This window comes from Blastococcus sp. SYSU DS1021, from assembly GCF_054050995.1.
Map to the genome: position 1 here is coordinate 1 of NZ_JBJHAL010000006.1, position 57,371 is coordinate 57,371.

Below are 57,371 nucleotides of genomic sequence, written 5' to 3' on the forward strand. Positions count from 1 at the left end.
TCCGCATGCTCAACACCATCGGCTACGCCGGGCCGATCTCGGTGGAGTGGGAGGACGCCGGCATGGACCGGCTCGTGGGTGCGCCCGAGGCGCTGGAGTTCGTCCGCCGGCTGGCCTTCGACCCGCCGTCGGCCGCGTTCGACGCCGCCTTCGCCAGCGGCGGCTGAGCTCCGGCGGTCCGGCCGCCGGTGGGGTGCAGGGAACCGGGTGGGCCGGCGGGAGACGTCCCGCCGGCCCACCCGGCGGCGTTCTCGGGCGCGGCGACGAGCGGTGCCGCGGCAGGGTCACTCCACCTGGACGGTGACCTCGATGCCTCGTTCCCGGTCGTCGCGCTGCGAGGAGTAGAAGACGTACTCGCCGGGCTCCAGGGTGACGGTGAGGGTGCCGGTCAGCCCCGGCCGGATGACACCGGTGGTCGCGACCTGCTCCCCGTCGCGATCGACGGAGAGGTCGTGCTCCTGGCCGCCCTCGTTGACGACCTCGATCTCGTAGGGTCCCGCCGCCAACTCGGTGGGCATGATGAGGCCGCCGTCCTCCAGCCGCACCGTCTCGGTGAGGACGTCGGTCTCCACGCCGGTCGAGGTCGCCGGCGGCGAGCCGCCACGCCCGGAGTCACCGGGCTGGGTGGGCAGCCCCGGCGCCGTCTCGGTCGGCACGGCGTCCTCCGTGGAGCCGTTCCCCCCGCAGCCGGTCAGCAGGCCCAGCCCGACGGCGAAGGCGGCCGCCGTGACCCGGCGTCGGTGGGACGGGGGACGGGGCGATCGGGGCACGGTGCCTCCTCCGGGTGCGGTGCCCCCGGCGCGGACGCCGTCGCCCGGCCCGCGCCGGATGAGCGTCGGATCCGACGTGCAGTCCAGTGCCCAGCGATGCGCGGACCAACCGTCGGCCGCTCTGCCGCGGCGGCACCGGTGTCGGCGCCGCCGCGGCGCGGTCAGCGACCTCGGCGGGACCGCGAGCTGAACGAGGCGGCCGAGGTCGTCCCGGCCCGCGCGGCCAGCTCGGCGCGGGTGCGGGCCGGGCCGCTCGCGCGACCGGAGCCCCCCGCACCACCGCGGCCGGAGGCCGCTGCGGGCTTGGCCGAGCCCGAGCCGGAACCCGAGCCGCCGCGACGGCGACGGCCGCCACCGGAGCCCTGCGGCTGCGGCTCCGGGGCCGGAGCCGGCTCGACGTAGGGCGCCGCCGGGCCGGCGAGCTCGGCGATCTGCTCGGCCCCGGGGCGGACCTGGCTGACGATCGGGGAGATCCCGGCCTGACGGGTCAGGGTGCGCACCTCGCCCACCATGTCGGGGGTCGTGATCGTGACGACGGTGCCGCCGGCGCCGGCCCGGGCGGTGCGGCCCGACCGGTGCAGGTAGGCCTTGTGCTCGGTCGGCGGGTCGACGTGGACGACCAGCGCGACGTCGTCGACGTGGATGCCCCGGGCGGCGATGTCGGTCGCGCACAGCACCCGGCTGGAGCCGTTGCTGAACGCCTCGAGGTTGCGCTCACGGGCGTTCTGGCTGAGGTTGCCGTGCAGGTCGACGGACGGGATGCCCGCCGCGGTGAGCTGCTTGGCCAGCTTCTTGGCCTGGTGCTTGGTCCGCGTGAACAGCACGCTGCGACCCAGCCCCGACGCCAGCTGCCGCACGACCTCGGCCTTGTCCGCGCTCTGCACGTGGAAGACGTGGTGGGTCATCGTGCTGACCGGCGCCACCGCGGGGTCGACCGAGTGGGTCGTCGGGTTGTCGAGGTAGCGCTTGACCAGCACGTCGACGCCGTTGTCCAGCGTGGCGCTGAAGAGCATGCGCTGCCCGACCTTCGGGGTGCGGTCCATGATGCGCTTGACGCCGGGCAGGAAGCCCAGGTCGGCCATGTGGTCCGCCTCGTCGAGGATGGTCACCTCGATGGCGCCCAGGTCGCAGTGACCCTGGCCGATCAGGTCCTCGAGCCGGCCGGGGCAGGCGATGACGATGTCGACCCCGCGGGCCAGCGCCTGCACCTGTGGGTTCTGGCCGACGCCGCCGAAGATCGTCGTCGCCGACATGCCCAGCGCCCGGGCCATCGGGTCGACGACCGCGAAGACCTGGTTGGCCAGCTCACGGGTCGGCACGAGCACCAGCGCGCGCGGGCGCTTGGCCTGGCGGCGGGTGCCGGAGGCGGCGAGCCGGGCGACCAGGGGGATGGAGAAGGCGAGGGTCTTGCCCGAGCCGGTGCGGCCGCGGCCGAGGACGTCGCGCCCGGCCAGGCTGTCGGGCAGCGTGGCGACCTGGATGGGGAACGGCGCGGTGATGCCGCTGGTCTCGAGCACCTCCACCATCGGCGCGGGGACGCCGAGGGCGGCGAAGGTGGTGTCGGTGGGGAGCACGGTCGCGTCGGCCCCGACGGGGACGACGACGGGCGCGGGGGCGGCGGCGGGCGCCGGGCGGTTCTGGTTCTGCTGCTCGCCGGCCGGGCGGGTGCCGCGGCCGCGGCCGCCACGACGGCGGCGGGCGCCGCCCTCGCTGGGGGCGGGGGTGTTCTGCATGGAGGTCAATGGAGTCCTTCGACGCTCGAGTGGCTGCGCGACCACCGCAGTCGAGCGAGCGCCGGCGCACCTGCGCGTGGGCAGGGCGGGCTCGCATCGTCGGCGAGACGTCGGTCAGCCGGGCGCACCAAGGTGGCGCAGCCTCAGCCCGACGTCGATTCCTGCCGCTCCGGATGAGCGAGGGCGGCGCCGGTACACACCACTCAACCAGACCCGGCCGCCGTGTGGTCCCACCGGGAGGGAGTGTCAGGTCACATCGGGTGAGGACGCGGCACCTCCCGGAGGCGCTTCCGGCTCAGTGCGCGGCGGCCGGCTGCCCCGCGGGCGTGCGGCCGAGGATCAGGTCGGCCGCCCGCTCGGCGATCATGATCGTCGGCGCGTTGGTGTTGCCGCGCACCAGCGTCGGCATGACCGAGGCGTCGACCACCCGCAGGCCCTCGATGCCGCGCACCCGCAGCTGCGGGTCGACGACGGCCATGTCGTCGGAACCGTCGTCGGTGCCCATCCGGCAGGAGGACACCGGGTGGTAGAGCGACTCGAGGGTGTCGCGCACCTTCTGCCGCAGCGCTTCCCGCCCGTGCACCGTGCCGCCGGGCGACCACTCCTCGGCCAGCACCGAGGACAGTGGGGCGACCGAGGCGATCTCGCGGGCCCGCTCGACGCCGGAGACCAGCGCGTCGAGGTCGCGCTCGTCGGTGAGGTAGCCGGCGTCGATGGCCGGGGCCCACGTCGGGTCGGCCGAGCGCAGCCGCACCGAGCCGCGGGAGTGCACCCGCACGAGCACGACGGCCGCGGTGAAGGCCTCGGCGTCGGGGTCGACCTCCGCCTGCTTCCAGAACTTCACCGGCAGGAAGTGCAGCTGCAGGTCCGGCTCGGCCACGTCGGGGCGGGACCGGGTGAACAGCCCTGCCTCGGCGAGGTTGGAGGTGAGCGGGCCGCGACCGGCCGCCTTCCACTTCGCGAGGTTGACCGGCGTCTCGGCCAGCCGCAGCGACCTCCCCGAGCGCACGGTCCAGATGACCGGCACCAGCGGGTGGTCCTGCAGGCCGGCGCCCACCCCCGGCAGGTCGTGGACGACGTCGACGCCGACCTCGCGCAGGTGATCGGCCGGGCCGATGCCGGAGAGCATCAGCAGCTGCGGGGAGTTGACCGCGCCGCCGGAGAGCACCACCTCCCGGGTGGCGCGCACGGTGTGCAGCCGGCCGCCGCAGCGGTACTCGACCCCGGTGGCCCGCCCGTTCTCGACCAGCACCCGGGTGGTCAGCGCCCCGGTGCGCACGGTCAGGTTCGGCCGGCCGGCGGCGGGGTGCAGGTAGGCGTCGGCAGCCGACCAGCGGCGGCCGCGGCGCTGCGTCACCTGGAACGGGCCGACGCCCTCCTGCGTGGCGCCGTTGAAGTCCGGGTTGCGCGGGTAGCCGCTGGCCACCGCCGACTCGACGACCGCCGTGGTCCACGGGTGCGGCGAGCGCAGGTCCTCGACCCGCAGGGGACCGCCGACGCCGTGCCACTCGTCGGCCCCGCGGGCGTTGTCCTCCATCCGCCGGAACAGCGGCAGCACCTGCTCGTAGGACCACGACGGGTCGCCGGTCAGCTCGGCCCACTCGTCGTAGTCGGCCCGGGCGCCGCGGATGTAGATCATCGCGTTGATCGACGACGAGCCGCCGAGCAGCTTGCCGCGCGGCCAGAAGAGCCTCCGGCCGCCCAAGCCGGGCTGCTCGTCGGTCGTGTAGTTCCAGTCGTGCCGGGTGCGCCAGACCTTGTACAGCCCGGCGGGGATCTTGACCTCGAGGACGTCGTCGGGGCCGCCGGCCTCCAGCACGAGCACCCGCAGCGACGGGTCCTCGCTCAGCCGCCCGGCGACCGCGCTGCCGGCCGAGCCCGCGCCCACGACGACGACGTCGAACTCCGCTCCGTCCGCCGTGCTCACCGGTGTCGTCCGTGCAGCATGCCCATGACCCGGGCGAGCGCGTCGGCGGCGTTCGCGGGCCGGCCGAAGCTCATCAGGTTGACCGGCAGCGGCACGCGCTGGCGGGTGATGGCCTTGGCGCGGGTGAACTCCTTGAGCCCGTCCTCGCCGTGGATGCGTCCGAAACCGGAGTCGCCCACGCCGCCGAAGGGCAGGGCGGGGACCGAGGCGAAGGTGAGCACCGAGTTGATCGACGTCATGCCGCTGCGCATCCGGCGGGCGAGGTCCATCGCCTTGTCCTTGGAGGCCGAGAAGACCGCCCCGGCCAGGCCGTAGGTCGTGTCGTTGGCGCGCTGCAGGGCCTCCTCGGCGTCGCGCACCTTCGTGATGGTGAGCGTGGGGCCGAAGGTCTCCTCGCGGATCGCCGCCGAGTCCTCGGGGACGTCGAGCAGCACGGTGGGCGCCACGTAGCCCTGGGCCGGGAACGCCTCGGCGTCGGTGCCACCGGTGACCACCCGGGCGCCGGCGGACTCGGCGTCGGCGACGTGCGAGCGGACCACGTCGATCTGCCCGGGCATGGTCATCGGGCCGTAGGTCGCCCCGCCGTCGGCACCCGGTCGCAGGGTGCGCACCTGGGCGGTGACCGCGTCCACGAAGCGGTCGTAGACCGCCTCGGTGGCGTACACCCGCTCGATGCCGATGCAGGTCTGGCCCCCGTTGCTCATCGCGCCCCAGACGGCCGCGTCCGCGGCGGCGGCCACGTCGGCGTCGTCGTCGACGATCATCGCGTCCTTGCCGCCGAGCTCCATGAGCACCGGGGTGAGGGTCTCGGCGCAGGCGGCCATGACCTTCCTGCCGGTCGCCGCGGAGCCGGTGAAGGCGAGCTTGTCGACGGGCACCCGGCACAGCGCGGCGCCGGTGGACCCGAAGCCGGTGACGACCTGGAAGGCGTCGGCGCAGTCGGGGACGGCCGCCCGCCAGGCGGCGGCCAGCCAGGCGCCGACGGCCGGCGCGTACTCGGAGGGCTTGAAGACGACGGCGTTGCCGGCGGCCAGCGCGTAGGCGATCGAGCCCATCGGCGTGAACACCGGGTAGTTCCACGGGCCGATGACGCCGACGACGCCCAGCGGCTGGTACTCCAGGTAGGCGGCGTGGTTCGCGGCCAGCAGGCCGGGGTTGACCTTGCGCGGGCCCAGGGTCTTGCGCGCGTGCCCGGCGGCCCAGGCGAGGTGGTCGACGGCGAGGGTGATCTCGAGGATCGCGTCGGCGTGCGGCTTGCCGTTCTCCCGGTGCACCAGGTCGGCCAGCTCGTGCATGCGCCGGGCCAGGTAGCCGCGGTAGGCCGAGAGCCGCTCCTTGCGGCCGTCGAAGCCCAGCGCCGCCCACTGCTGCGCGGCGGTGCGGGCCCGCGCGACGGTCGCGCCGACGGCGGCCTCGTCGTGCACGGGGAAGACGCCGACGACCTCGCCGGTGGCCGGCGCCGTCGACTCGAACGTCTCGGTGGTGGCGTGCCGGCCGACCGTTCCCGCGGTGGAGCCGGTGACCGTGTCCATCTGCTCGGCGAGCGACATGTGACGCACGTTACCCGCGAGTCACAGACATCGGCGCCGGGGTTCGCCCGGTCGGGGAGAGCCACCGATCCGAGACATCGCGGTTCCGCGCATGGCATCCTCACGAGGTGGTGCGGAGGGCGGCGTGGGTGCTGGCGGGGGCCCTCCTGCTGAGCGGGTGCGCGCGGAGCCTCGAGGAGCAGGCGCACGATCGGTTGCAGGAGCGCGTCGGGTCGGTGCACGAGCACTACCTCGACGATCGCGCGCGCGACCCCCTGTCCACCGGCCGCGCCGCACTCGAGTCGCTGGACCCCTACGGCGAGGCGCTGGCGTCCTCGGCCGACGGGGACGAGATCCGGCTGCTGGTCGGCGTCGGCGTCACGGTGTCGGAGACGGAGGGGTGGAAGCCTCAGACGACCACCGCGTCGCTGGGCACCTGCCTGGAGGTGCTGATCACCGTCGGCGAGGGCGGGGACGACCGCGGGACGGTGCGCACCGAACCCGTCCGGTGCCCGCCCCGTATCGAGGTCCTCGGGGACGACAACTCGCCGGTGGATGCGCTGACCACTGATCTGGACGGCCGGGAGGACGACGTCCCCGAGCCGCCGTACGACCGCCCGGTCTGCTACTCCGGCGGAGACTGCACCGAGGGCGGCGGCTGACCCGGTTCAGCCGCCACCGTCCACCACGGCCCAGGCGGTCTTGGCGCCGGGCTCGGCGAACCAGCCGTGGGCCAGCGAGAGGTCGGCCACCAGGTAGAGCCCGAAGCCGCCGAGCCCGGGGTCGCGGCCCTGGGCCGGGGCCGGCGGGACGTCGGCGGCGGAGTCGCGGACGGCGATCAGCCACCGGTCGCCGTCGCGGCCGAGGACCGCCGCGACCGGGGCGCCCCCGTGCCGGAGGGCGTTGGAGGTGAGCTCGTCGGCGATGAGCACCAGCCGCTCGGACCAGTGGTCGCGCTCGGGGTGGGCGACGGTGGGGCTGCCGGTCGTGGCGGTCCGCAGCCGGGCGCGCAGCGCGGCCAGCTCACCGAGCGAGGAGAGCTCCTGGCACCACACCTCGGCGAACCGGTCCGGGGGGCGCGCGGACTCCCAGAGCGCCACCCGTCACCGCCTCCTCGTGCCGGCTCCGCTGACCGGTCGTGGCGCCACCCTGCCCGTTCCGGCGCGGGTCGAATCCTCGTCCCACCCCGAAGAGGTGACCCGGGGGTGACAGGGCGGCTCTAGGGTCCGTGCGCATGGCCGCCAGCACCCCCGGGGACCCCCGCGACCCGTTCGGCACGGCCGGGCTGCGGCGCCGGGTGCTCGCGGCCTGGGCCGACTCGCCGGCCCGGTTCCGCGAGGACGCCAACGCCGAGGAGGACCTCGTCCGGGGTGGCTACCGCGACCGGCTGCTCGTGGAGCTGGCGCAGAACGCCGCGGACGCCGCGCTGCGGGCCGGCGTGCCGGGGCGGCTGCGCCTGCTGCTGGCCGGCGACGAGCTGCGGGCCGCCAACACGGGGGCGCCCCTGGACGCCGGCGGGGTCGTGGGCCTGGCCATGCTGCGTGCCTCGGCGAAGCGGGACTACCCCGCCGCCGTCGGCCGGTTCGGCGTGGGGTTCGCCGCGGTGCTGACCGTGAGCGACGAGCCGGCGGTGCTCTCCCGCACCGGGGGCGTCCGGTTCAGCGCCGGGCGTACGCGGGCGGAGGTCGCGGCGCTGCCGGAGCTGGCCGCCGAGCTGGCCCGCCGGGACGGCGCGGTGCCGGTGCTCCGGCTGCCCTGGCCGGCCGCCGGTGCGCTCCCGGAGGGGTTCGACACCGAGGTCGTGCTGCCCCTGCTCCCGGGCGCGCGGGACGGCGTCGTCGCGGCGCTCCGGGCGCTGCCGGCCGAGCTGCTGCTGGCGCTGCCCGGCCTGGCGGTGGTGGACGTGGTGGTCGACGGCGCCCGCCGCGTGCTGACCCGGGAGGGGAGCGCGCCGGAGGTGCGGCTGACCGAGGACGGCGTGCCGACGCGGTGGGCCGTCGCCGAGCGGTCGGGTGAGCTGCCGCCGCAGCTGCTCGCCGGTCGACCGGTCGAGGAGCGCGAGCGCCGGGCCTGGACGGTCGCCTGGGCGGTCCCGCTGGACGACGCCGGGCGACCGCGGCCCCTGCCCGGCCGGCAGGTGGTGCACGCCCCGACGCCCACCGACGAGCCGCTGCCGCTGCCGCTGCGGCTGATCGCGCCGTTCCCCCTGGGGCCCGACCGGCGGCACGTGCTCCCGGGTCCGGTGACCGACCTGCTCGTGGCCGAGTCGGCGCAGGCGCTCGCCGACCTGGTCGCCCGCCTGCCCGCTCACCCGGAGCTGCTGATGGTCCTGCCCCGGCCGGGGCTGGCCGGCGCCGCCCTCGAGGCCGCGCTCACCGGTGCGGCGCTGGAGCGGCTGCGCGCGACCGCGTGGTTGCCGGTGGCCGGCGAGGCGGGGGAGCGGCAGCCGCCCGCCCGCGCGGTCGTGCTGGACGGCGCCACCGCCGAGCAGGTCGCCGCGGTGACCGGGGTGCTGCCCGGGCTGCTGCCGGCGGGCTGGTCGCGGCGCGCCGACGGGCCGGTGCTCGCGGCGCTCGGGATCCGCCGGTCCGGGCTCGCCGACGTCGTCGAGGCGGTGCGGCAGGTGGCCCGCCCGGCCGGCTGGTGGGCCGAGCTGTACGCGGCCTTCGCCGACGCCGACCGGGAGGAGCTGGCGGCGCTGCCGGTGCCGCTGGCCGACGGGCGGACCGCGCACGGCCCGGCCGGGGTGCTGCTGCCCGAACCCGGCCTGCCGGTGGAGCGGCTGGCTGCCCTTCCGCTGCGCCTCGCCGACCCGGCGGCGGCGGGCCCCCGGCCCGCGCGCCGGCTGCTGGAGCGGCTGGGCGCGCGTCCGGCCACGGCGGAGGCGGTGCTCACCGATCCGGCGGTGCGGGCGGCGGTGGCGGGCTCGCTCGACGCGACCGAGGAGGACGTCGCCGGCGCGCCCGACCCCGAGGAGCTGGCCGACGCGGTGCTGGCCCTGGTCGCCGCCGCCCCGGAGGTCGCCGGTGCGCCGTGGCTCGCCGAGCTGGCGCTGCCCGACGCCGCCGGCGGGTACGCGCCGGCGGGGGAGCTGCTGCTGCCGGGCTCGCCGCTGGCCGCCGTGCTGGAGGAGGGGGCGCTGGGCGTCCTCGACCCGACCTTCGCCGCGGCGGCGGACGTCGCGGCACTGCGCGCGGTCGGCGTGCTGGACCGGTTCGCCCTGGTGCGCGCGGACGAGCTCGACGTCGACGGCGCGCTCGACTGGGCCGACGCCGTGCTCGACCGGCTGGCCGGGGAGGAGCCGCCGGTCTGGCCCGCGCTGGTCGCCGTCCGCGACCTGGAGCTGGTGGCCGACTGGCCGGGGGCGCTCGCGCTGCTCGCCACGGCCCCGGCCGAGGCGTGGGCCGACGTCGTCGTCGGTGGTGTGCCGGTGCCGGGCTACCTGCGCTGGTGGCTGCTGACCCACCCGGTCCTCGACGGGCACCGGCCGGACCGCCTGGCGCACCCCGACAGCACCGAGCTCGCCGGCCTGTACGACCCCGCTCCCCTCGGGGAGCCGCTGCTGGGGCTGCTGCGCCCGCCCGCCGCGCTGGCCGACGTGCTGGTCGATCCCGACGGCGCCCGCGACCTGCTCGACCGGCTGGCCGACCCCGCGCGCACGGTCGCGCCCGCGGTGCTCCGCACGGTCCACGCGCGGCTGGCCGTCGCGCTGGACGGGTGGGACGTCGAGCCGCCGCCCCGGGTGCGGATCGCGCCGGACCGGGTGGTGGAGCGTGCGGTGGTGCTGGACGCACCGCACCTGCTGCCGCTGGTGGACCTGCCGGTCGTGCCGGCCGGCGGGGCACCGGGGCCGGTGGCCGACCTGCTCGACCTCCCGCTGGCCGGCGAGCTGGTGCGCCGGCCGCGGGTGACCAGCGAGCCGCTGCGCTCGTCGGCGTGGGCCGAGGTGCCCGGCGCCGCGCTGGCCGCCGCCCGGCTCGGCAGCGGCGCACTGACGGGATCGGTGGCGGTGCACGCACCACTCACCGTCGACGGGCGTCCGGTGCCGTGGTGGCCGGCCGACGACGTCGACCACGTCGACGGCACGCCGGGTGCGCTGGGGCGGGCGCTCGCCTGGCGGTCGGGCGCGTGGGACCTCCGCCAGGCGCTGGCCGAGGCCTTCGCCCTGCCCGACCGCGCCCTCGACCTGGCGGCCGAGGACGCGGTCGGCTGGTGAAGGACCCCGTCCCTCTCACCGCGCGCACGCTCGCGGCGAGCCTCCGGACGGGGCCTCACTGACCCCAGCGGGGGATGGCGGCGGCGCCGGGGGCGTGGCCGTGGGGAGACGGCCGGCCGCCGCCTCGCCGGTTGCCGGCGCCGGCCGCCCCGGGCGCCGGGGACACCGACTGCCAGCAGCGGAACAGCGACAGCCACCGGTCGGCGGTCAGCGCCGTCGGCCGGGTGGTGGGCGCGAGCCCTTCCTGGCGCAGCCAGCGGACGCCGGCCGTGCCGGGCAGCTGGGCCCGCAGGAGCGGACCCAGCGGCGCCGACGGCGAGGCGAGGACGGCATGGGCGAGGCGGTCGAACGCGGCGGTCTCGTTCTCGGGCAGCGCCGCGCGGGCGTCGGCGGCGGGACCGGAGGGGACGGGGCTGGTGCGGGACACGGGGTGCCTCCGTGGCGGTGCGGTGCGGGGCGTCCCGCGAGCGCGACGAGGCCCGGCGGGGACGCGGGGGAGCGGGCGCCCGGAGAAACCGGGCGCGAACGGCGGGCGGGGGAACCGGCCCGCGGCGCGTCAGCTCAGGAGGTGCGCAGTCGCACGGAGTACCGCATGGGGAGGGACGCTAGGCGGTCGTCGTCCGGCCGTCCAACCATTTACCGGGTGGAGTTCCGCGCCGCCTTGCGCGCCTGGTGCGCCTCCCAGCGAGCGCGGTCGCGCGCTCGGGCGTCGGCGTTGCGCTCCCACTTCTCCTTGCGCCGGCGGGCCCGGGCCAGCTCCCGCTGCTCGAAGGTCGCGTGCGACTCCCAGCCGGAGGCGGCGACGGCCAGGGCCACGGCGGTGAGCGCGGCGATCGCCACCGCGGCCGCGAGGATCAGGTCCAGCACGACGAACGCGCCCACCGCCACCGCCACCCCGGCGACGCAGCCTCCGACGAGCAGGGGGGAGGGGCGGCGGGACGAGGGGCGGGGCTCGGTCACCGGCCCAGTATCCGCCTCCCGCCGGACCTGCGGCGGAGCACCTCGCACGCGTCGGCGTCCGGGCGGCGTGCCGACCCTTGTGCCCCGACCCCGCAATGCCTACGGTCGGAGGTGCGGTTCAGCAGCAGCCGCCAACCCAGTGCTGGTCGTCGTGTCGTTCGCGTCCGCAGGCTCACTGGTCCGGCATCCGCCCCGAGAGGCATATCCGTGACCGCTTCCTCGCTCGACCGTTCGCTCACCGAGTCCACCCCGGTCCCCGTCAGGCCGGACGTCCCCCCGGCGGTTCCCCTCGCGCTCGAGGTGGCCGGCACCGCCGCCCAGCCGCGGCTGACCGTCGCCGGCGAGGTCGACTGCACCTCCGCCCCCCGGGTCGGCGCCGTCCTCGACGAGCTGGTCGACGCCGCGCCCCGCGAGGTCGTGGTCGACCTGACCGCCGTCACCTTCCTCGACTCGGCGGGGCTCTGCACCCTGGCCGCCGCGCACCGGAAGGCGCTGGCCGCCGGTGGGCACCTGCGGGTGCTGGCCGCGACGCGCGCCGTCATCCGGCCGTTGCAGATCACCGGCCTCTGGAGCCTCCTGGCCGGCGAGCAGGTCGACGCCGCCGCCTCCTGACCTCCCGGGTCCCTGCCGGACAGGGGCCGGGGGCGCGCGCCGGTCGCCCGCGGGGCAGACTCGGCGCCACGCGGCGCCGTGCCGGGCGTCGGGAGCGGACGAACGAGGAGGACCACCGTGCGCGATGCGGTCATCTGCGAGCCCCTGCGGACGCCGGTCGGCGGGTTCGGGGGCTCGCTGCGCGACGTCCCCGTCCAGGAGCTGGCGGCGACGGTGATCCGGGCGCTGATGGAGCGCACCGGGCTGCCGCCGGAGTCGGTGGACGACGTCCTGCTCGGGCACTGCTACCCGACGATGGACGCCCCCGCCCTCGGCCGGGTCGCCGCCCTCGACGCGGGCCTGCCGGTGACGGCCTCCGGTCTGCAGATCGACCGCCGCTGCGGCTCGGGCCTGCAGGCGGTCATCTACGCGGCGATGCAGGTGCAGTCCGGCGCCTCCGACGTCGTCCTGGCCGGTGGCGCGGAGTCCATGAGCAACGCGCCGTTCTACTCGACCGCGATGCGCTGGGGCGTCAAGCCCGGGCCCGGCGTGCTGCTGGAGGACGGGCTGGCCCGCGGCCGGGTCACCGCCGGCGGCCAGAACCACCCCGTGCCCGGCGGGATGCTGGAGACCGCGGAGAACGTCCGCCGGGACTACGGCATCGGCCGCCAGGAGCAGGACGAGTACGCCGTCCGCAGCCACCAGCGCGCCGCGGCCGCCACCGCCGAGGGGCGGTTCGCCGACGAGATCGTGCCGGTGACGATCAAGCACCGGAAGGGCGAGACCGTCGTCGACCGCGACGAGCACATCCGCCCCGACTCGAACGTCGAGACCCTCGCCAAGCTGCGCCCGATCCTGGGCAAGAACGACCCCGACGCCACGGTGACCGCGGGCAACGCCTCCGGGCAGAACGACGGCGCCGCGGTTGCGATCGTCACGCACCCGGAGAAGGCCGCCGAGCTCGGCCTGCGCCCGCTGGCCCGCCTGGTGTCCTTCGGGGTGGGCGGCGTGCCCCCGAAGACGATGGGCATCGGCCCGGTGCCGGCCACCGCGAAGGCGCTGGCGCTGGCCGACCTCAAGCTCTCCGACGTCGACCTCATCGAGCTGAACGAGGCGTTCGCCAGCCAGGTGCTCGCCGTCGCCAAGGAGTGGGGCTTCACCGACTCCGACTGGGAGCGCACCAACGTGAACGGCTCGGGCATCTCGCTCGGCCACCCGGTGGGCGCGACCGGCGGTCGCATCCTCGCCACGCTGCTGCGCGAGATGGACCGGCGCGGCGCCCGCTACGGCCTGGAGACGATGTGCATCGGCGGCGGCCAGGGGCTCGCCGCGCTGTTCGAGCGGGTCTGAGCCAGACTCCGTCCGACCGTCCCGAACGAGCCGAGGAGCGCTGCCGCATGTCCACGTCCCCCACCGGTTCCCCCCGCGTCGCGATCGTCACCGGTGCCGCCCGCGGCATCGGCGCCGCCACCGCGCTGCGGCTGGCCCGGGACGGCTTCGCCGTGGCGGTGATCGACCTGAAGGAGGACGACGCCCGCGGCACCGTCGAGGCGATCGAGGCCGCCGGCGGCCGGGCGCTGGCCGTGGGGGCCGACGTCGGCGACGGCGAGCAGGTGCAGGCGGCGGTCGACCGGATCGCCACCGAGCTCGGGCCGCCGGTGGTGCTGGTGAACAACGCCGGCGTCACCCGCGACAACATGCTGTTCAAGATGTCCGACGCCGACTGGGACGTGGTCATGCACGTGCACCTGCGCGGCTCGTTCCTGATGACCCGCGCGGCGCAGAAGCACATGATCGACCAGAAGTGGGGTCGGATCGTCAATCTGTCCAGCACCTCCGCACTGGGCAACCGCGGGCAGGCCAACTACGCCACGGCGAAGGCCGGCCTGCAGGGCTTCACCAAGACCCTCGCGATCGAGCTGGGCAAGTTCGGCGTCACCGCCAACTGCATCGCGCCCGGCTTCATCCAGACCGAGATGACCAAGGCGACGGCCGAGCGCATCGGCGAGGAGTGGGAGTCCTACGTGCAGAAGCGGGCCGCGGCGATCCCGGTCGCGCGGGCGGGTGTGCCCGAGGACATCGCGCACACCGTCTCCTTCTTCTGCAGCGAGGGCGCGGGGTTCGTCTCCGGCCAGGTCGTCTACGTCGCCGGCGGTCCCCGCACGTAGAAGGACCCCCGTGCCCCCCACGCCTCGCGTGCTCGGCGTGGGGCCCTGCACGGGGGCCGTTCCAGCACGTCACTGCGACGGGTCGCGGTCGGGGTAGCGGGCGCGGGCGAGGGCGTAGACGCCGAACGCCGCGAATCCGGCCGCGACTCCGGCGAGCAGCCACGGCCCGGCGCTCACCCCGGCGATCGCCGTCATGGCGCCGTCGAGGCCGGTCGCGGTGGAGACGTCGGACGAGGTGGCCGCGCGCCACAGCAGGACGCCGACCAGCCCGAACGCGATGCCCTTCGCCAGGTAGCCGATCCGCCCGAGCGCCTCGATCACCGGCTCCCAGCGGTCGGGGGCGGCGGGCAGGTCGATGTCGCGCATGAAGCCGCCGGTGCAGCCGCGCGCGAACGTGTAGGTCCCGACCGCCACCACCCCGGCGGCGACCGCGCCGACCAGCACCGCCCCGCCGGGGATCAGCAGCGTCTCCTCGGTGAGACCGCGCAGCCGCTCGTCGGCCTCGTACTCGAGACCGAAGGAGAACAGCAGGGCGGTGAGCCCGAGGAACCCGTACACGGCGCCCTTGACCAGGCACTTGGCGCAGACGACGGCGGTGTGCACCCGGTGCGCGGGGGCGAGCAGGCCGTGCCACCAGAGCAGCACCTCGGCCGCCTGCCACACGGCCAGCGAGAGCATGCCCAGCCCGATCGCGACCAGCAGCAGCCGCCCGCCGGGCCCGCCGGCGACGGTGAGCAGCGCGCCGGTCTGGTCGGCGTCGGCTCCCCGCAGGCCCATCGCCAGGCGCAGCGCGAGGACGGCGATGAGCAGGTGCATGGCGCCGTAGGCGATCAGGCCGGCGCGGGCGAGGTGGGTGAGCACCGGGGAGTCGGTGACCCGGCGGACCCGGTCGACGAGGTCGTGCAGCCGACGAAGGACCCCGCTTCCCCCCACCACTCGCGAGTTCGTGGCGGGACCTCGAAGCGGGGCCATCAGGTGCGCTCGGGGTACCGGGCGCGGACGAAGCAGTAGGCACCGAAGGCGGCGATCCCGACGGCGACGAGCGTCAGCAGCACCGGCCCGGCGGGCGCGGTCAGCAGCGTGTGCAGGGCACCGTCCAGGCCGGAGGCCTTGGCGGGGTCGAAGGTGGCCGCTGCCCACACCAGCAGCCCGCCCACGAGGCCGAGCGCGACGCCCTTGGCGGGGAAGCCGACCTGACCGAGCCGGGTGACCAGCCGCCGGGCCGAGGCGGAGCAGCCGGCCAGGTCGATCTCGCGGAGGAAGCGCTTCGTGACTCCCTTGTGGACGAGGTAGCCGCCGACCCCCACGACGGCCAGCCCGGCGGCCACCACCAGCCAGCGCCCGGCGGGCCAGCCGAGGACGCCGGCGGTGGCCTGCTGCTGGGAGCCGGAGCTGCTGCCCTGCCCGCCCCCGGTGGCGAACCGGATCGCCAGCACCGCCAGGGCCAGGTAGACGACGGCCTTGGCGGCGGCCTTGCCCGTCCGCTCCCACGCATTCCTCCGCCGGTCCCCGGACCCGGTGAGCCCGTGCCGCCAGCGGAGGATCTCCGCGGCCTGCCACAGCGCCAACGCGACGAGGCCGATGCCCAGGACCCACAGCAGCGGCTCGCCCAGCGGCTGCTCGGCCAGGGTGGCGAGCGCACCGGACTGGTCGGCCTGCTGACCGGTCCGCCCCCACGCGAGCTGCAGCGCCAGCCAGGCGATGAGCACGTGGACCAGCCCGTAGGCGATCAACCCGACGCGGGCGAGGTGCTCCAGGCCGTCGCTGTCGGCTGCCCGTCCCGCGGCGTCCGCGGCCGACCCGGCGCTGCCCTGCACGCTCATCCCCGGTGCCTTCCTGACCTCGGTCCCGTCCGCGTGGAACGCGGCGATGATCAGCGTGGCACGGCCACCGGCCCGGTGCCTCCCCGAGCGCCGGCGGGGGTGAGGGACACTGGGCCCGTGGCGAACGGAACCGGAATCCTCTCGGCCGGCACGGTCAGCGCGGCGACCCCGGAGGTCGCGCGGCGCACCTGGCCGCGGTGGCTGGCGCTGGGCCTCGCGATGATCGCGGTCGCGGTGGTCGCCGTCGTGTGGGAGGCAGCCGGTGCCCGGCTGCTGCTCGGCGCCGTGGGTCTGTTCCTGGCCGTGCGGGGCGCCGTCCTGCTGCGCGGCGCCCGCTCGGGCGCGGTGGCGGGTGAGGTCGCCGGACGGGCGCGGTCGCTGGGCACGGCCGCCGTCGTGGCCGGGGCCGCGGCCCTGGTCGTCGCCGTCGCCTCGGCCTCCCTCTCGGCGGTGGTCCTGCTCGTCGGCGTCCCGCTGCTGCTGCTGGTCACGTCGCTCGGTCTGCTGGGCCGGGGTGGCGCGGCCCGGCGCGGCGGGCAGGCGCTGCTGGTCTGGTCGCTGCTGGTGACCGGGTTGCTGGTGGTCACCGGCCTCGCGCGGAGCTGGGACCGGGCCGCCGACGTGGCGACCGTGGTGGCCGCGCTGGCCGTGGCGGTGCTGGGTGTTCCGCTGCTGGTGGGTGCCGCGAACCTGCGCACGGTGGCCGCGACGCCCGCCCCGGCGCCGGTGCGCGCCGGCTGCGGCGGCTGCGCCTGCGGCGCCGGCGGCTGCGGGTCCTGACCGGCGGCGCATGACCCGCGGGCCGTGGGTATGGGCCCGGCCGTGAGCGGACACGTCTTCGTGGTCGGCGCGGACCTGACGCAGCTCTCCTGCGACGACGTCCTGGTGCCGACCGACCGCTCGCTGCGGGTGGCCCGCGACTGGTGCTCCCTCCTGCCGGAGGAGCTGATCACCGACCGGCAGGCCGACGGGAACTGCGTGGGACTGTCGTGGTCGGGGGACGAGCGGGTGCTCGAGGTGCCCGACGAGGGTCCGCGCCGCGCCTGGCTGGTCGACACCGTCGACGGGGGCGCGGACGGGTCGGGGAGCCGGGGGCTGTCCTGGTTGCTCGACGGGGCGCGCGAGGCGCTGGCGGCGGTCGCCCGGCGCGAGGTGCCCGAACCGGTGCACGGACGCGCGCGGCGGCTGGTGGGGCTGCCCGCGCTGGGCACCGGCTGGGGTGGGGCCGCCGGCGAGCGGGGGTCGTTGCTGCAGCAGTTGCTGCCGGTGCTGCGGGAGGCCGCCCAGGAGCACGGTTTCGACGTCGCCCTGGTGCTGCGCCGGCCCAGCGACCTGGCCGCCGCCCAGCGGGTCCGCCGGGGCGAGGAGGAGGGCTGGGACCTGCCCGGGCACCTGCGGGAGCTGGCCGAGGACCTGGGCGACCGGGCGCGCCGCGGCCAGCTGGCGCTCTTCATCGGTGCCGGGGTCAGCGCCGCCGCGGGGCTGCCGACGTGGGAGCAGCTGGTCGACGAGCTGGCCGCCCGATCGGGTCTGGACGACGAGCTGCGCGCGGGGCTGACCCGCCTCCCCGCCCAGGACTCGGCGGCGCTGCTGGCGCGTGAGCTCGGGGCGGAGGAGCTGACGGCGTTCGTCCAGGAGCGGTTCGGTCCCGGGCCCTACGCGCTGGCGCACGCGCTGATCGCCGACCTGCCGGTGCAGGAGTTCGTGACGACCAACTACGACCCGCTGGTCGAGCTCGCCGCCGACGACATCGGCCGGCAGGTGACGGTGCTGCCCTTCGACGAGGCCCGGCCGGGGGCGCCGTGGCTGCTGAAGCTGCACGGGGACGCCGCGCACCCGGAGAGCGTGGTGCTGACCCGGGAGGAGTACCTGCAGTTCGGCAACACCGGCGCCGCGCTGGCCGGGGTGCTCCACTCGCTGCTGCTGACCCGGCACGTGCTGTTCGTGGGCACCTCGATGCTGGACGACGACCTGATCCGGATCGCCCACCAGGTGCGCACCGCACTGCAGACCCAGGGGTCGGGGACGGCCCGGCGGACCGGCACCGTGCTGGCGCTGCGGGAGGACCCGGCGCGCGCCCGGCTGTGGGAGCAGGACGTCCAGACCGTGGCGATGAGCCCGGCCGACGCCTCGCCGGCCGAGGCGGCGCGCCGGCTGGAGGTGCTGCTCGACCTCATCGGCTGCCTCTCCACGCCGCCCACCGGCTACCTGCTGGACCCGGCGTACCGGGGGCTGCTCAACGACGAGGAGCGCGCGCTGGCCGAGGCGCTGGCCGGCGTCGCCGAGGTGCTGCCCGACGACGCCTCCTCCCACGTCGCGCACGAGGTGGCCGGGCTGCTGCGCCGGCTGGGGCACGGGAGCTCCGCCGCCGACGGGGACGACCCGCCCGCCGACGTCGCCACCCGGCCCCGCGACGACCGGACCCAGGAGCAGCGGTCCGGCTGACCACGGTTGTCCCCGCGCGCGGGTGGGCACCGCAGCATCCATGCCACGACTCGAGAACAGCCTGAAACTGCTGTCCAAGGGCTACGGCTGGCTGCCCGACGAGCGCCGCCGGGCCGGGAAGCACGCGGTCGGCGTCCGGCTGGGCGGGTTGCCGGCCGTCGGCATCGAGGGTCCCGAGGCCGCGCGATTCCTCTACGACGAGGACCACGTGCGCCGCTCGCACGCCATCCCCGAGCCGGTGCAGGGCACGCTGTTCGGCAAGGGCGCGGTGCACACGCTCGACGGCGAGATGCACCGGGTGCGCAAGGCCATGTTCATCGCGCTGCTGATGCGCGAGGACGGCATCGCCTCGCTCGTGGAGCGCACCACCGCTGCCTGGGACGCCGCGGTGCCGGAGTGGGCCGCCCGTCCGCAGATCGTGCTGTTCGACGAGGCGAGCCGGGTGCTGGCCGGCTCCGTGGCGCGCTGGACCGGCGTCCCGGTGCGCGACGAGGAGGTGCCCGACCTGGCCCGCGACATGGTGGCGATGGTCGACGGCTTCGCCACCGGCGGGCCGCGGCACTTCCGGGCGCGGCGGGCCCGCGGCCGCCGGGAGAGGTGGCTGACCCAGCTGGTGCAGGACGTGCGCAGCGGGCGGACCCGGGTGGAGGAGGGGACGGCGGTCGACGTCGTGTCCCGGCACCGGGACGCCGACGGCACGCAGCTGCCGGCGAACGTGGCGGCGGTGGAGCTGCTCAACATCATCCGGCCGACGACGGCGGTCGCCTGGTTCATGGCCTTCTCCGGGCACGCGCTGATCCGCTGGCCCGGGAACCGGGAACGGCTGGCGGCCGGTGACCCGGCGTTCGCCGAGGCGTGGGCGCACGAGGTCCGGCGGTTCTACCCGTTCGCCCCGTTCATCGGCGGCCGGTCGCCGCAGCGCAACGAGTTCGCCGGCGAGGAGATCCCGCAGAACGCCATGGTGCTGCTGGACCTGTACGGGCAGAACCACGACCCGGCGCTGTGGGACACCCCGTACGCCTTCCGCCCCGAGCGGTTCCTCGACCGGGAGATCGGGGAGTTCGAGCTGGTGCCGCAGGGCGCCGGCGACCCGCGCACCAACCACCGCTGCCCGGGGGAGCAGATCACCGTCGCGCTGCTGTCGGCGCTCGCGGTGCGGCTGGCCCGGCTGGACTACCAGGTGCCCGACCAGGACCTGGAGATCGCGCTGCACCGCATCCCGGCCAAGCCGAAGAGCGGCGTCGTCCTGGCCGTCCGCGGCAGCGCCTGAGCTGTTCCGCGGACAGTCTGCCGCTGAGTGCACCTGCACTCAGCGGCAGACTCCGTGCGACACGGTGCCGGCCCGGCGGGTCAGCGCGGGTCGAGGTTCTTGAGCTCCGGCGGCAGCTCACCGGGGTGCACGACGCCGAGGCGCTGGGTGGCCCGGGTGAGCGCGACGTAGAGGTCGTTGTGCCCGCGCACACCCTCGTCGAGGATCCCGACGGGATCGCCGACCAGCACCGAGTCGAACTCCAGGCCCTTGCTGCCCTCCGGGGTGAGCACCACCGGGCCGGCGGTCAGGTCGCCGTCCGCGGAGGCCGACGGGAGCCGGTCGCGCACGGCGGCGGTGACGGCCGCCAGCCGGCTGAACGGGACGATGACGGCGAGCGTGCCCTCCGCGGCGTCGTACTCCGCGGCCGCCGCGGCGACGGCGTCGGTGAACTCCTCCTCGGCCACCTGGTGCGACCACGGCAGCTCGCCGGTCGACCGCACCGACTCCGCGGCCACGGTGGCGGCGCCCCCGGCGGCCAGCACGTCCGCGGCCACGGCCATGATCTCGGCCGGGGTCCGGTAGTTGACGGTCAACTCCTCCAGGCGCCACGAGCTGCCGAGGTGCGGCTCCAGCACCTCCTTCCAGCTGGTCGCGCCGGCCAGCGTGGAGGTCTGGGCGACGTCGCCGACCAGGGTCATCGAGCGGGTGGGGATCCGGCGGAGCAGCACCCGCCAGGCCATCGACGAGAGCTCCTGGGCCTCGTCGACGATGACGTGCCCGTAGGTCCAGGTCCGGTCGGCGGCGGCCCGCTGGGCGGTCGACCGCCTGTCGCGCTCCTCGTGCCGCCCGGCCAGCCCCTCGGCGTCGAGCAGGTCGCCGGCCGACAGCTCCTCGGACTCCTCCTCGGTCTCCCAGTCGGTGGAGCGCGAGCCGTGCAGCAGGTCGAGCGTCTCCTGCGCGTGCCGCAGCCGGCTCTGCCGCTCGCGGCGCTCCCGGTCGCGCTCGGCGGAGTCGTCGACGCCCAGCAGCTCGTCGGCTTCCTCGAGCAGCGGGACGTCGGCAGGGGTCCACGGGGCCGATGCCGGGCGGAGCAGCAGCTCGCGGTCGGCCTCGCTCCAGCCCTTGGTCGCCGACTCGAGGCGCCGGCGGGAGGAGAGCAGCTCGCCGATCAGCCGCTCGGCGGTCAGCCGCGGCCAGAGCCGGTCGGCCAGGGCGAGCACGGCCGGCTCGGTGGCGACCTCGCGGCGCAGCGCGGCGACGTCACCCTCGCCCAGCAGGTTGGCGCCGCCGAGGACGTTCTCGCCCAGCTTGTCGGCGTACTTGCGGGCGACGATGTCGATGACCGCGCGGACGGCGGCCGGCCGGGCCTCGTTGTGCAGCCGGGAGGCGCCCCGGGCCCGGCTGCGCACCTGGGCGGCGTCGGCCTTGGCGAAGCGCACCGGCGTGCCGTCGATGGTGAGCACGACCGGCTTGTCGAGCACCGCCTGGCGGTCGCGCACGGCGGTGGTGACGACGCGGACCATGGCGGTGCGGCCCTTGATCTCGGCCACCTTGGGCGCCTCGGCCGCATGCGCCTGCAGGCCGGGCCGCAGCCCGCCGAGGTCGGTGAGCACCACGCCGGTCTCGCCCAGGGAGGGCAGCACGTCGGCGATGTACCCGAGGAAGGTGGGGGAGGGGCCGACGATCAGCAGTCCGCTGCGGGCCAGCCGCTCGCGGTGGGTGTAGAGCAGGTACGCGGCGCGGTGCAGGGCGACGGCGGTCTTGCCGGTGCCCGGGCCGCCCTGGACGACCAGGACCCCGCGGTGGTCGGCGCGGATGATGCGGTCCTGCTCGGCCTGGATGGTGCGGACGATGTCGTTCATCCGGCCGGTGCGGGTGGCGCCGAGCGCGGCCAGGAGCACCGACTCGCCGGCCAGCCCCGACCGCTGGGCGAGGTCGGGGTCGGTGAGGTCGAGGGTCTCGTCGGTGACGTCGACGACCGTGCGGCCGCGGGTGCGGATGTGCCGGCGGCGCCGGACGCCGAGGTCGTGCAGCGGCGTCGCGGTGTAGAAGGGCTGGGCCGCGGGGGCGCGCCAGTCGACGAGCAGGGGCTCCTCCCGGCCGTCGTCGGCGTTCAGCCCGATCCGGCCGATGTACCGGGGCACGTCGGCGTCGTGCCGGTCCAGCCGGCCGAAGCACAGCCCGCTGTCGGCGGCGTCGAGCGCGACGATCCGCTGGCTGTGCAGCTCGACCGCGGCCTCCCGCTCACCGACGGCCTGCGGGTTGTGCGGCACGGTGGCCAACGCCTCCTCCAGGCGCGCGACGGTGCGGGCGCGCACCTCGTCGAGCCGGCCGTGCAGGGCGCTGACGTAGGTCTGCTCCGCCGCGATCTCGGCGTCGAGGGACCCGGCCGGACGCACTGTCGTCAAAGGCTCTTCGCTCTCTACTGGAACGGTGGTGCAATTCGCTCGTCGCGCCGTTGTCGGCAACTGCCCATTGTGCCCACGGCGGCGGGGCCCCAGCACCGTGCCACGCACCACTAACGTGCTGCTCGTGACGCAGATCCCGGGCATCGACGTCCCCGACGCACGTGGCCGCACCGGCCTGGACCGGGTGGGGCGGGACCTCAGCGGGAACCCGCGGGTGCGGGTCACCGACGTGGAGCTGGTGGCCAGCGCCTGGCACGTGCTGCGCCGGACGACGTTCGAGTACCGCCGGGGGGACGGCACCTGGGTGACCGAGGCGCGGGAGACCTACGACCGCGGCAACGGCGCCACCATCCTGCTGCACGACGTGGCCCGCGGGACGGTGCTCCTCTCCCGGCAGTTCCGCTTCCCGGTCTACGTGAACGGCCACCCCGACGGCATGCTCCTGGAGGCGGCCGCCGGGCTGCTGGACGAGGACGACCCGGAGACCGCCATCCGGCGGGAGACCGAGGAGGAGCTCGGGGTGACGGTGGGCGAGCTCGAGCACGTCTTCGACGTCTGGATGAGCCCGGGCTCGGTCACCGAGCGGCTGCACTTCTACGCCGCGCCGTACACGGCGGCCGACCGCACCACCGCGGGTGGCGGGGTGGCCGAGGAGGGCGAGGACATCGAGGTGGTGGAGCTGCCCTTCGACGAGACGCTGCGGATGGTGGCCGACGGCCGGATCGCCGACGCCAAGACGATCATGCTCCTGCAGTGGGCAGCGCTGTCGGGCCCGTTCGCCCCGGCTCGCCGTTAGCCGACCGCGCGTCGTCCGGATCAGCCGATCCCTCACCCCTTCGGGGTGTCCACGGGATTAGTTGGCGTTCCATCGCAACTCTGCGGACACCTTCTCGACACACCGGTTCCCTAGCGTCGTCGGCACGACGACGAGGGGAGGACCAGCCATGAGCACGGCGACCAAGGAGCGGACCACCTGGGTCTGCGACAACTGCCACGGGCGCGAGATGAGCGCGCGCAAGCGCTGCCGCGACTGCGGCACGTCCCGCTACTGACGGACCCGGCGGCTCAGCGAGCGGGTGGGGCGCCGCGCAGCCGGACGACGGCGGCGCGGTAGCGGCCGCCGCCGTAGAGCCGCCAGACCATCCGGGTGGCGCGCGGGATGCCGCCGAGCAGGCGGGCGCGGTCGGCGGCGCTGCAGTCCTCCAGCGCGAGGCCCAGCACGAGCAGCTGCTGGCGCCCGGAGAGCCCGCAGCGGGCGGTCCGCACGACGGCCGCCCATGCGGCGTCGGTCAGGTGGGCGTCGAGGAGGGGAAGCAAGGTCGCTTCCTCCTCGGCGGTCTGCGCGGCGACGTCGTCGGCCAGCTGCCGGCAGGAGCGGGCGAACGTCTCCCGGGCCCGGCCACTCCCGGAGCTGGCCCACTGGCGGGCCGCGGTGTCCAGGTCGCGCAGCGCGGCGTCGATGCGCCCGCACGACGACGTCCAGGTGGCGACGGCGGCCGCCACGGCGGGACGGGCCTCCTCGGGCGCGCCGCAGAGCAACGCCGGCCACAGGACGTCCCGCTCGACGGCGTGGTGGTGCAGGAGCACCCGGCAGATCAGCCCGGCGTGGCGGGTGAGCAGCCCGGTGCGGGAGCACTCGCCGTCGGGTGCCCAGGTGACGACGTCGGCCAGCGTGCGCAGCTCCCGGCGCACCAGCTGGTGCAGCACCCGCTGGTAGGCGGCCGCCCGGCCGGAGGTCGAGGGGACAGCGCGGGCGGGGGCGGGGGCGGGGTCGACCGGGCGCCGGGGCAGCGGGACGGCGGGGGGACGGACCGCGGTAGCGGTCATGGCGCGCACCTCGTTCAGCGGGTTCGGGCCGGTGCTCCGGGCCTGCCGGAGCGCGGGATGCGGGGAGGGTAGGGCCGGACGGGCGGCGTCGGCGGCGGTTCCCGAGCGGCGGACGCGCGCTGCGGCGGCGCGCGGCGGTGCGTCGTCCCGGGCTCACCGACCGTCATGCCCGGGGGGCGGGGGTCGGCGTGGACGGGTCCGCCGGGACCGTGCGGATGGAACACACCGGACGCTCGTTCCACTACGGTCGGATCCGTGGGCAGCGTCATCACGCGGAACCGGGTGAACGTCAGCGGCCCGCCCGAGGGGCGGCCGCTGGTCTTCGCCCACGGCTTCGGCTGCGACCAGACGCTGTGGCGCCTGGTCGCCCCCGACTTCGCCGTCGACCACCGGGTCGTGCTGTTCGACCACGTCGGGGCGGGGCAGTCGGACCTGTCGGCCTACGACCCGGAGAAGTACGGCTCCCTCGACGGGTACGCGAGCGACGTCGTGGAGATCTGCCGCGAGCTGGCGCTCACCGACGCCGTGTTCGTCGGGCACTCGGTGAGCGCGATGATCGGGGTGCTCGCCTACCACCGCGCGCCCGAGCTCTTCGGTGCGATGGTGATGGTCGGGCCCAGCCCGCGGTACGTCGACGACGTCGACTACGTCGGTGGGTTCAGCCGCAGCGACGTCGCCGGCCTGCTCGACGCACTGGACAGCAACCACCTGGGCTGGTCGGCGCAGATGGCGCCGGTGATCATGGGCAACCCGGAGCGGCCGGAGCTGGCCGAGGAGCTGACCAACAGCTTCTGCCGGACGGCGCCGCACATCGCCCGCCAGTTCGCCCGGGTCACCTTCCTCTCGGACAACCGCGCCGACCTGCACGGCATCGACGTTCCCACGCTGGTGCTGCAGTGCAGCGCCGACGCGATCGCCCCCGACGCGGTCGGCGAGTTCGTGCACCGGCAGATCCCGGGCAGCGTGCTCGTGCGCATGCGCGCCACCGGGCACGTCCCCCAATTGTCGGCGCCGGAGGAGACGACGGCCGCCATCCGCGCTTTCCTGGCGCCGTGACCGGCCCCGAGAACCGCGGGGACCGGCTGGACCGCCTGCTCGACGAGGACCCGGCGGACCTCTACGAGAACGCGCCCATGGGGTATCTGTCCGCACTGCCCGACGGGCGGATCGTGAAGGTCAACCGGACGTTCTGCGCGTGGACCGGCCGTGCGCCGGATGACCTGCTCGACCAGCGGTTCCCGGACCTGCTCAGCGTCGGGGGGCGGGTCTTCTACAACACCCACCTGGTACCGCTGCTGCGCATGCAGGGAGCGGTGCGCGAGATCGCCATCGACGTCACCCGGATCGACGGCACGCTGCTGCCGTGCCTGCTCAACGCCGTCGAGGTGCGCGACGAGGACGGTGCTCCCCTGCTGGTGCGGGCCACGCTGTTCGAGGCGACGGCGCGGCGCCGGTACGAGCGGGAGCTGCTGGCGGCGCAGCGGCTGGCGGAGGACTCCGAGGCCCGCTCTCGGGTGGTGCAGAAGGTCGTCTTCGACCTGGCGGCCGCGGTGACCCCCGAGGACGTGGCGACGGTGATCGTGCAGCGTGGCCGGGGGGCCCTGCGGGCCGCCGGCGCCGCGCTGGTGCTGGTGGAGGGCGAGGCGGACGACCCGCGCGAGCTGCCGGCGCTGCGGCCGGTGCGTTCGGAGGGGGTGTCGCTCGAGCTGCTGCGCCGGCTGCGGGAGGCGGCGGGCAGCCGGCTGGCGCTGGAGCTGGCCCAGGGGCTGCGGTCGATCGTGCTCGACGCCCGGCTGCGCGCCGACCAGCCGGAGCTGGCGGCGACCATGGCGGCCGACGGGCTGACCGACCTGGTCATCGTCCCGGTGACGGCCGACTCCAAGCGGCTCGGGGTGCTGGTGCTGGCGCGCGGTGCACCGTCGCGGGGCGATCTGATCAGCCTGGAGGAGCCGGGGGAGCACCGGCCGCTCAGCCCGGCCGAGGTCGACCTGCTGTGGACGCTCGGCCGCCAGGCCGGGCAGGCGCTGGAGCGGGTGCGGCTGCACGAGGAGACCCGTCACCAGGGTGAGCGGGCCGCCTTCCTGCTGGAGGCCTCGCGGCTGATGAGCGAGGCCCGGGACGTCACCGACACGGTGCAGCGGCTGGCCGGCCTGGTGGTGTCCCGGTTGGCGGACGTCTGCGTCGTCGACCTGGTCACCGAGCACGGGGTGCACCGGCCGGTCGTGCGGCACCGGGACCCCGCCCGGCAGCCGCTGCTGGACCGGCTGCGTGCCCACCCGCCGGTGCGGTCACCGCTGCACCCGTCGGTGCGGGCGTTGCGGGAGGGGCGGACGCAGTGGATCCGCGACCTGGCGCAGGCGCGGGCGGTGGGCGACGCGGTGGCCCCCGACGACGTCTTCCGGGAGGTGGTCGGGCAGCTGGAGCTGGTCGGGGTGGTCAGCGTGCCGATGATCGTGGACGGCCGGCGGCTCGGCGTGGTGACGTTCGGGGCCGACCGGCAGCGGCCGCCGTTCACCGCCGCCGACGTCGAGGTCGCCGAGCAGCTGGCGCTGCAGCTGTCGCAGGTGGTGGACAAGGCGCTGCGCTTCGAGTTCGAGGAGCAGACCTCGCACACGCTGCAGGCGAGCCTGCTGCCGCCGTCGCCGCCCGGCATCCCGACGTTGGCCACGGCGGTGCGCTACCTGGCGGCGACGCAGGGGGTCGACGTCGGCGGCGACTTCTACGACGTCCTCCGGCTGCCCGGGGACCAGGTCGGGCTGACGGTCGGGGACGTGGTCGGCCACGACATCACGGCGGCGGCGACGATGGGGCAGCTGCGCAGCGTGACCCGCGCGATGTCGGTCGACAGCCCCTCACCGGCCGTGCTCATCGACCGGCTGCAGCAGAACTGGGAGCTGTTCGAGCTGCAGCGGATGGCGACCGCGCTGTTCGCGACGCTGGACCCGGCGTCGGGGGAGCTGCGCATCGCCTCCGCCGGGCACCTGCCACCGCTGCTGTGCGCGGACGGCGGGGCGGAGCTGCTGCCGGTGCGGCCCGCCCGCATGCTCGGTGCGCCGCCGGGGCCCGCCCAGGAGTGGACCGGCGTGCTGCCGAGGGGGGCGGCGCTGCTGCTGTTCACCGACGGGCTGGTGGAGAGCCGTGGGGCTGACATCGACGCCGGGCTGGCCCGGCTGGTGGAGGTGGCGGCGCGGTCGTGGACCGGCGACCCCGAGCAGCTGTGCGACCGGCTCCTCGGCGAGCTGACCGGGGAGCACCGGGCCGACGACATCGCCCTGCTGGCGCTGACCCGCGCCTGAGGCCGTCGACCACCTACCGGATGCCGGTGTTTCGGGTCACCATGGAGGGCGACCCCGGAGGTGGCGGTGATGGACGCATCGGCTCGTGGGAACCCGGTCACCGAGGCGATCGACGGCGCGACCGGTGACTGGACGCTGTCGGGGGACGCGATGCGCTGGTCACCCGACCTGGCGGAGCGGAGACCGGCCACCGGTGAGCTCGGGGGCCTGGAGGCGGGATCCGGCGTCGGGTCCGCGCTCGGGCTGGACGTGCAGGGGGTGCGGCGGCTGGTCTCCGGCGCGCTGGTCTCGCTGGGCACGGTGGCCACCGACGTCGTCACCGAGCTCCGCCAGCTGACCCGCGGCCCGGCGGACGGGGACGACGCGGAGGGGTGAAGCGTCAGCCGGAGTAGGTGGGTCCGGGCTCCCTGTGGGGAGCCCGGCGGTCCGGCGTCCGCGGCAGCCCTGTAGAACGGCGGTGAGCACGGCCACCCCCGAGGGAGTCGCATGAGCAACTCGTTGACACTGGCGCCCGCACCGCGGTCCGAGGCAGCCGAGCAGGTGCGGGCCGAGGTGCGCGAGTTCCTCGCCGCCGAACTGGCCGCCGGCACGTTCCGCACGCACGTCGACACCTGGCTGTCCGGCGTCGACCCGGCGTTCTCCAAGAAGCTGGGCGAGCGCGGCTGGCTGGGGATGACCTGGCCGAAGAAGTACGGGGGGCACGAGCGCTCGGCGATGGAGCGCTACGCCGTCACCGAGGAGCTGCTGGCCGCCGGCGCCCCGGTGGCCGCGCACTGGATCGCCGACCGGCAGTCGGGACCCAACCTGCTCACCTACGGCACCGAGAAGCAGCGGCAGGAGATCCTGCCGCGCATCGTGGCGGGGGAGTGCTACTTCGTCATCGGCATGAGCGAGCCGGACTCCGGCTCGGACCTCGCCTCGATCCGCACCAGGGCGACCCGCAACGCCGACGGCGACTGGGTGGTCAACGGCGCGAAGGTGTGGACGTCGAACGCGCACCACTCCCACTACGGCATCGTGCTGGTGCGCACCTCGCCGGCGGACTCGGCCAACCGGCACGCCGGGATGTCCCAGCTGCTGATCGACCTGTCCCTGCCGGGGATCACGATCAACCCGATCCGCATCCTCGACGGCGGCCACCACTTCAACGAGGTGGTGTTCGAGGACGTCGTCGTCCCGGGCGACATGCTGCTCGGCGAGGAGGGCAACGGCTGGCACCAGGTGACCGCGGAGCTGGCGTTCGAGCGGTCGGGCCCGGAGCGGTTCCTGTCGACATATCCACTCGTCGCCGAGTTCGGGCGTCGATGTGTCGACTCGGGTGACCCGGCGCAGCTGGCGGTGCTGGGGCGTCTGTCGGCGCGGCTGCTGGCGCTGCGGCAGATGTCGCTGCGGATCGCGGCGGCGCTGGACCGCGGGGAGCTGCCGAACATCCCGGCCGCCCTGGTCAAGGACGTGGGGACGACGTTCGAGGCGGACGTCATCGAGGAGATCCGGCGGGTGGTCGACCTGACGCCGTCGCTGGCCTCGCCGGACCCGCTGGCGCGGGCGCTGGCCGAGGCGCAGCTGCACCAGCCCGGCTTCACGCTGCGGGGCGGGACCAACGAGATCCTGCGCGGGATCGTCGCTCGTGGATTGGGGCTGCGCTGATGGCATCGGACCAGGACCTGGTGGTCGAGACCGTCCGGGACATCCTCTCCGGCTTCGAGCCGTTCGTGCTCACGGCGGAGCGGGCGTGGGACGCCGGGCTGTGGTCGGCGCTGGCCGACGCCGGGCTGACCGGGGTGGGGCTGCCCGAGGAGGCCGGTGGCTCGGGTGGCGAGCTGGCCGACGCGGTGGCGATCGTGCGGACCCTCGCCTCCGGTGCCGCGGCGGTGCCGGTGGCCGAGCAGCTGCTGGTCGCGGGGCCGGCGCTGCTGGCGGCGGACCTGGAGCTGCCCTCGCCGGAGGAGCCGACGACCTTCGCGATCGCCGACGAGGTGGCCGTGCACCCGGTCGACAACGGCGACGGCCCGGGGCGGTTCACTCTCTCGGGCACCGTTCCCGAGGTGCCGTGGGCGGGTGCGGCGCGGCGCGTCGTCGTCCTGGCGCCGGCCCCGGCAGGGATTCAGGGGGCGGTGCTGGCGCTGGTCGATGCGTCGTCCCTGCCGGCGGGTGACGCGGTCAACCTGGCCGGTGAGCCGCGCGGGTCGCTGGTGCTGGACCAGGCCGGTGCCGCCGGTGCTCTGCTGACCGAGGCGCAGGCGCAGGCGGTGCGGGCCCGGTACGCGCTGGCCCGTTCGGTGCAGCTGGCCGCGGCTCTGGAGCAGGTGCTCGCCTGGACGGTGCAGTACGCGGGGGAGCGGCACCAGTTCGGCCGGCCGCTGGGCAAGTTCCAGGCGATCCAGATGGAGCTCGCCGAGATGGCCGGTGAGGTGACCGCGGTGACGGCGCTGACCGACGCCGCGGTGCAGGCGCTGGACCGGGGCGAGAACGTCGTCCTCGCCGCTGCGGCGGCGAAGGTGCGGGCCGGTGCCGCCGTCGAGGTGGTGGCCCGGCTGGCGCACCAGGTGCACGGGGCGATCGGGTTCACCCAGGAGCACAAGCTGCACCACCTGACGCGGCGGCTGTGGTCGTGGCGGGACGAGGCGGGCAGTGAGCTGGTGTGGTCGCGGGTGCTGGCCTCGGGGCTGCTGGCCGGCGGGCCGGACGGACTCTGGCCGGCGCTGACCCGCGCGGTCTGAGCTGGTCGACCGCCGCCTCGATCAGACGGTCTCGGGTACCCGGAGCTCGGCCACCACGAGGTCGTACGTGGCGACCTCGACGACCTGGGCGCCCATCTGACGGGTGAACTCCTGCCGCAGCTCGGTGGCGCGTTCGAGTGCCTCGTGCATGGCGTCGCGGGAGTCGTAGGTGACGGCCGTGGTGGCGCGCCCGGTCTCCGGCTGGACGAGCAGGCTCACCGAGCAGAAGCCGGGGAGATCCTCCAGCCGCGGGAGCATGCTGACTCCGAATGCGTCGGTCATCCGGTCGAGTCGTTCGGGCTTGCCGCGGGTCCAGGTGACGCGGGCGCAGGCGCCTTCCGGTGCGGAGTGCATGCGGTGGAGGACGGCGATCGACCACTCGTCGACCACCGCCGGGCCGCCGAGGATGTCGCTGGCGCGGGCGCGCATCGCCTTCACCTGGTTGGCGCTGCGGTGCAGGGCGGTGGAGTCTTCCCAGGCGGTGGTGACGATGCAGCGGCCGGAGTGCCGGTCGACGAGCATGGAGAGGCCGATGAATCCGTCCATGCCCATGACGGCGGGGAGCACGCGGTCGCGGATGTAGACGATGCCCCGATCGATCTGCACGGGATTGCCGGCGATGGTGGTGGAACGCGCGTACATGCGACGGGTCCTCTCGCGACAGCCGAGCCTCTGGTGGGCGTTGCTGGGCTGCCCACTGTCCTCGCTCGAGCGCCGCTTGGGAACAGATCCGGACGTGCGCGTTCCGCCGGTCAGCGGAGCAGGGGATCGGGCGGGGCAGCCTCCTCGAGCCAGGGCGGGTCGGGCTCGGCTTCGTAGCACCAGCCCGGTGGCCGGGTGGTCCGGGAGACACCGCTCGGGGTGCGCACGACCAGGCGTCCGTCGTCCAGGAGTTCGAAGCGCCAGCCGCGGGCGAAGGTCTTGATGCGGTGGTGCCGTCGACACAGGCAGCAGAGGTTCCAGCAGTCGGTCGGGCCGCCGTCGGCGTGGGCGACGCCGTGGTCGATGTCGCAGCGGCCGGCGCGCCGTCGACAGCCGGGCATGCGGCAGTGCCGGTCGCGGACGTGCAGGAAGCGGCGTTGCGCTGCGGTGGGTTCGTAGGCGTTCGTCGGTGCCGGTGGGCCGAGCCCCGTGCCGGGCTCCCGCCTGTCGCCGGGTGCCGTCCGGCCTGCCGACGTCGTCGTCGCGCCACTCTTTCTCCTGGGCCGGTGGCGGCGGCGGTGCCCGGCGGCGCGGCGGAGCTCGCTGCGGGTCGCTACGGCGACGAGCCGGCCGTCGAGTGGGTTGCCGACGGCGACCTGCACGCACCCGCCGGCGGGTGCGGCGCCGACCCCGAGCATGTCGAGCTCACGCAGGATTTCCCGGCACTGGGCGGCGGTGACGATCTCGCCGGCGACCTCCGCGGCCGGCTGCGTCGCGCCGTCGCCGTCCGGGTCGTGGAGAGAGCGCAGCGGCGCGTGGATCGTCAACTGAGCGGTGACCGGCGGGCGGGAGGTGTCCCAGGGCCGCAGGATCAGGTCCGCGGCGACGGCCGCTCGGATGACGCCGATGGGACGCTGATCGCCGTCGGCGCGGAGCAGTTGGGCGTACTGGTCGATCGCGTCGGCGCAGGCCGCGGCCACGTGGACCGGCAGATCGGCGACGAGCTGGCTCATCCCGTCGCCGGTGGGGCGGGTGACGACGTCGGCACGCTTGGCCGCTTCCTTGCGGCGCTTGTCCAGGGCGGCCGCGTCGAGCCGGGCCAGCGCTCGGCGCACCCGCCCGCGGAGCTGGGGGACGGTGAGTCGGCCGGCGTGGGGGAGCACGAGGCGTTCGACCTCTGCGATGACGGACGGCTTCGCCGTGGCCAGGAGGTCGACGAGCACGCGCATCTTCCGCTCGCTGATCACGCCGGCGTACAGCGCGTCCCAGGTTCCGGTGAGCACGGTCGTGAGCAGGATCGACTCGACGGCGAGCGATTCGGCCTCTGCCTCGGTGCAGCCGCGGATCATCGCCAGCTCGGTCACGAACGTCTCACTGACCAGGGCGAGGACCTCCGAGCGACGCAGACGGTTGTCGAGCCCAGGGCCGCCGAGCGGGCCGAAGTCGCGGTCGCGCTCGATGGACCGGCGTCGGGCGAGCGCGGTGATCGCCTCCGCGCGTTGGGCGGCGTACCGGGCTGCCCGGGCATCGGAGGCCCAGACGTCGGCGACGAGTTCGAGATCGCTCAGCCCGGGAGCGAGTGTGTCGGGCACCCAGGGGACCGGGACGCCCTCGTCGGGTGCGCGGGGTGGCTCACCGGGGAACACACCTGCACGGTAGAGGCGACCACCGACAGTTTTCGCAGGTCAATCGTATGGATTGGTGAGGACGGTGCGGGCCTGCAGGACGTCGAAGGTGACCGGTGGTCCGTCGGTGGTGGTGGTGCCGGGGACGTCGGCTTCGGCGCTGCCGTCGACGGTGAAGGTGGCGCCCCAGGTGACGGTGAGGTGGGCGGTGTAGGTGCCGGGGCGGTAGCTGTGCTCGATGGTGTGGTCGGGGTACGGGGCGCCGGGATCGGTGGTGGTGATCTGGCCGGTGGAGGGGTCGCCGGTGTGCCAGGTGAACTGCTCAGCGGTGGCTTCGATGCCGACGGTGAAGCCGCGGATGTCGACGGTGAAGGTCTGGGTCGTGGGGGAGTCGGTGTAGAAGATGACCGGCAACCCGGTCAGGCCGTCCCCCGGCGGCTGGTGCTGGGTCGTCAGCTGCGGGAGCGGCAAGCGCTCGAAGTAGGAGAACACCTCGGCCGGAGAAGGTGGAGGGTTCAGCGGCGTGATGTCGATGCAGCCCTGCCGGACATCCATCCAGTCGCCGACGGGGTCGCCTGGGCTGAGCCCTTCGGGTACGGGCACCGGGGTTCCGTCGGCTCGCGGAACGACAGTCCCATCGGAGCGGACGACTCGGCGTTGCTGCACTACGAGGTACTGCACGACCCTTCCTGGCTCTTGGGGGCACTGGCGGAAGTCCATGGATGAGCAGCCACCCTGCCGTTCGTCAGCCAGCACGCAAAGATGCCGGAGCCGCCAGATGTAATTCACGGCGCCTTCTGGACTCCCGGCGACGAGATCCCCGACGCCGGGACCGGAGTACCCGACATCGACGGAGCCGCCGCCCATGTCGGTGCTGCCGCAGTCATCGAACGAGCACGCCAGGGCTGGCGCGATGCCAACCAACATCGTTCCCACGGCGTACGCGAGAACGGCGAAAGCTCGAACCGCCAGCCGCATCATCCGAGCGTGAAGCTCTTGACGAGCCAGGACTGGTCCGGCGCAGACCAGGCGAGAGTGATTCCCGAGCTGAGGTTGGGAACAGGGTCCGGCCGAGCTTCAAGGACGGCGCCGCTCGGATCCACCAGCGAGACTGCTTCCCGTCGTGCGCCGAAAGCGATCATTGCCTCGTTCGCGTCGAACAACGGTTCTGTGACGTCGTTGAGGCGAAGTTCCCCGCCGACGTAACGGTTCCCTGCGTCGGCGGCTTCGTCGTAGTTGCTGGCGATGCGTAGGCATTCCTGGCATTCGGGACCCACAGTTCGGAGGGCTTCACCAGCAGGAATCGCGCGCTGGCGGTTGAGCAGGTCGATCCAGTAGCGCAAGAATGCCTCCGCGCCTGCGGCGTCCTTGGTGCGCGCCTCGGCGGGGACGGGGAAGTCCTCGGGCCCCAGCGGCGGGAGAGCTTCCGTCGTCGGAGCGGCCTCCGTGGTCGGCAGGGTGGCGCTCGCTTCCTGCTTCTCCGAGCACCCGGTGAGCAGCACGGTGCCGGCCACGAGGCAGCCGATCGTCGTCCGGACCAGGCCCCCACGGAGATCACGCACAGCGGGAGACTACGCAGAGTCCGGCTGTATCCGGTTCCGTAACTGTGGACAGCCGCCATGTGCCGCCGGATCGGGTGACCGCCCCCGCGCAGGAGACGTGGCTCACCGGCGCACAATCCGGAGCCGACGAGCACCGCAGACTGGGGGACGCATGAGCACGGACAGCGCCGCGACGGGCAAGCAGCCCTTCGACACCAGCGGCATCGAGCTCGGCGCGGACGGCATCCGCCGCTACACCGGGCTCCCCGTCAACCTGGTCCGCGTGCTGCTGGCCCAGGCGACCACGCGCGCGGACAGCACCGCCATCGTCGAGCTCGGCGGCGGTGAGCTCACCTACGGCCAGTTGTGGGAGCGGGCCATGCGCGTCGCGGGCGGCCTCCGCGACGCCGGCGTCACCCCCGGCGACCGGGTGGCCGTCCAGCTGCCCAACGGCATCGACTGGGTGCTCGCCTTCTGGGGGGCCCACCTCGCCGGCGCCGTCGTCGTCCCGATGAACACCCGCCTCGCGCCGGCCGAGGCCGACTTCATCCTCGCCGACTGCGGCGCCACCTACGTCGTCCGCCCCGGGCAGCCGCTGCCCGACGGGGAGCCGGGGGAGATCCCCGACCCGCAGCACACCGACGTCGCCGCGCTCTTCTACACGAGCGGCACGACGGGCCGCCCCAAGGGCGCGATGACCACCCATGAGAACTTCCTGTCCACCATCGAGTCGGTCATCCGCTGCCGGGAGCTCAGCCGCGACCCCGCGGTGCGGCACGCGACCCTCATCTCGGTGCCGCTGTTCCACGTCACCGGCTGCAACTCCCAGTTCCTCACCCAGATCGCCCTGGGCGGCACCTCGGTACTGATGCCCCGCTTCGAGCCGGGCGCCTTCCTCGCCGCGATCCCCGAGCACGGCATCACGCTCATCACCAGCGTCCCGACCATCTACGAGCTGGTGCTGCGCCACCCGGCCCTGGCGACCACGGACGTCTCCACCGTCCGCACCCTCAGCTACGGCGGCGCACCGATCGCCCCCGAGCTGGTGCACCGCCTGCGCCAGGCCTTCCCGAACGCCCGGCTGGGCAACGGGTTCGGCCTCAGCGAGACCTCCGCGCTGGCCACCTTCCTCCCGCACGAGTACGCCGAGACCCACGCCGACGCCGTCGGCTTCCCCACGCCGGTGAACGAGGTGCGCCTCGACAGGGCCGACCCGGTCACCGGGGTCGGTGAGCTGCTGGTGCGCGGCCCGAACGTCGTCGCCGGGTACTGGGGCGACCCCGTCCGGACGGCGGAGACGTTCGTCGACGGCTGGCTGCACACCGGCGACCTCGCCACGATCACCGACGGCATCGTGCGCATCGTCGACCGCGCCAAGGACATGATCAACCGCGGCGGCGAGAACGTGTACAGCGTCGAGGTGGAGAACGCCCTCGCCGAGCACCCCGACGTGCTGGAGGTCGCGGTCGTCGGCGTCGCGGACCCGGTGATGGGGGAGAAGGTGGGCGCCGTCGTCCTGCCGAAGCCGGGTGTGGACGCCGGGCAGCTGGTGACGTCGCTGAACGACTTCGCCCGCCAGCGGCTCGCCGACTTCAAGTGCCCGCAGTTCGTGCGGCTCATCGACGGCGCACTGCCGCGCAATGCCGGGGGGAAGGTGCTGAAGGGCCCGCTGCGCGAGGCGGAGGGCTGGGTCGCCGTCCCGCGGTAGCGCTACGTTGCCGGGGACCGCGTCCCCGGCAACAGGAGCCCCCGTGCGCATCGGCATGCCCATCTCCTACAGCGGCGGGTTCGACGAGACCGCCGCCGTCATCGCCGAGTACGAGGCGGTGGGCCTCGACACCGTGTTCGTCGCGGAGGCCTACTCCTTCGACGCCGTCAGCCAGCTCGGCTACCTGGCGGCGCGGACGACGACGGTGGAGATCGCCTCCGGCATCCTCAACATCTACTCGCGCACGCCGGCGCTGCTGGCGATGACCGCCGCCGGCCTGGACTTCGTCTCCGGTGGCCGCTTCACCCTCGGGATCGGGGCGTCGGGGCCGCAGGTGGTCGAGGGCTTCCACGGCGTCCCCTACACCGCCCCGCTGGCCATGACGCGCGAGGTCGTCGACGTGTGCCGCGCGGTGTGGCGGCGGGAACGGCTCGAGCACCACGGCAGGCACGTCGACGTGCCGCTCACCCCCGAGCGCGGCGGCAGCGGGCTCGGCAAGCCGCTCAAGCTGATCAACGAGCCGGTCCGGCCGCGGATCCCGATGGTGCTGGCGGCTATCGGGCCGAAGAACGTCGCCCTGGCCGCCGAGCTGTTCGAGGGCTGGCAGCCGGCCTTCTTCCTGCCCGAGGGCAGCGCGACCGCGTTCGGCGACGCGCTCGCGCAGGGGACGGCGCGGCGCGAAGCCGAGCTCGGCCCGCTGGGCATCGTCGTCGACACGCAGCTGCTCATCAGCGAGGACGCCGACGAGCAGGCCGCCGCGCTCGCCCGGGTCCGGGCCCAGCTCGCGCTGTACGTCGGCGGCATGGGCGCCCGCGGCAAGAACTTCTACAACGACCTCGCCGTCCGCTACGGCTACGCCGACGAGGCGACGACGGTGCAGGACCTCTACCTGGCCGGGCGCAAGGACGAGGCCGCCGCCGCGCTCCCCGAGGCGTTCGTGCGCGGCGTCTCCCTCATCGGGCCCCGCGGCCACGTCGCCGAGCGGGTCGCCGCCTTCCGCGATGCCGGGGGGACGACGCTGAACGCGACGCCGCTGGCCGCCGAGCACGCCGACCGGCTGCGGGCGATCGAGACCCTGAAGGCGCTCGCGTGACGGCGCTGCCCCCGCACGAGGAGGAGTTCGTCGCGCTCACCGCCGAGTTCGTCGACCGGCGGGTGCGCCCGCGGGTAGCTGAGTTCGAGGCCGAGGACCGCTACCCGCACGACTTCGTCGAGGAGATGAAGGCGCTCGGCCTCTTCGGCCTGCTGGTGCCCGAGGAGCACGGGGGCAGCGGCGTCAGCACCGCCTGCTTCGCCCGCGTGACCGAGGAGTTGGCCCGTGGCTGGATGAGCCTGGCCGGGGCGATCGGCGGGCACTCGGTCATCTCGCACCTGCTCGCCACCGTCGGCACCGAGCAGCAGCGCGCCGGCTACCTGCCCCGCATGGCCACCGGCGAGGTCCGGGCCACGATGGCGCTCACCGAGCCCGGCGGCGGCAGCGACCTGCAGGCGATGCGCACGCACGCGGTCCGCACCGGCGACGGCTGGGAGATCACCGGCAGCAAGACCTGGATCTCCAACGCCCAGCACTCCCAGCTGATCGGCCTGCTCTGCCGCACCGACCGCGACGCCGTCCCGCCGCACACCGGCATGAGCGTGCTGCTCGTCGAACCCGGTGACGGCCTGCAGATCTCGGCGAAGATCCCCAAGCTCGGCTACCGCGGCATCGAGGCCTGCGAGCTGACCTTCGACGCCATGCGGGTGCCGGGCACCGCCGTCCTCGGTGGCGAACCCGGCCGCGGCTGGGTGCAGATGATGCGCGGTCTGGAGGTCGGCCGCGTGCAGGTCGCCGCCCGGGCGGTCGGTGTCGCGCAGGCCGCGCTGGCCGCCGCCACCCGGTACGCGCAGGAGCGCGAGTCCTTCGGCGTCCCCATCTGGAAGCACCAGTCGGTCGGCAACCTGCTGGCCGACATGGCCACCAAGGTGCAGGCCGCCCGGCTGCTCACCGCCGACGCCGCCGGGAAGCTCGACGGCGGTGCGCGCGCGGACATGGCGGCCGGCATGGCCAAGCTGTTCGCCTCCGAGACGGCGATGCAGGTGGCGCTGGACGCCATGCGCGTGCACGGCGGCTACGGCTACTCCAAGGAGTTCGACGTCGAGCGCTACTTCCGCGACGCGCCGCTGATGATCCTCGGCGAGGGCACCAACGAGATCCAGCGCACCGTCATCGCCGCGCAGTGGATCGCCCGGCACCAGATCTAGGTCGCGTCTCCCACGTGGGTGGCGCCTGTTGCCGAGTCCTGCACGGATGCGCGTGCGTGCGGAGCTGGGTGACACGCCGACGCGGAGCCGTCGCCTCAGCGGCCGTTCCTGCCCGGGCCCGCAGAATCAATCGAAACGAAGCGGTGCTGCGTCACTGGCCGTCAGAACCCCACCGGGCCACCGCTCCCTGAGAGGACCCTGGTGCGCATCAGGAAGCTCGCCCTGCTCACCGCTGCAGCGACCCTCCCGCTCGGCCTGACCGCGTGCGGGGGAGCGAGCCTGGCGGACTTCTGCGAGGAGTGGACGACCCTCAACCAGCTCGGTGAGGCCGAGCCGGCCCAGGCCCGGGATGCCTTCGAGGAGCTGGCCGAGAGCGTGCCCGACGAGGCGGGGGCGGAGGTCGAGGACGCCGCCCGGTTCCTCGCCGACACCTACCCGCCCGAAGGCGATCTCCGGCGGGCCGTCGAGAACGGAAGCGTGACCCAGGAGGAGGCGGATCGGTTCCAGTCGGCCATCGAGACCGTCTCCGCCTACGCCGACGAGAACTGCGCGAGCTGAGCGCACGGCACGTCCCTGCCGCGTCACGACCCGGCCAGCCCCGGTCGCCGATCCGGATCCAGAGTGACCCCGATCTGCCACTCCGGACATCAACGGGTGCGACGACTTCGCAGCTCGAGCGGAGTGCCCACCGGCTCCCGCGCCGGGCGCCATCGTGCTGGCACGACATCCGCTAGGCGCCCCACGCCTCGACCAGCGGCAGCACGCTGCCCGAGGCCCCCACGTGCAGGCTCCAGGTTCCGGCCACGCCGTCGTCGTCCAGCACCGACCGGAGCCCCTCGGCCCAGGCGTCGTCCTCCGCGGTGACCACCGGCTCGCCCGCCCGGCACAGCGCCAGCGCCAGGTGGCCGCGACCGCCCAGCTGGTCGTCGACGACCGAGCCGTGCACCTCCCGCAACCCCACCAGCAGCCCGGGGTCGGGGAGCGGCGGCAGGTCGTCGACGGGCACGACCACCGGCAGCTGGCGGCCGTCGGTGCCGAACCAGGTCAGCCAGAGGCGGCGCCCGGCGAACTGCACCGGGTCGAGCACGGCCCGCCAGCGATCGGTGAGGTCGGCGGCCGAGTGGATCCGGGCGTCGGCGAGCGGGGACGTCGTCATGCCCGTCACCGTGGCAGGTCGCGGAGACCCCGGACCCGGTTGTCCACAGGTCAGCGGTGGCCGAGCCCCCCGGGGCCGTGGTCGGCCGGCACCCGATCGCCCGCCGGCGGCGGGCCGGGCGGGGTGCCGTCGCCCCACGGGCGGTCGCTGAGCTGGTCGCGGTTGTGCTGCATCAGCCAGCCGGAGGTGTCGGGGCCCTGCGGGATGATCTGCGTCGGGTTGATGTCGGCGTGGACGACGTAGTAGTGCTCCTTGATCTGCGGGAAGTCGATCGTGTCGCCGAACCCCGGCAGCTGGAACAGGTCGCGCGCGTACGCCCACAGCACCGGCATCTCCGACAGCTTCTGCCGGTTGCACTTGAAGTGGCCGTGGTAGACGGTGTCGAACCGCGCCAGGGTGGTGAACAGCCGGACGTCGGCCTCGGTCACCTGCCCGCCCATCAGGAAGCGCCGGTGCTCCAGCCGGTCGCTGAGCCAGTCCAGCGCGGTGAACAGCCGGTCGTAGGCCTTGTCGTAGGCGCGCTGCGACCCGGAGAACCCGCACCGGTACACGCCGTTGTTGACCTCGGTGTAGACCCGCTCCATCACCTCGTCCATCTCGTCCCGCAGGTGCTCGGGGTAGAGGTCGGGGGCGCCGTCCCGGTGGTGGGCGGTCCACTCGGTGGAGAAGTCGAGGGTGATCTGCGGGAAGTTGTTGGTGACGACGGCCTTGCTGGGCACGTCGACGATCGCCGGCACCGTGATGCCCTTGGGGTACTCCGGGTCGCGGGCGAAGTAGGCCTGCTGGAGCCGCTCGTAGCCCAGCACCGGGTCCACGCCGCCGGGGTCGAGGTCGAAGGTCCAGCTGCGCTCGTCGTGCGTCGGCCCGCACAGCCCCATGGAGATGGCCGACTCCAGGCCCAGGAGCCGCCGCACGATGATCGCCCGGTTCGCCCACGGGCAGGCGCGCGCCGCGACCAGCCGGTAGCGACCGGCCTCGACCGGCCAGCCGTCCCGGCCGTCGGCGGTGATCCGGTCGGAGATGTACTTCTCGTCCCGCGTGTACTCCGGCTCGACGTATCCGGACCCTCTGGTGTCTGCACTCACTGCTCAAGCGTTCCCGATGCCGGCGGGACTCACACCCGTGGGGTCATTGCATTCGGATGACGAGCAGGTCTACCTTGCACGTGTCAGAAGACACTTACACATGGTGGAGCGACATGACAGAGGACCGGCCGAGCGGCGACCACCTGGTCGAGATGCTGGCGGCCCTCGCCCATCCCGTCCGGCTGCGCATCCTCGCCACCCTCACCGGCGGGCGTGACTACGTGAGCCACCTGGCGCGCGAGATCGGCATCAGCCGACCGCTGCTGCACATGCACCTGCAGCGCCTCGAGGCCGCCGGCCTCGTCGTCGGAACGCTCGAGCTCTCCGACGACGGCAGGGCCATGAAGTACTTCGAGATCGCCGACATCGACCTGCACCTCACCGCGGAGTCGCTCGCGCAGGCCGCCGCAACCCTCACGCGTCCGGACCCGGCTCCGGGCCCGGCAGACAAGGAGAAGCCCCGATGAATGCCGTCGACAGCGGCACCACCTGGCCGGAAGCGGTCCTGATCCTCGGGATCGTGTTCGCCGTCCTCCTCCTGATCGGGGGGGCAGCGGCCACCGTCCTCGAGGCGCGCAAGCTCCGGATCACCGCGCAGCAGGAGGCCGATCTGCGCCAGCTGGTCAGCCGCTACGAGCAGCTGGCCGAGAAGACCCTCGACGCCCAGCAGCGCACGGCCGCCGACGTCTCCGAGCTGCGCTCCCGGACGGCGTCCATCGAGCAGATCCTGCGGACGGTCGACTGATGAGGGCCGTCGTGCAGGAAAGGTACGGGTCGCCGGACGTCCTGCGGCCGGGAACCGTCGACGAGCCGGTCATCGGCGACGACGACGTGCTCCTCCGCGTGGCCGCGGCGGGAGTCGACCAGGGGGTCTGGCACCTCGTCGCGGGGCGCCCGCGAGTGGTCCGGCTCGGCACCGGCGTCCGGAAGCCGAGGAACCCCGTGCCCGGCATGGACGTCGCCGGCGTGGTGGCCGAGGTCGGCGCGAACGTGACCCGCTTCCACCCCGGGGACGAGGTCTTCGGCAGCGGCACGAGCACCTATGCCGAGTACGCGAAGGTTCCGGAGAAGAACCTGGTCCCCAAGCCGGCGAACGTGACGTTCACCGAGGCCGCAGCCGTCCCGATCTCCGCGCTCACCGCCCTCCAGGGTCTGCAGAAGGGCGAGGTCGAGGCGGGGCAGCGAGTCCTGGTGATCGGCGCCGCCGGGGGAGTGGGGAGCTACGCGGTGCAGCTGGCCGTCGCGGCCGGCGCGGACGTCACCGGCATCTGTCGCACGGAGAAGATGGACTTCGTCCGGTCCCTCGGTGCCGACGACGTCCTGGACTACACCCGCGAGGCCATCGCCGACGGCGGACGGCGCTACGACCTGATCCTCGACACCGGCGGCAACCGCGCGCTGCGCGAGTTGAGGCGCGCGCTCACCCCGACCGGCACGCTCGTCATCGTCGGCTCGGAGGTCGGCGGCCCGATGGCCGGCCTCGACCGGCCGATCCGGGCGATGCTGGTGAACCCCTTCATCCGGCAGCGTCTGCTGAGCTACCTGTCCATGCCGAACCGGGAGGACCTGCAGACGCTCGCCGACCACCTCGTCGCCGGGACGCTGCGTGCACCGGTCGACCGGACCTTCCCGCTGGCTGACGCAGGCGCGGCGATCCGGTACATGCGGGACGGCAGAGCCAAGGGCAAGGTCGTGCTCATCGTCTGAACCGGGACCCTTCCCCCGCGCCCGGCTGCGGGACACGGTCAGAGCTTGCTGGTCGTCGCCTCGTCCTCGGCTCCGCCGAAGTAGTGGTCCAGCACCTCCCGGAACACCGGCTGGTCGGGGGCGGCGTGCGCGAACAGCGTCATCGACGACCGCAGCTTCTGGGCATCGACCGGGCCGAGGACCGCGTCGGGGTCCGCGGTGTCCAGTGCGGTGAGCACCCGGGCGCACTCGACCAGCCGGCGCCCCAGCACGGGGTGCGCCAGGTACGCCCGGGCCTCGTCGAGGCCGGAGAGCGCGAAGCGCTGCGCCATGCCGCTGCGGCCCAGCCCCGCGATCTGCGGGAAGACGAACCACATCCAGTGGGTGCGCTTCGCGCCGGCGCGGAGCTCGGCCAGCGCCTGGTCGTAGGTCTGGGCCTGGGCGTCGAGGAACCGGCGGAGGTCGAAGGGGTCGCTCACCGGCCCAGCCTGCCGCACCCGATGAGTTCCCGGCGCCCGGGGCGTCTGCACCGCATGGAGACGACGACCGTGGACCTGGGACCGACCACCGCGGAGCTGGCGCGGGTGGTCGCCGGCGTCCGGGACGACCAGCTGCAGGATCCGACGCCGTGCGCGGGCATGCCGGTGGCCGGCCTGCTCGACCACCTGCTCGGCCTCGCCCTGGCGTTCCGGCTCGCCGCGGAGGGGACGCCGCCCGAGGGCGGCCCGCAGGCGGACGCCGCCCACCTGGCTCCCGACTGGCGCACGTTGCTGCCGGCGCGGCTCGAGGCGCTCGCCGCCGCGTGGCGGCGGCCCGGCGCACGCGACGGCGAGGCCGAGGTGGCCGGGGTGCGGATGCCCGCGGCCGCCATGGCGCTGGTCGCCCTCGACGAGGTGCTCGTGCACGGCTGGGACCTCGCCGTCGCCACCGGGCAGCCCTACCGCCCGGACCCGGCGGCCGTCGAGGCGTGCCTGGAGTTCGTCGGCGACCGCAGCGATCCCACCGACGAGCCCGACGGCCTCTTCGGACCGGTGGTGCCGGTGCCCGACGACGCCCCCGCCCTCGACCGGCTGCTCGGTCGCACCGGCCGGGATCCGCGGTGGACGGCGCCCGGCGCGGCCTGACCTGGCTTCATGTCGAAGCCGTGTCATCTCCCGTGCGGGGCGCGTGGGCGCGGCGTCACCGGGCACCGGAGCGGCAGGCTCGACGAACCAGAGGGGGACCCATGCGCAGGACTTCGAGGATGCTCGCCGGTGCGGTGCTCGCCGCCGGACTGGGGTTGACCGGCTGCGGCGGGGACGACGAGGCGGACCCGGGGACCGGCGTCCCGGAGGTGTTCCAGGAGGAGGAGGTCGGCAGCCCCGACCCGGTCGACGGTGGCGAGGAGGACGCCGACGGGATCGACCGCGGGACCGGTGGCATCGACGAGGACGACAACACCGGGACCGACGACGGCACCGGTGAGGAGGACGCCGGCAGCGTCGACGGGGAGGACGGCACCCCCAGCACCGAGGAGGGCGAGGCCAACAGCTGACGCGTCGGGCAACTGGGAGCTCGCTCACGTCGTGACCGTCCCGTCACAGTCCCCGGCCTGCCGATAAGGGCTGGTGGGTAGCGGTCTTCTCACGACCCCCGCTGCCCGGGGGGCACTGCATGAGCGAGCGACGACGGCGCATCGGCGACGGGCTGGCCGTCCTGGCCGGCGCGCGGCCGGATGTGCTGGCCGCCGCGCCCGGGGCCCGGCCGAAGTTCGTGGCGCTGGGCGGTGTCCTGCTCAGCACGGGGGCGCTCGCCGCGGTCTCCGCGGCGTTCGCCGTCGCGATGGCGCTGGGTGTCTGGTGGCCGCTGGCGGTGCTGGTCGGGCTGGGCTGGGGTGCGGTCGTGGTCAACCTCGACCGGATGCTGCTGGTCGGGATGGCGCACGACGCCTCCCTCAAGCGCAACGTCGCGATGGCCGTGCCCCGCGTCGGGCTGGCGCTGGTGCTCGGCGTCGTCGTGGCGACGCCGCTGACCCTGCAGGTGTTCCACAAGGAGATCGACGCCGAGATCGTGGCGATGCAGGCCGAGGCCGCCGACGCCCACCGCCTGGCGCTGGAGTCCGACAGCCGCTTCGCCGGGCTGCCTGCGCTGCGCGAGCGCATCGCCGCGCAGGAGGCGGTCGTCGCCAGCGGGGGAGCGGCCGACCCCGGGCTGGCGGTGGTGCGCGCCGGCGTCACCGAGAAGCAGGCCGCCTACGACCGGGCGGTGGCCCTGCAGCGCGACCTGGACGCCAAGGCGCAGTGCGAGCTGGACGGCACCTGCGGCACCGGCGACGCCGGCACGGGGGAGGCCTACCTGCAGGCGCGGGCCGCCGCCGACGCGCAGACCGCCGTCGTCACCTCCGCCCGCGCGGAGCTCGACGCCGCCGTCGCCGCGGTCGGCGCCGCCGAGGGGCGCAGCGCCTCGCTGGCGTCGTCGTCCCTGGACGGCGACCGCGCCGAGCTGACCCGGCTGACCGCGGAGCTGGACCGGCTGCAGGCCGCGTTCGACACGCAGAACGAGGGCTCCGGCGGCATCCTGCTGCGCCTGGAGGCCCTCGACCGGCTCGGCGACCGGAACGGCACCCTGGCGGCCGCGCAGTTCATGCTCTCGCTGCTGTTCATGTGCGTCGAGGTGCTGCCCGTCCTCATGAAGCTGCTGCTGAACTTCAGCCCGCCGACCGCCTACGACCGGCTGGTGCAGCTGCGCGACTCCGGCGACGTCGAGCTCGAGGAGATGGCGCAGGAGTCCCGGCGCACGGTGGCCGCGGCCAAGGAGGAGCTCCTGGTGCTGGCCGAGCGCGAGCGGGTAGACCGGCAGAAGGAGGCGATCCTGGCCCGCCGCCGGGCGGCGCTGGCCGAGGTCGCCGCCCGCACCGAGGGCGCCCGCAGCGAGGGGGTGCGCACCGCACAGCCGGTGGCCGAGGAGCCGGCGGAGGCGCCACGGCAGATGTGGGACACCGGCCCGATCCGCGAGCTCGCCGCCCGCACCGTCCGCTCGGTGCGCCGCCGCCCGGTCGACCGGACGCCGACCACCGTCTGACCACCCAGCGCCCCGGACCTCGCCGCGAGGTCCGGGGCGCTGCGCGTCCGCTGGCAGTTCACTGTGGATCGCAGCCCGCGCCGCCGTTCCGCCGCGCGGCTGTGGCAGGGTTCCCCGCGTCTGCCGAGCGGGCCGCCGCCCCCGGCTCCCCGCGTGCCCGCGCGCCGCGGACCCGATGACTCCCGCACCCCGATGAAGGACGTTCCGCCATGAGCACCGACCACCCGAACCCGACCGGCGCCACGGCGGGCGCGGGCCGGCCCGATCCCGCGACCGTGCCGCCCCTGCCGGCCGCCGCCGGGCCCACCGACGGCGTGGGCACCGGCGTCCTCCCCGGCGGGGTCGTGCCCGGTGCCGGCGTCCCCGGCGGTGCGGCGCCCGCGCCGGACGGGCAGCCGGAGCCGTCCGGCGAGCCCGGCTGGGCGAGCCGCAACCGCGGCCTGCTGACCGCCGCGCTGATCGCCGTCGTGGTGGCCGCGATCGCCATCGCCGGGCTCATCCTGTGGCGGGGCGGGGTCGACGACGACAACGCCACCACCGAGGCCGCGGTCACCCGCGCGCTCGCCGAGCAGGGCGGGCAGGTGGAGACCATCGAGTGCGACGGCGACACCTGCGCGGCGATCATCGGTGGCCAGGCCTACACCGTGCTGGTCCAGGAGGACGAGGACGGCGAGCAGCACTTCGGGGTCGCCGCCTACACCGGCGACTGACCCCCGCACCGCCGCGAGCCCCGCACCTGCCGCAGGTGCGGGGCTCGCGCCGTCACGGGGTCCGGGCGCCCATCCGGCGGGCGAGCAGGGCCGGCACCACCTCGGCGCCCGCGGCAGCCAGGACGGCGGCGCCGAGCACCACCGCCCACGAAAGCGGGTCCAGCGGGGTGCAGCCGAAGAACAGGTTGATGCCGGGGGTCTGCACGATCGCCAGCAGGGCGGCCAGCGAGCCGGCGACGGTGACCAGCACGAGCGGGCTGCGCCGGCCCGACCACGCGGTCTGCGCCAGCTGGGTGGTGATCAGCGCCGCGAGCCCCATCGTGCTCGCCCGGCCGGGGAAGACCGGGGTCACCCGGCCGACCGTCCAGGCGGCCGTGGCGCCGGCCGCCGTCGCCGCGCCCCGGACGACGACCATGCGGCGCACCGCCGCGGTGAAGCCGCGGTGCGGGCCGGCCCGCAGCACCGGCGCGAGCGGGTGCCCGGCGAGCGGGCCGTCGTCGTCGCCCACGGGCACCTGCCGCGGAGCCGCCACCGCCACGGCGAGCGCCGGGAACATGTCGGTGAGCAGGTTGACCAGCAGCAGCTGGCGGGTGTTCACCGGTGCGCGGCCCCCGACCGCGGTGCCGAGCACGGTGAACGCGACCTCGCCGGCGTTGCCACCGACCAGCACCGACACCGCGTCGCGCACGCGGGACCACATGGCCCGGCCCTCGGCGATCGCGTCGACCAGGCGGGTGAGGTCGAGGTCGGTGAGCACCAGGTCGGCGGCGGTGCGGGCGGCCGGTGACTCCGCGCCCTCGACGCCGACGCCGACGTCGGCCAGCCGGATCGCGGCGGCGTCGTTCACCCCGTCGCCGGTCATCGCCAGCGTCGCCCCGGCACGGCGCAGGGCGGCCACCAGGGTGACCTTCTGCTCGGGGGAGAGCCGCGCGAAGACGGCGGTCTCCGCGACGAGCCGCGCCCGCTCGGCGTCCGTGGCCCGGGCGAGCTGCGCGCCGGTGACCACCCGGTCGGCGTCGGGGACGCCGGCCTGCGCGGCGATGGCGCCCGCCGTCTCGGGGTGGTCGCCGGTGGCCACCACCACCCGCACGCCGGCGGCCCGCAGCTGCTCGACGGCGCGCACCGAGGACTCGCGCAGCGTGTCCGACAGCCCGACCAGCCCGCGCAGGGTGAGCCCGGTGGCCGCCTCGTCCAGGTCGTCGGGCGTGCCGTCGACGGCGCGGTCGGCGACGGCGAGCACCCGCAGCCCCTCGCCGGCCAGCTGCCGGACGCGGTCGCGCAGCTCGGTGGCATCGGCGCAGCGGCGCAGGACGGTCTCCGGGGCGCCCTTCACGACGAGCCGGCCGTCGCGGACGGCGGCGGAGAAGCCGCGGCCGGCGGCGAAGCCCAGGCAGGCGTCGGGCGGGGAGTCCCAGGCGTCGCCCGCCGCGTCCAGCACGGCGCGGTCCGTCTCGTGGGACAGGTCGTCGCCGTTGCCCATGCCCGCGGCGGCCAGCCGGAGCAGCTCCTCCTCGCTGCCGCCGTCCAGGGGGACCAGCCGGGTGACGCGCAGCCGGTTCTCGGTGAGCGTGCCGGTCTTGTCGAAGCAGACGGTGTCGACCCGGCCGAGCGCCTCGAGCACCCGGGCGCTGCGCACCACCGCGCCGCGCCCGGAGAGCCGCCGGGCCGCGGCCTGCTGGGCGACGGTGGCCACCAGCGGCAGACCCTCGGGCACCGCGGCGACCGCGATCGCCAGCCCGGCGGCGACCGACTCGCGCAGCGGGCGGCCCCACAGCACGCCGAGCAGGGTGACCGCCCCGCCACCGGCGAGGGTGAGCGGGAGGACGGCGCGGGTGAGCTCGGCCAGCCGCGCCTGCACGCCCGCCGGTGGCGCCGCACCGCCCGCGGCGCGGGCGGCCCGCCCGGCCTGCGTGGCCGCGCCGACGGCGACGACCACGGCGCGGCCCCGCCCCGCGACCACCGTGGTGCCGTCGAAGAGCATGCAGGTGCGGTCGGCGAGGTCGGCCCCCGGCGTCGCGGGCACCGACTTGGCGACCGACAGCGACTCCCCGGTCAGGCTCGACTCGTCGACCTCCAGGTCCTCGGCGTCCAGCAGCCGGGCGTCGGCGCCGATGACGTCGCCGGGTTCCACGAGCACGACGTCGCCCAGGCGCAGCGCGCTCGCGGGCACCTCCTCGGACCCGCCGTCGGTCTCCCGCCGGGCGCAGCGCGCCTGCTCGAGCAGCAGCGCCTCCAGGGCGCTCTCGGCGCGCATCCGCTGCAGCCCGCTCACGACGGCGTTGATGGCTGTGACGCTGCCGACCAGCACCGCGTCGGTGATCTCGCCGAGCACCGCGGTCGCCGCGGCCCCGGTGGCCAGGATCGGGGTGAGCGGGTCGGCGAGCTCCGCGGCGACGGTGCGGCCGAACCGGGCCGGGACCCGGACGGCGGGGAGCGCGGCCGCCCGCCGCGCGGTCGCGGGCAGCCGGCCGGGCCGGTGCTCGGGCGCGGCCGGGACGTCGGCCAGCCGGCGGAGGACGTCGTCGGGGTCGAGCGCGTGCCAGGGGGTGTGCACGGTCGGGGCCGGCACCGGACGGCGGGCGGCGCGGACGGCGGCGCGGGTACCGGCCACCATCGTGCTGAGCGTGGCGTACTTGCCCGGCGTCGTGGCCCGGCGCTGGCCGAGCCGCGGGCTGCCCACGGCGGCGAGCAGCCCGCCCAGGACGTTGCCGGTGAGCGCGGCGCCGGCCGACCGGCGGCTGGTGGCCTTGGCGTCCGGGACGGCGGCGACGACGCGGCAGGCGTCGGCGAGCCCGGGGTCGGTGACGAGGTCTGCGCCCCACGCCGGGGCGTGGCCGGCGAGCACCGGGGCGAGGCCGACGTCGGCGGCCATCAGCGCGGGCCCGTCGGTGGCCGACACCACCAGCACGCCGTGGCCGTCGGCCTGCAGCGCGCGCACGGTGTCGACGAGCGCGCCGTCGTCGGCGACGTCGTCGGCCAGCCCGGTGACGTCGCGGGCGCCGACGTGCCGGGTGAGCACCAGGCGCAGCTCCGCGTCGGCGACGGTGGTGAGCAGCGCCTCGGCGTGCGGGTCGAGCTCGGCGGCGACCGTCACGGTGCCGACCCGGCGGCGGCCCTCGAGCAGCGAGCGCACCTCGCCGCCGGGCGCGTCGCCGGTGCGGCGCACGGGGCCCAGCCGGTGATGGTCGTCGGCGGGGGCGTCGCCGGTGAGCAGCCGGGTGGCGGCCGACCAGACGGCGGCGTCGTCCCACCCGTCGGCGTCCGCGGTGGCCTCGACGACCACCGGTGGGCCGGTGCAGAGCGCGGCGGCGTCGACGACGACGGTGTCGACGCGGTCGAGGCGGCGGTAGGCCGAGCCGTCGAGCGGGAGGACGCCCTGGCGGCACAGCAGCAGGTCGAGGGTGGCGGCGAAGGACTCCCGGCCCTGCACCGCGGCCTTGGGGGTGAGCGCCCGCAGCAGGTCGGCGGCGCGGCCGGGGCGGCGGGTGAGCGCGAGCAGGCCCAGCGCCGCGCCGAGCTCGGTGGGCCCCAGCCGGTCGCGGTAGGTCTCGATCGGCCCTCGCGGCAGCTCGCCGGGGCGCGGGCCGGGCGGGGGCTCGGCGGCGCGGTCGTCGTCGGGCTCGGGGCCGCACAGCTCCCGTTCGCGGCGGCGCCACACCTGTCGGCGGGCCCGCATCTCCAGGGCCCGCTGGGCGGCGGCGGCGGCGTTGAGCGCCGGCACCGTGGGGCTCTGGGTGAGCGAGTGCAGCACCGCGCTGGTGCCCTCGAAGACGAGGTCGGTGCCCACCGGGCCGATGCGGTCCGACAGCGCCTGCTTGAGCCACTGCTGGGTGTCGAGCAGCGCCATGACGAGGGTGGCGTGCCGGTGGACCGCGGGGACCGGCAGGTACTTGGCGGCGGTGGCGACGCCGAAGGCCACGGTGTCGACGGCGGCGGCGAGGACGGCGGCCAGCAACGGCTCGACGTCGGCCGGGTGGTCGGGGCGCTGCGGGAAGACGCCGGTGCCGCCGCGGGCCTGCTCGATCTCGGTGACCACGCCGACGACGTCCTCGAGGCCGACCCGGCGGGTGTCGACGGCGACCAGCACCCGGCCGACGACGTCGTTCACCGTGGCCCACTCGACGCCCTCGAGCCGCTCCAGGTGGCGGCGCAGCGCGGCGCGGGCGGCGGGGGCGTCGTCCTCGGCGGGTTCTTCGAGCTCCACCTGCAGACGGTCGCGGTCGCCCCAGACCCGGCGGGTGTGCCGGGTCGGCGCCGGCTCGAGCAGGCCCCGGGCGGCGTCGACCAGGTCGTGCAGGTGCCCGCTGGGCAGCGGGTCGGCGCCGGTGACCAGGGTGCCGACCGCGCGGGTGCCGGAGACGGCGGCGCCGTGGGCGAGGTGCAGCGACCCGCTGACCCCCGCGCGGGCGAGCCGGGTGGTGGCCGACGCCGTCCCGCCCAGCAGACCGGCGCCCACGACCACGGGCACGGCGGCCAGCGCGGCGGCGCCGGTGGCCGCGCGCGCGACCTCGTGGGCGGCCCGGCGGGCCGAGTCGAGGCGGCGGAGCAGAGTCATGGATCTCCCGTGACGACGGTCACGGGAAACGGTACGTGTCCAGCGGGTGAACCGCAGGGGGCGGTGCGCGGCGGATCAGCGGCGCAGCGTCACCCGCCGCTCCCGTCGTGGCCGGGCTGGATCGCATCCCGGCACAGGTGGGTGTGGAGGAAGCGGGTCATCGCGCCGGCCAGCGCCTTGCGGGACTTCGCCTGGCGGAAGACGTGCCCCTCGCCGGCGAGCTCGAGGTACTCGACCGCGCGGCCCAGCTCGTGCAGGACCCGGACGATCTGGTGCGCCTCGCCGATCGGCACGTTGGTGTCGTGCTCGCCGTGCACGACGAGCAGAGGGGCCTGGATGTTGCCGGCCGAGGACAGGGGGGAGATGTCCTCCAGCAGCGCCCGGTCGCGCTCGGGATGCCCGTACTTGGTCACGGCGGCCGCGGCGATCCACGGCTCGCTGTCGCGGTAGAAGGTGACCAGGTCGGACATGCCGCAGACGTCCACCCCGGCGGAGAACACCCCGGGCGAGAAGGCCAGCGTCGCGAGGGTCAGGTAGCCGCCGTAGGAGCGGCCGGTGACCGCGAGCCGGCCGGGTTCGGCGATGCCGGCCTCCACGAGGTGCTCGGCGGCAGCCAGGACGTCGGCGAACGCGTCGTACCGGCCGTGCAGGTCGTCGGCGTGCACGAACTCGCGGCCGAAGCCTGCCGAGCCGCGGATGTTGAGCGCGAACACGCTCACGCCGGCGGCCGCCAGCGACTGGTGCTGCGGCGCGAAGGCGGGCCGCTCCTGGTCCTCGGGGCCGCCGTGCAGGTAGATCGCGACCGGGCCGGGGCCGTTGAGCCGGCCCGGGGCGCGGTAGAGCCAGCCGCTCAACGGCAGGCCGTCACGGCCGGTGAACCTCTCCAGGCTCGGGACGACGAGCCGGCGCCTGGGCAGTGGCGGCGCGGAGGTCACCCGTGTCCAGGCGTGGGTGGTGGTGTCCAGGTGCCACAGCTCCCGCGGGCGCGTGGGCCCCTGCACGCCGAGCACGACGCTGGAGCCGTCGCGGCTGAGCACCGGGTCGGCGGCCACCAGCCCGGGCAACCCGGAGATCGGTGTGCGCCCGCCCGTGGCGGTGTCCATCAGCTCCAGCTCGCTGCGCCCTGCCACGTTCCACACCAGGAGCAGCAGCCCGCCGGCGTCGTCGGCGTCGATGTCCTCCAGCTCGGCGTCCTCCCGGGCCGCGAGGGTCCGCGGCTCACCGCGCCAGCCGTTCGGCCCGAACGGCAGCCCGATGAGCTGCCGGCGGGGCAGGCCCACGTCCGAGGCGAGGTACACGTAGACCGGCCCGCTGTGGTCCTCCGGCGCCGGCCGGATCAGCGCCACGTCCGTGGATCCGGTGGCCCCGTGGGGGAGTGCGCTGAAGTCCTCGTCGCTGAGCCGGTCGACGACGACGACGTACTGCTGCCCCCGCTCGCCGTCGCGGATGACGATGAACCGCTCCTCGAGGGAGACGTCGAGCACGTGGATCAGGTCGCCCTCGGCCAGCGGGTCGAGCCGGCCGGTGGCGGGGTCGGCGAGGTAGGCGCGGGTGGGGACGCCGGCCGCCATCCCGGGAAGGGTCACCACGACGCGGTGACCGCTACGGGTCCACGGGCCGAGCTCGGCGTGCTCGTCGGAGTTGCCGGCGATCCGGAGGGCGTCCGAGCCGTCGGGCCGGACCACCCACACCGCCGTCCGGACGCCGCCGTCGGTGGCCACCTCGCACGCCAGCCAGCGGCTGTCGGCCGCCCACCGCACCGAGATGACCGGGTCGTCGGACAGCGGGATGTGCCGGGCCGGCGGCTGCTCGCCGTCGAGGACGACGTCCTGGAGCCAGAGCTGCGGAGTGCCCGAGCGGTCGCTGATGAACGCGACCTGCCGGGCGTCCGGGGTCATGTTGGGGCCCCAGCTGCCCCAGGCGTCGACGAGGTCCTCGGCGAGCGCCACGGCTTCCTCGACGTGGGGGGACACGCTCGCGCCGATCGTCACCGTGCGACGTCCTCCACCTTCTGCAGCCGATCTCCGGGGGACCAAGCTGCCACACGCGCCGCACCCCGTGGTGGTGCAGGTCCCGTCGGGCTCCCCGCAGCATGGCCTCCGCAGCGCCGGGAGGGAACGGCCCACGCCGCCCGCCGGCGGAATCGGCCAGGCTCCGCGTGCTCGGGACGCGGCACCGCCCCGGAGCCCGTGCGGACCCCGGGGCGGTGCGCGGCGGGTCAGCGGCGCAGCGTCGCAGTCGCTGCGACCAGCAGCTGGCCGGAGACGAGCGCCGGCCCGGGCGACATCAGCGCGCCCGCGGGAGACGCGACCGCGCGGGCCACGGCGGCGGTCACGAGCAGTGCCCGCTCGGGGCCTCGTCCGCCCCCGACGCGCAGTGGGACGACGCCGACCTCGGCACGCCCAGGCCGGGGTTGCGGTCGAAGAACCCGACCGGCTTGAGCGTGAAGCCGGCGTAGTCGACCGGCATCACCGGCCAGTCCTCCGGCCGCGGGAAGTGCGTCAGCCCGAAGGTGTGCCACAGGACGACGTCGGTGTCGGTCAGCGGCGCGTCGTCGGCGACGAACGCCGGGAGGCCGGCCGAGCCGGGGTGCTGGTTGACGAAGTCGCCGGCCGCGTACTTCTCCGCCGGGTCGTACTGCGTGACCCACAGGTGCTTGGTGGAGAAGCTGGCCCGGGCGTGCACCGACGAGGACTCGTCGGCCAGCAGCACCGGACCGCCCTCGGGGTGCAGCGCGTAGCCGACCGGCTGGCCCAGCCGGTTCCTCCTCGACTCGTTGACCACGTGCCACACCCGGCCGACGGTGCCGTCGGCCAGCCGCGCGGCCTCCGCCTCGGAGGTCAGCGGCGTCATCCGGCGGGTGAACGCGTTGCCGTAGGAGTTGACCTCGCTGACCGGCTGCCGGACGGCGTCGACCTCGTAGACGGTGTTGTCGACGCCGTCGACGGCCATGTCCAGCCGCGCGGAGAACAGGTGCTGGTGGTACGGCGCGCCCAGGCCGGGGGCGATCTCGGTGGCGTACGGGTGCTCCTCACCGCGGTAGGCGGAGGTGAACACGATGCCGGTGGCCTTGCTCTCCAGCTGGATCGTGCCGTCGAGGTAGAGGTACCAGTAGAAGCCGTAGTCGTAGTTGCCGATGGTGGTGAAGAAGCTGATCACCAGCCGGCGCTGGCGCCGCGTCTCGGCCATCCCGTTGAACATGTCGGTGTGCTTCCAGAGGACGCCGTAGTCCTCCTCGTGCATGCAGACGGCGTTGCGGATCGTGCGCGGGGCGCCGTCCTCGTCGGCGACCGTGGCGTCGAAGTAGCGGATCTCGCCGAGGCAGTCGCAGCCGAGCTCCAGGGAGTTGGTGTAGCGGGCGAAGAGGTACTCGCCGGTGTCGAAGTAGTTCTGCCAGAACCGCACCGGCGAGGGGTCGGCGTAGGGCACGACCATCTCCGAGATCGAGGCGCGGTGGATGACCGAGCGGCCGTCGATGGAGAGCTGGTTGAGGATCAGCCCCTCGCGCATGTCGAAGCCGATGCGGAAGCGCCAGCCGGCCCAGGTGACCTCGTCGTCGTCGACGGTGAAGCTCGGCCCCTCCGGCTGGACGATCTCGATCGGCTTGAGGTCGCGGACCGGCGCGGGGTGCACGTCGGGGGTCAGGTCGGCGCGCTCGGCCGGGACGGCGAGGTCGAAGTGGTCCTGCACCGCCGTCGCCACGCCGCGGGTGATGTCGACGAACGCGACCACGCCGTCGACCGGGTGGGCCCAGGGCAGGTCGGCCTCGTCGGCCTGGTGGAAGCCGAGCACGCGGACGATCCGGTGGCCTCGCTCGTCGGCGAAGTAGGAGCCGGCCGACAGGGGCACGGCGCGGACGTCGGCCACGTCGAACCCTCGCTTGGCCATCGCGGCGACCCAGCGCTCGTCGGCGGCGAGGATCGGCTCGATCGACTCGAACTCGGCGTCGAGGATCGGCACCTGCCCGTCGGCGACGGCGTCGAGCTCGACGTCCCGGACGACGGTGCCGGCGGTCAGCGAGACGGTGACGTCGCGGCCGGCGCCGGTGGCGCGGTCGAGCAGCAGCGCCCGGACGAGGCGCTCGACGGCGTCGCCCGGCCGCCAGGCCAGCACCTGCGCCTTGTGCGGTTCCTCGAGCCCGACGTAGACGAACTTGCTGGACTCGGCGCAGAGGCCGGCGGCGCGGACGATCGCCGTCGCGGCGGTGATCTCCTCGCCCGTCAGCCGGGCGAGCGGGTGGGTGGTCGTACCGGTTGTGACGGCGGTCATGGTCACGTGCCTACTCCTGGGGGTGCGGAAGGGGAAGGGCTCCGGTCGGGGCTCGGATCGGCGCCGCCACGTGACGGGGAGCACGTCCGCCGTCCAGCCGCGCGGGTGTCGGCCTGCTGGGGGCATCGGCTAGACAGTTCCCATGACCGAGCTGACGACGGCGACAGGCGGGGGCTGGCTGGCCCGCGAGGAGATGGACGCGGCGCGCGAGCGGCTGCCGATCCTGTACGTCGACGTGGTGCCCGTGCGGGTGGACGAGCAGGGCACCGTGACGTCGATCGGGCTGCTGCTGCGCGCCGGTGAGGACGGGCAGATCAAGCGGGCGCTGGTGTCGGGGCGGGTGCTGTACCACGAGCGGGTGCGGGCGGCGCTGCTGCGGCACCTGGAGAAGGACCTCGGCCCGCTCGCGCTGCCGCGGGTCCCGCCCGCGCCGCAGCCGTTCACCGTCGCCGAGTACTTCCCGACGCCGGGGGTGACGCCGTTCCACGACCCGCGCCAGCACGCGGTGTCGCTGGCCTACGTGGTGCCGGTCGAGGGGGACTGCTCGCCGCAGCAGGACGCGCTGGAGCTGACCTGGTTCTCGCCGCTGGAGGCGCGCGATCCTGCGGTGCTGGCCGAGCTGACCAACGGGCAGAGCACCCTGCTGCTGCAGGCGCTGGCGCACCTCGGGGTCTGACGGCCACCGGCCCGGGGCCGTGGCGGCGCCCCGGCTCGGCGCGGGAGGTGACCCGCACCACGGGAAATCCGCAGGTCAGCCACCCGCCCGGGTGAGATTTGCGGCCCGCCCTCCGGTTCCGCACCTCCGCGCGTCGATGTGATCTTGTGATCACTCACCTGACGACGGTCGAGGACGGTCTCGGTGCCCTGCACCCGGAGGGCGAGGCCGGCGAGACCTTCACCCTCGGCGTCCTGGCCCGTGCGGTGCCCGTGCTGCCCGGCGCCGGCAGCTGCGAGGAGCTCGACCGGGTCTTCGGGCGGGCGCGCGACGCCGGGTGCGCGGTCATCGCCCACCCCGACGTCGACGGCGTGGTCGGGCTGGTCGAGCGCAGCCGCTTCGAGGCGCTGATGAGCGGGGCCTACGGCTACGGCCGCTCGCTGTACGGGCGCCGGCGGCTGTCCGACGTCGCCCAGTGGGATGCGCTCACCCTGCCGGCGACGACGACGGTCATCGAGGCGTCCAGCCGGGCGATCACCCGGGACCCTGAGCACGTCCAGGACCACGTCCTCGTGCTGGGCGCCGACGGCGTGCGGGCCGTCCCGATGCCCGTGCTGCTCTCCGCGCTGGCCCGCGCGCTCGCCGGCCAGGCGCTGCGCGACCCGCTCACCGGCCTGGCCAACCGGCATGCGTTCTTCGGCCGGGTCGAGGAGTCCTGCCGGCGCAGCGCCACCCAGCCCGGGCACCAGACCGCCGTCGTCTACTTCGACCTCGACGGGTTCAAGCTGGTCAACGACGACCTCGGGCACGACCGCGGGGACGCGCTCCTGCGCGACGTGGCGGCCGCGCTGACCGAGGCCGCCCGGCCGGTGGACCTGGTGGCGCGCCTCGGTGGCGACGAGTTCGCCGCGTGCCTCGACATCGACACCTCCCTGGCCCGCCGCGACGGCGCACCCGACACCGACATCGCCCGCTCGATCGCCGTCCGCATGCACCGGGCCGTGGCCGCGATCAGCCGGGACGACGGCGTCGCGCAGCGGGTGCGGGTCAGCGCCGGGCTCGCGGTGAGCGCCGGCGGCTCCGTGGACCCGGGTGAGCTCGTCCGGGCGGCGGACCTGGCCATGTACACGGGCAAGCGCAACGGCGGGGACCACGTCAGCGGCCCCGTCCTGGTGACGACGGCGGTGGACGCCGATCCGCTCGCGGGTACCAGCGTGGCCCAGGCCGTGGCCCGCGGGGAGTTCCTGCTGCTCTACCAGCCGATCGTGCGGCTGGCCGACGGCCGGCTCGGCAGCGTGGAGGCGCTGGTCCGCTGGCAGCACCCGCGCCTGGGCCTGCTGGCGCCCGACGCCTTCCTCGCCTCGGCCGCCCGGTCGGGTCAGCTCACCGCCCTCGACGACTGGGTGCTGCGCACCGCGACGCGGGAGTTCGCCGCCTGGCAGCGGGAAAGTGGCCCGGAGGCGGGCTGCGTCGCGCTGAACGTCAACGTGAGCACCGACCGGCTGCTCACCCCGGGCCTGGGCACGGTGCTCTCCGACGCCACAGGTGCCGCCGGCCTCGACCCGGCGCTGGTGCGGGTGGAGGTGCCGGAGTCGCTGCTGGTCGACCAGCTGCACGCCGCGGTCGAGCCGCTCGAGCAGCTGCGCGCCGCCGGCTACAAGGTCACGTTCGACGACGTCGGCGCCGGCGGGACGTCGCTGCGCCACCTGCGCGAGGTGCGCGCCGACGGCCTGAAGATCGACCGCTCGTACGTGCAGGGCATCCTCACCGACGACCGCGACCGGGCCCTGGTGCAGCTGCTCGTCGACTTCGCCGACGGCGCCGGCCTGGTGGTCACCGCCGAGGGGGTCGAGACCGAGGGGCACCGCGCGGCGCTGCAGGCCATGGGCTGCGACTACGCGCAGGGCTGGCTGTTCTCCCGGCCGGCCCCACTGAACGAGCTGGGGACGCACTTCCCGTCGTGACCGGGCTCGGCGCCGCACCCCGCCCGCCTGCGGAACCTGCCCGGACGGGGGAGGCGACCCTCCAGCTCCGGTGGCGCACAACCGATTAGACGGTCATGCGCATGAGTCGGATGGCCCCGGAGGTGGCCACCCCGCGAGTGGTCGCCCGGACCGCCGGGCTGCTGACCGCTCTGGGCGGGGTAGCGGCCGTCGGGTTGGTCCTCGGCACGCCCGGCGGCCTCGACCACGTGCACCCGGCCGTGACGGCGCTCGGGCCCGTCACGACCCTGGTGGGTCTGGCGGTCGTGCGCTGGGGCCACCTGGTGCCGCGGGGCTTCTTCCAGGCGCTGCTCGTGCTGGGCGTCGTGGGCATCGGGATCTTCGGGCTCTCCGCGCCGACGGTGAGCGGCGCAGTCGCGGTGCTGGCGCTGTCGGCGTTCGCGGCGATGGTCGCCTTCCTCTTCTTCCCGCGGCCGTGGGCGCTGGGCTTCCTGACCGAGATGCTCGCCATCGGCACGGTGGTCGTCGCCGTGCGCGGTGACGTCCCCGTCGGGACCGCCGTCGTCCTGGCGGTGCTGGTGCTGGGCTCGGCCGGCGCCGTCGGGGTGCTGGCGCGGCGGGCGGCCAGCGCCGAGGAGGACGCGCTCACCGGGCTGGTCAACCGGCGCGGCTTCGACGAGACGCTGGACGCGGCGGTGCGGACGGCGGTGCGCTCGGGCGAGCCGCTGTCGGCGGCGCTGTTCGACCTCGACCACTTCAAGAGCGTCAACGACACGCAGGGACACGCGGCCGGCGACGAGCTGCTGCGCGCGGTCGCGGCCACCTGGCGG

At 75.2% G+C, this 57,371-nt stretch carries 49 protein-coding genes (1 of these 49 running past the window's edge); 28 read left to right on the forward strand and 21 right to left on the reverse strand.

The features are described 5' to 3' along the window. Window positions 1–284 precede the first annotated feature (284 nt). The 4 genes from ACI8AP_RS06000 to ACI8AP_RS06015 all read right to left on the reverse strand — a co-directional run bounded on the left by ACI8AP_RS06000 (window position 285) and on the right by ACI8AP_RS06015 (window position 5,980). Window positions 285–770 (reverse strand): hypothetical protein, encoded by a 486-nt coding sequence (locus tag ACI8AP_RS06000; protein WP_456588427.1) that lies wholly within the window; start codon window positions 768–770, stop codon window positions 285–287. A 161-nt stretch (window positions 771–931) separates the two neighbouring features. After that, complete coding sequence (locus ACI8AP_RS06005) at window positions 932–2,503, reverse strand: DEAD/DEAH box helicase (protein WP_456588428.1); 1,572 nt, start codon at window positions 2,501–2,503, stop codon at window positions 932–934. A gap of 295 nt (window positions 2,504–2,798) precedes the next feature. Then, window positions 2,799–4,430, reverse strand: a complete 1,632-nt coding sequence (locus ACI8AP_RS06010; protein WP_456588429.1) for a GMC family oxidoreductase — start codon at window positions 4,428–4,430, stop codon at window positions 2,799–2,801. Then, window positions 4,427–5,980 (reverse strand): aldehyde dehydrogenase family protein, encoded by a 1,554-nt coding sequence (locus ACI8AP_RS06015; RefSeq protein ID WP_456588430.1) that lies wholly within the window; start codon window positions 5,978–5,980, stop codon window positions 4,427–4,429. Before ACI8AP_RS06015 ends, ACI8AP_RS06010 begins: the two co-directional genes overlap by 4 nt. A gap of 107 nt (window positions 5,981–6,087) precedes the next feature. On the opposite strand from ACI8AP_RS06015, the gene ACI8AP_RS06020 reads away from it, so the two are divergent. Continuing rightward, window positions 6,088–6,621 carry a hypothetical protein gene (locus tag ACI8AP_RS06020; protein WP_456588431.1) on the forward strand — a complete coding sequence of 178 codons (534 nt, stop codon included), beginning with the start codon at window positions 6,088–6,090 and terminating at the stop codon, window positions 6,619–6,621. Between the two features lie 6 nt (window positions 6,622–6,627). Here ACI8AP_RS06020 and ACI8AP_RS06025 read toward each other — a convergent pair whose 3' ends face one another. After that, window positions 6,628–7,059 (reverse strand): ATP-binding protein, encoded by a 432-nt coding sequence (locus ACI8AP_RS06025; RefSeq protein WP_456588432.1) that lies wholly within the window; start codon window positions 7,057–7,059, stop codon window positions 6,628–6,630. Window positions 7,060–7,193: 134 nt separating this feature from the next. Between ACI8AP_RS06025 and ACI8AP_RS06030 the strand changes: the two genes are divergently transcribed. Then, window positions 7,194–10,175 (forward strand): sacsin N-terminal ATP-binding-like domain-containing protein, encoded by a 2,982-nt coding sequence (locus ACI8AP_RS06030; protein ID WP_456588433.1) that lies wholly within the window; start codon window positions 7,194–7,196, stop codon window positions 10,173–10,175. 55 nt (window positions 10,176–10,230) lie between these two features. Here the strand turns inward: ACI8AP_RS06030 and ACI8AP_RS06035 are convergent, their stop codons facing one another. Together ACI8AP_RS06035 and ACI8AP_RS06040 are read right to left on the reverse strand one after the other, a co-directional pair. Beyond that, window positions 10,231–10,602, reverse strand: coding sequence for a hypothetical protein (locus ACI8AP_RS06035; protein ID WP_456588434.1), 372 nt, complete (start codon window positions 10,600–10,602; stop codon window positions 10,231–10,233). 209 nt (window positions 10,603–10,811) lie between these two features. After that, entirely contained in the window at window positions 10,812–11,135 is a 324-nt protein-coding gene (locus ACI8AP_RS06040) for a hypothetical protein (protein WP_456588435.1), read from the reverse strand. A gap of 207 nt (window positions 11,136–11,342) precedes the next feature. On the opposite strand from ACI8AP_RS06040, the gene ACI8AP_RS06045 reads away from it, so the two are divergent. From ACI8AP_RS06045 to fabG, 3 genes are all read left to right on the forward strand, one after another. Next, window positions 11,343–11,747, forward strand: coding sequence for an STAS domain-containing protein (locus ACI8AP_RS06045; protein ID WP_456588436.1), 405 nt, complete (start codon window positions 11,343–11,345; stop codon window positions 11,745–11,747). Between the two features lie 117 nt (window positions 11,748–11,864). Further along, window positions 11,865–13,076 carry an acetyl-CoA C-acetyltransferase gene (locus tag ACI8AP_RS06050; RefSeq protein ID WP_456588437.1) on the forward strand — a complete coding sequence of 404 codons (1,212 nt, stop codon included), beginning with the start codon at window positions 11,865–11,867 and terminating at the stop codon, window positions 13,074–13,076. Between the two features lie 47 nt (window positions 13,077–13,123). Then, window positions 13,124–13,894, forward strand: a complete 771-nt coding sequence (gene fabG, locus ACI8AP_RS06055) for a 3-oxoacyl-ACP reductase FabG (RefSeq protein WP_456588438.1) — start codon at window positions 13,124–13,126, stop codon at window positions 13,892–13,894. Between the two features lie 69 nt (window positions 13,895–13,963). Here the strand turns inward: fabG and ACI8AP_RS06060 are convergent, their stop codons facing one another. Together ACI8AP_RS06060 and ACI8AP_RS06065 are read right to left on the reverse strand one after the other, a co-directional pair. Next, entirely contained in the window at window positions 13,964–14,830 is an 867-nt protein-coding gene (locus ACI8AP_RS06060) for a DUF1206 domain-containing protein (protein ID WP_456588439.1), read from the reverse strand. 35 nt (window positions 14,831–14,865) lie between these two features. Further along, complete coding sequence (locus ACI8AP_RS06065; RefSeq protein WP_456588440.1) at window positions 14,866–15,717, reverse strand: DUF1206 domain-containing protein; 852 nt, start codon at window positions 15,715–15,717, stop codon at window positions 14,866–14,868. Window positions 15,718–15,834: 117 nt separating this feature from the next. Between ACI8AP_RS06065 and ACI8AP_RS06070 the strand changes: the two genes are divergently transcribed. From ACI8AP_RS06070 to ACI8AP_RS06080, 3 genes are read left to right on the forward strand one after another with little or no spacing between them, the layout of a single operon-like run. Beyond that, the gene (locus ACI8AP_RS06070) at window positions 15,835–16,497 is read left to right on the forward strand and encodes a hypothetical protein (RefSeq protein WP_456588441.1); all 663 of its coding nucleotides are present in this window, start codon (window positions 15,835–15,837) and stop codon (window positions 16,495–16,497) included. A 42-nt stretch (window positions 16,498–16,539) separates the two neighbouring features. Further along, window positions 16,540–18,162 carry an SIR2 family protein gene (locus ACI8AP_RS06075; RefSeq protein WP_456588442.1) on the forward strand — a complete coding sequence of 541 codons (1,623 nt, stop codon included), beginning with the start codon at window positions 16,540–16,542 and terminating at the stop codon, window positions 18,160–18,162. A gap of 40 nt (window positions 18,163–18,202) precedes the next feature. Beyond that, window positions 18,203–19,432, forward strand: coding sequence for a cytochrome P450 (locus tag ACI8AP_RS06080; protein ID WP_456588443.1), 1,230 nt, complete (start codon window positions 18,203–18,205; stop codon window positions 19,430–19,432). An 80-nt stretch (window positions 19,433–19,512) separates the two neighbouring features. Here ACI8AP_RS06080 and ACI8AP_RS06085 read toward each other — a convergent pair whose 3' ends face one another. Beyond that, window positions 19,513–21,813: a HelD family protein gene (locus ACI8AP_RS06085; protein ID WP_456588586.1), complete on the reverse strand. Its 2,301-nt coding sequence runs from the start codon at window positions 21,811–21,813 to the stop codon at window positions 19,513–19,515. Between the two features lie 133 nt (window positions 21,814–21,946). Between ACI8AP_RS06085 and ACI8AP_RS06090 the strand changes: the two genes are divergently transcribed. Then, entirely contained in the window at window positions 21,947–22,618 is a 672-nt protein-coding gene (locus ACI8AP_RS06090; protein ID WP_456588444.1) for an NUDIX domain-containing protein, read from the forward strand. Window positions 22,619–22,887: 269 nt separating this feature from the next. Here the strand turns inward: ACI8AP_RS06090 and ACI8AP_RS06095 are convergent, their stop codons facing one another. Beyond that, window positions 22,888–23,649: a hemerythrin domain-containing protein gene (locus tag ACI8AP_RS06095; protein WP_456588445.1), complete on the reverse strand. Its 762-nt coding sequence runs from the start codon at window positions 23,647–23,649 to the stop codon at window positions 22,888–22,890. A gap of 255 nt (window positions 23,650–23,904) precedes the next feature. Here ACI8AP_RS06095 and ACI8AP_RS06100 point away from each other — a divergent pair, with 255 nt between their 5' ends. The 5 genes from ACI8AP_RS06100 (at window position 23,905) to ACI8AP_RS06120 (ending at window position 29,665) form a co-directional block, all read left to right on the forward strand. Further along, complete coding sequence (locus ACI8AP_RS06100; RefSeq protein ID WP_456588446.1) at window positions 23,905–24,705, forward strand: alpha/beta fold hydrolase; 801 nt, start codon at window positions 23,905–23,907, stop codon at window positions 24,703–24,705. Beyond that, on the forward strand, window positions 24,702–26,945 hold the full coding sequence (locus ACI8AP_RS06105) for a SpoIIE family protein phosphatase (RefSeq protein ID WP_456588447.1): 2,244 nt from the start codon (window positions 24,702–24,704) through the stop codon (window positions 26,943–26,945). Before ACI8AP_RS06100 ends, ACI8AP_RS06105 begins: the two co-directional genes overlap by 4 nt. A 69-nt stretch (window positions 26,946–27,014) precedes the next feature. Beyond that, on the forward strand, window positions 27,015–27,320 hold the full coding sequence (locus ACI8AP_RS06110; RefSeq protein WP_456588448.1) for a hypothetical protein: 306 nt from the start codon (window positions 27,015–27,017) through the stop codon (window positions 27,318–27,320). A gap of 111 nt (window positions 27,321–27,431) precedes the next feature. Further along, entirely contained in the window at window positions 27,432–28,592 is a 1,161-nt protein-coding gene (locus tag ACI8AP_RS06115) for an acyl-CoA dehydrogenase family protein (protein WP_456588449.1), read from the forward strand. Continuing rightward, window positions 28,592–29,665, forward strand: coding sequence for an acyl-CoA dehydrogenase family protein (locus ACI8AP_RS06120; RefSeq protein ID WP_456588450.1), 1,074 nt, complete (start codon window positions 28,592–28,594; stop codon window positions 29,663–29,665). The genes ACI8AP_RS06115 and ACI8AP_RS06120 overlap by 1 nt, the downstream gene beginning before the upstream one ends. A gap of 21 nt (window positions 29,666–29,686) precedes the next feature. Here the strand turns inward: ACI8AP_RS06120 and ACI8AP_RS06125 are convergent, their stop codons facing one another. The 4 genes from ACI8AP_RS06125 to ACI8AP_RS06140 all read right to left on the reverse strand — a co-directional run bounded on the left by ACI8AP_RS06125 (window position 29,687) and on the right by ACI8AP_RS06140 (window position 33,446). Beyond that, window positions 29,687–30,307 (reverse strand): hypothetical protein, encoded by a 621-nt coding sequence (locus ACI8AP_RS06125; RefSeq protein ID WP_456588451.1) that lies wholly within the window; start codon window positions 30,305–30,307, stop codon window positions 29,687–29,689. A gap of 110 nt (window positions 30,308–30,417) precedes the next feature. Next, complete coding sequence (locus ACI8AP_RS06130) at window positions 30,418–31,953, reverse strand: DUF222 domain-containing protein (protein ID WP_456588452.1); 1,536 nt, start codon at window positions 31,951–31,953, stop codon at window positions 30,418–30,420. Window positions 31,954–31,992: 39 nt separating this feature from the next. Beyond that, entirely contained in the window at window positions 31,993–32,535 is a 543-nt protein-coding gene (locus tag ACI8AP_RS06135) for a hypothetical protein (RefSeq protein ID WP_456588453.1), read from the reverse strand. A gap of 374 nt (window positions 32,536–32,909) precedes the next feature. Further along, the gene (locus tag ACI8AP_RS06140; protein ID WP_456588454.1) at window positions 32,910–33,446 is read right to left on the reverse strand and encodes a hypothetical protein; all 537 of its coding nucleotides are present in this window, start codon (window positions 33,444–33,446) and stop codon (window positions 32,910–32,912) included. A 199-nt stretch (window positions 33,447–33,645) separates the two neighbouring features. Between ACI8AP_RS06140 and ACI8AP_RS06145 the strand changes: the two genes are divergently transcribed. The 4 genes from ACI8AP_RS06145 (at window position 33,646) to ACI8AP_RS06160 (ending at window position 37,980) form a co-directional block, all read left to right on the forward strand. Continuing rightward, entirely contained in the window at window positions 33,646–35,181 is a 1,536-nt protein-coding gene (locus tag ACI8AP_RS06145) for a class I adenylate-forming enzyme family protein (RefSeq protein WP_456588455.1), read from the forward strand. A 43-nt stretch (window positions 35,182–35,224) separates the two neighbouring features. Next, complete coding sequence (locus ACI8AP_RS06150) at window positions 35,225–36,274, forward strand: LLM class F420-dependent oxidoreductase (RefSeq protein WP_456588456.1); 1,050 nt, start codon at window positions 35,225–35,227, stop codon at window positions 36,272–36,274. Beyond that, window positions 36,271–37,422, forward strand: a complete 1,152-nt coding sequence (locus ACI8AP_RS06155) for an acyl-CoA dehydrogenase family protein (protein WP_456588457.1) — start codon at window positions 36,271–36,273, stop codon at window positions 37,420–37,422. Before ACI8AP_RS06150 ends, ACI8AP_RS06155 begins: the two co-directional genes overlap by 4 nt. Before the next feature lie 201 nt (window positions 37,423–37,623). Next, a complete protein-coding gene (locus tag ACI8AP_RS06160) occupies window positions 37,624–37,980 on the forward strand; it encodes a hypothetical protein (RefSeq protein WP_456588458.1) in 357 nt (118 codons plus the stop codon). 172 nt (window positions 37,981–38,152) lie between these two features. On the opposite strand, the gene ACI8AP_RS06165 is transcribed toward ACI8AP_RS06160, so the two are convergent. Together ACI8AP_RS06165 and ACI8AP_RS06170 are read right to left on the reverse strand one after the other, a co-directional pair. Further along, a complete protein-coding gene (locus tag ACI8AP_RS06165; RefSeq protein ID WP_456588459.1) occupies window positions 38,153–38,578 on the reverse strand; it encodes a hypothetical protein in 426 nt (141 codons plus the stop codon). 50 nt (window positions 38,579–38,628) lie between these two features. Then, entirely contained in the window at window positions 38,629–39,663 is a 1,035-nt protein-coding gene (locus ACI8AP_RS06170; RefSeq protein WP_456588460.1) for a glutathione S-transferase family protein, read from the reverse strand. Window positions 39,664–39,776: 113 nt separating this feature from the next. Between ACI8AP_RS06170 and ACI8AP_RS06175 the strand changes: the two genes are divergently transcribed. The 3 genes from ACI8AP_RS06175 to ACI8AP_RS06185 are packed head-to-tail and all read left to right on the forward strand — an operon-like array spanning window position 39,777 to window position 41,370. After that, on the forward strand, window positions 39,777–40,130 hold the full coding sequence (locus ACI8AP_RS06175) for an ArsR/SmtB family transcription factor (RefSeq protein WP_456588461.1): 354 nt from the start codon (window positions 39,777–39,779) through the stop codon (window positions 40,128–40,130). Further along, a complete protein-coding gene (locus tag ACI8AP_RS06180) occupies window positions 40,127–40,408 on the forward strand; it encodes a hypothetical protein (RefSeq protein WP_456588462.1) in 282 nt (93 codons plus the stop codon). The genes ACI8AP_RS06175 and ACI8AP_RS06180 overlap by 4 nt, the downstream gene beginning before the upstream one ends. Next, window positions 40,408–41,370 (forward strand): NAD(P)-dependent alcohol dehydrogenase, encoded by a 963-nt coding sequence (locus ACI8AP_RS06185; protein ID WP_456588463.1) that lies wholly within the window; start codon window positions 40,408–40,410, stop codon window positions 41,368–41,370. The genes ACI8AP_RS06180 and ACI8AP_RS06185 overlap by 1 nt, the downstream gene beginning before the upstream one ends. 38 nt (window positions 41,371–41,408) lie before the next feature. Here the strand turns inward: ACI8AP_RS06185 and ACI8AP_RS06190 are convergent, their stop codons facing one another. Beyond that, window positions 41,409–41,828, reverse strand: a complete 420-nt coding sequence (locus ACI8AP_RS06190) for a DUF1810 domain-containing protein (protein ID WP_456588464.1) — start codon at window positions 41,826–41,828, stop codon at window positions 41,409–41,411. Between the two features lie 21 nt (window positions 41,829–41,849). Between ACI8AP_RS06190 and ACI8AP_RS06195 the strand changes: the two genes are divergently transcribed. The 4 genes from ACI8AP_RS06195 (at window position 41,850) to ACI8AP_RS06210 (ending at window position 45,119) form a co-directional block, all read left to right on the forward strand. After that, window positions 41,850–42,473: a TIGR03086 family metal-binding protein gene (locus tag ACI8AP_RS06195; protein ID WP_456588465.1), complete on the forward strand. Its 624-nt coding sequence runs from the start codon at window positions 41,850–41,852 to the stop codon at window positions 42,471–42,473. Between the two features lie 101 nt (window positions 42,474–42,574). Further along, window positions 42,575–42,883 carry a hypothetical protein gene (locus ACI8AP_RS06200; RefSeq protein WP_456588466.1) on the forward strand — a complete coding sequence of 103 codons (309 nt, stop codon included), beginning with the start codon at window positions 42,575–42,577 and terminating at the stop codon, window positions 42,881–42,883. A 119-nt stretch (window positions 42,884–43,002) separates the two neighbouring features. After that, on the forward strand, window positions 43,003–44,409 hold the full coding sequence (locus ACI8AP_RS06205; RefSeq protein WP_456588467.1) for a DUF4407 domain-containing protein: 1,407 nt from the start codon (window positions 43,003–43,005) through the stop codon (window positions 44,407–44,409). Window positions 44,410–44,618: 209 nt separating this feature from the next. Then, a complete protein-coding gene (locus ACI8AP_RS06210; protein WP_456588468.1) occupies window positions 44,619–45,119 on the forward strand; it encodes a hypothetical protein in 501 nt (166 codons plus the stop codon). 52 nt (window positions 45,120–45,171) lie between these two features. Here ACI8AP_RS06210 and ACI8AP_RS06215 read toward each other — a convergent pair whose 3' ends face one another. From ACI8AP_RS06215 to ACI8AP_RS06225, 3 genes are all read right to left on the reverse strand, one after another. Then, window positions 45,172–49,674: an HAD-IC family P-type ATPase gene (locus ACI8AP_RS06215; protein WP_456588469.1), complete on the reverse strand. Its 4,503-nt coding sequence runs from the start codon at window positions 49,672–49,674 to the stop codon at window positions 45,172–45,174. Between the two features lie 89 nt (window positions 49,675–49,763). Continuing rightward, entirely contained in the window at window positions 49,764–51,665 is a 1,902-nt protein-coding gene (locus ACI8AP_RS06220) for a S9 family peptidase (RefSeq protein WP_456588470.1), read from the reverse strand. A gap of 340 nt (window positions 51,666–52,005) precedes the next feature. Next, the gene (locus ACI8AP_RS06225; RefSeq protein ID WP_456588471.1) at window positions 52,006–53,943 is read right to left on the reverse strand and encodes a primary-amine oxidase; all 1,938 of its coding nucleotides are present in this window, start codon (window positions 53,941–53,943) and stop codon (window positions 52,006–52,008) included. A 142-nt stretch (window positions 53,944–54,085) separates the two neighbouring features. Between ACI8AP_RS06225 and ACI8AP_RS06230 the strand changes: the two genes are divergently transcribed. The 3 genes from ACI8AP_RS06230 to ACI8AP_RS06240 form a co-directional block, all read left to right on the forward strand. Next, entirely contained in the window at window positions 54,086–54,619 is a 534-nt protein-coding gene (locus tag ACI8AP_RS06230) for an NUDIX hydrolase family protein (RefSeq protein WP_456588472.1), read from the forward strand. Between the two features lie 146 nt (window positions 54,620–54,765). Continuing rightward, window positions 54,766–56,562: a putative bifunctional diguanylate cyclase/phosphodiesterase gene (locus ACI8AP_RS06235; protein ID WP_456588473.1), complete on the forward strand. Its 1,797-nt coding sequence runs from the start codon at window positions 54,766–54,768 to the stop codon at window positions 56,560–56,562. 101 nt (window positions 56,563–56,663) lie between these two features. After that, window positions 56,664–57,371 carry the 5' end (the start) of a putative bifunctional diguanylate cyclase/phosphodiesterase gene (locus ACI8AP_RS06240; protein ID WP_456588474.1) on the forward strand. The gene runs 1,041 nt beyond the window's last position, so only the first 708 of its 1,749 coding nucleotides appear in the window; its start codon is at window positions 56,664–56,666; the stop codon falls past the right edge of the window.

Excerpts from the sequence above, each read along its gene's own strand:
- ACI8AP_RS06165 (WP_456588459.1), bottom strand. The coding sequence starts at position 38,578 with ATGACGACGTCCCCGCTCGCCGACGCCCGGATCCACTCGGCCGCCGAC.
- ACI8AP_RS06115 (WP_456588449.1), top strand. The coding sequence starts at position 27,432 with ATGAGCAACTCGTTGACACTGGCGCCCGCACCGCGGTCCGAGGCAGCC.
- ACI8AP_RS06015 (WP_456588430.1), bottom strand. The coding sequence starts at position 5,980 with ATGTCGCTCGCCGAGCAGATGGACACGGTCACCGGCTCCACCGCGGGA.
- ACI8AP_RS06175 (WP_456588461.1), top strand. The coding sequence starts at position 39,777 with ATGACAGAGGACCGGCCGAGCGGCGACCACCTGGTCGAGATGCTGGCG.
- ACI8AP_RS06215 (WP_456588469.1), bottom strand. The coding sequence starts at position 49,674 with ATGACTCTGCTCCGCCGCCTCGACTCGGCCCGCCGGGCCGCCCACGAG.
- ACI8AP_RS06180 (WP_456588462.1), top strand. The coding sequence starts at position 40,127 with ATGAATGCCGTCGACAGCGGCACCACCTGGCCGGAAGCGGTCCTGATC.
- ACI8AP_RS06210 (WP_456588468.1), top strand. The coding sequence starts at position 44,619 with ATGAGCACCGACCACCCGAACCCGACCGGCGCCACGGCGGGCGCGGGC.
- ACI8AP_RS06030 (WP_456588433.1), top strand. The coding sequence starts at position 7,194 with ATGGCCGCCAGCACCCCCGGGGACCCCCGCGACCCGTTCGGCACGGCC.
- ACI8AP_RS06005 (WP_456588428.1), bottom strand. The coding sequence starts at position 2,503 with ATGCAGAACACCCCCGCCCCCAGCGAGGGCGGCGCCCGCCGCCGTCGT.
- ACI8AP_RS06200 (WP_456588466.1), top strand. The coding sequence starts at position 42,575 with ATGCGCAGGACTTCGAGGATGCTCGCCGGTGCGGTGCTCGCCGCCGGA.
- ACI8AP_RS06145 (WP_456588455.1), top strand. The coding sequence starts at position 33,646 with ATGAGCACGGACAGCGCCGCGACGGGCAAGCAGCCCTTCGACACCAGC.
- ACI8AP_RS06225 (WP_456588471.1), bottom strand. The coding sequence starts at position 53,943 with ATGACCGCCGTCACAACCGGTACGACCACCCACCCGCTCGCCCGGCTG.
- ACI8AP_RS06195 (WP_456588465.1), top strand. The coding sequence starts at position 41,850 with ATGAGTTCCCGGCGCCCGGGGCGTCTGCACCGCATGGAGACGACGACC.
- ACI8AP_RS06110 (WP_456588448.1), top strand. The coding sequence starts at position 27,015 with ATGGACGCATCGGCTCGTGGGAACCCGGTCACCGAGGCGATCGACGGC.
- ACI8AP_RS06185 (WP_456588463.1), top strand. The coding sequence starts at position 40,408 with ATGAGGGCCGTCGTGCAGGAAAGGTACGGGTCGCCGGACGTCCTGCGG.
- ACI8AP_RS06065 (WP_456588440.1), bottom strand. The coding sequence starts at position 15,717 with ATGAGCGTGCAGGGCAGCGCCGGGTCGGCCGCGGACGCCGCGGGACGG.
- ACI8AP_RS06125 (WP_456588451.1), bottom strand. The coding sequence starts at position 30,307 with ATGTACGCGCGTTCCACCACCATCGCCGGCAATCCCGTGCAGATCGAT.
- ACI8AP_RS06120 (WP_456588450.1), top strand. The coding sequence starts at position 28,592 with ATGGCATCGGACCAGGACCTGGTGGTCGAGACCGTCCGGGACATCCTC.
- ACI8AP_RS06230 (WP_456588472.1), top strand. The coding sequence starts at position 54,086 with ATGACCGAGCTGACGACGGCGACAGGCGGGGGCTGGCTGGCCCGCGAG.
- ACI8AP_RS06095 (WP_456588445.1), bottom strand. The coding sequence starts at position 23,649 with ATGACCGCTACCGCGGTCCGTCCCCCCGCCGTCCCGCTGCCCCGGCGC.
- ACI8AP_RS06080 (WP_456588443.1), top strand. The coding sequence starts at position 18,203 with ATGCCACGACTCGAGAACAGCCTGAAACTGCTGTCCAAGGGCTACGGC.
- ACI8AP_RS06205 (WP_456588467.1), top strand. The coding sequence starts at position 43,003 with ATGAGCGAGCGACGACGGCGCATCGGCGACGGGCTGGCCGTCCTGGCC.
- fabG (WP_456588438.1), top strand. The coding sequence starts at position 13,124 with ATGTCCACGTCCCCCACCGGTTCCCCCCGCGTCGCGATCGTCACCGGT.